Genomic DNA, 57,671 nt, shown 5'->3' on the forward strand with positions numbered 1-57,671 from the left:
TTTTTTGTTCTTCTTTAAAACTAAAAACAGCAGTTAACAAATTTTTCTATTTTTGCGAAAAATAAATAACTCCACATGAATCATATGTACTCAAAAAAACAATCCTATATCATAGGTTTTTCTTCTTTTTTTCTTTCATTATTGGGAATGATTGCCATAGTAAAGACGTATTATGTAATCAAAAATGCTACTGTTTATGGTGTGGAAACAACGAAATCAGACAGCATATTCTGGCTCTTCAAACCATTGTATCTTTTGTTGGGAACTACAAAAACAGCTTTTGATGTATGGGAGTTCTTTATTCTTACCATGTTGTTTTTAGGCAGCATTATTTTCTTTATCAAAAAAGGGAAAGACACAAGGCTCATTGCATTTGCTTTTTCTGTCATCTTAATTTCAAATCTGGTAAGTGTTCCCAGTTTTATCATTTATATCATAAGAAGTATTTTAAAGATCGGAGGCGGAGTAAAACTACATTATTTTGTTTTTATCAATGCAGTACTTTCATTGGTTTATGTAGTCCTTAGTTTTTATATATTGAAAACCATAAAAAAAGCGAAAACGTTGGAGGCAGCTACTACAGAAACGGGAACTACGATTAAAGATACTCCGAAAGGGCAGCGGTTTTTCCATTTTATCATTGATACGTTGATTATGCTTTTGGTATTTTTCCCTTTATTGATGATTATTTTGGATGCTTCCTCAAAAAGTCATTTTTTAAAAGTTTTTCTTAAAAATGAATTTGCTTTACTGGCATTTATTTTTATTCTGAGGATGATCTATTATCCTTTCTTTGAAATCGTTTTTGGATCTACGCCGGCAAAATTCCTTACAGAATCCAGAGTTATTAATTATCTGGCCAAGCATCCGTCCGGTTCAAATATTTTTCAGAGAACTCTGTGCAGAAGTATTCCTTTTAATCCGGTATCATTTTTATGGAAAACAGGATGGCATGATTCCTTATCCAATACCCATGTGGTAAAAGAAAAACGAACAGGATTCAAAGCTTCTTATCTCCTGCTGGTATTACTGGTTTTTATTCCTTATATCGCATTTTATTACTTTGGAGATAAAATGATTGAAAATTATGAAACAAAGAAAGAAAATAAACTGACTCAGGATTTTATTTACAGCTTTAATGCAAACAGTATTCAGAATATCAATTCAGATCAGGCTTACGTTTTGAGGGATTTGGGATATCATGATTACGAAGTGGTCATTTTGAAAGTGGAAAAAGTAAATGGAAGCGAAGTGATCTGTAAAAAGATTATTCAGCCGAAAACATATACCGCAAGCTTTCTGAGTGTGAGAGAAGCTTATCGACAGCAAAAAGATACTGCACAGACTTATATTCTGGATAAGAAGGATTTTCTGAACGCTGCTCCAAAAAACCTTAATGAAATGGATGATCTCCTCAGGAATGCGGTAGATTTCTTTAAAAACGGCAAAAGATATGAAATCAGCAATATCTACACACTGAGTTCTCCCATTCTTGAAGAACCCAACTTCTGGTCAGAAGATGAATTCCGCAGAACCTCAATCGGAATTATTTTCCGGAATTATGGAAAAAGTGGGAAAATAGTTTCCGTGAAAAACCTTGGAGGTGAAGTAAAATGGACCGATCATTTTCCGGTTGAAATCAAAAATCCGGAGACCGATGGTAATATTTATCTGAAAGCAGAAAATCTAAAACCAAATGAAGGCTTTTCCGTTGAAATTCTGGTAGAAGATTCATTGAAACACCGCCAGTTATACAGAGTTGACAGAAAGAGTAATCCTTATACACGCTTTAATATTTACCAACTTAAATAATAAAAACTCCCCGGAAATTATCCGGGGAGCTTTTGTTCAGATTAAAACCCAAAAAATATTTTATAATCTGATCATACATCTGTAAAGTATCTTATTAATCGATGACAAGATAATTGTACTTGTCGCTTGGAGCAATGCTGTATTCCACATTTTCTGTATAGATCGGTACCACTTCACACCCGAATCTACCCCTTGGCACACAAGGTCCGTTCTCGCGGGACAATACCTGATTGGGAAGGCTCATATTAATATTCATTCCGGCATTTTGAAGGATGATAGGCTCGTTAGTGGTAGTGTAGGTCCATGGTCCATTCATGCCGCTGTTTTTGCGTCCTACTTTTGATATTTTGTTGATCACGAAGCGGATGGCGGGATGGGCAATCGTATTCGTCTGGCTCTTGCTGGAATAGAAGTACAGTTTTAAATCTACATTTCTGTTGCGGCCGCTTGTGACATTTTCTTTCACCAGTTTTACGTATACCGGAGGATTTTTAATATCAAACTTAAAGGTAGTTCTCACCGGAGAATTGTCTTTCAGGTAAGAATAGGAGCAGAAAATAGGAACACCCGGCTGACTTTTAGAGAAAGTTCCTTTTGAAATATGATTCACAAAAGCTTCATACCCTTTGAATGACTGGGCTGCCGTTACTCCGCTTCCTCCAATTAAATAAAGATTGAAATCCGCACCGTTCAGGAAGTTTTTTTCATCCTGTGTCAGGTAGCTTTCCCCTTTTACGAATAATTTATTGAAAGATTCGTTAATGGTTGTTCTTGCTGTTTCTGCCAGCTCATTGGTCTCAATGGTCAGAACGCCCATTCTTCCGTAAGAAATAGAGTTCACATACACAGGCTCCACACCGCCGGTATCAAGATTTGTGTCATTGATCAGTGATCCCGGAGGAATATCCATATCCAGCGTGAAAGAAGTCTGATAAAATTTCACATAAAATCCTGTTCTTTTGGCGATCATTCCTTCTTCAATATTCGTAGTAGAAGAACTTTTTCCAAACAGTGATCTCGTATTCACATTAGATCCGAAAGCTACTTTAAGCTCATCATAAGACGTGAATTGTTCAACACTGTAGCTCAGCGTTCCGTTTTGAGTGAAATCCGCAGACTGAATATAATCCTGTACAAGCTGTCTCGTTTTGGATAAAGAAGGCTGATCAATTGTAAATGCCGTTTTCTTATTCAGAGCGGGAATAGACATAGAAACCGTAACAGGCTTTACCGAAGCTGTAATTGGCTTAAAATTCATATCCTGTATAGAATTTCCCTTCAGAAGAGATCCCGGAAAAATATACATCTGTAAATGAGGAAGAACGATAGATTCCGAAGATTCAAACTCTTTGGTTTCAGTAAATTCTTCCGCATTGCCGCCTTTTGCAGACATGCTTCTGTTTTTGCCGGAAAGGGCAGATGGATATGTTCCGAATGACGTGATATTAACCACCTGGGGTGCACGGGTCATTTCCTGGGTTTCAGGCCTCTCCAGGTCATTTGCACAACTTGATAAAGCAGCCATAGAGATGGCTGCCATTATATACTTCAGTTTTTTCATGATTATTTTTCTACCGTAAACGTTGTATAATATACAGAGTTGTCTCCTGCATGAGCCGCTGTAAAGTTAATCGGAACTCCCGGAGCATTGGCAGTAAACTGACCTCCATTCACGATAAAGTTAATGAAGCCCGTATAACCCTGTACCACCTGTACGGCATCAGATCCGATCCCTCCCAGAATGTAAACTTTCAGATCAGACTCTTCAAGGATTTTTTTACTCTGAACGTCAATGCTGATGGAACCGTTCACCATTTTAGCATTCAAAGCAGCTTTTAAAGCAAAAGCGGTTTCGTTGTAAGAATAGTCGGATTCCAGAGAGATGATTCCCAGTCTTCCGTAAGTGATAGAGTTGATATACACCGGGTTTTTAGAGGCGGCAAGATTCAGATCAGTCTCATTTTTGAAAATATTTCCGTTATCCGGAATATCCATATCGATGGTGAAATTCTTCTGCGTGAACTTAGCAAAGATCCCTGTGTTTTTCTTCACCTTATTGTTGCTCCCGCTGATATCGATGCTGAAGATACTTCCGATATTTACATTAGCTCCGAATGCAATCTTAAGTTCGCTGTAATAAGAGAACTGTTTGATGTTATAATCAAAAGCTAAAGACTGCTGACCGCTGAAATTAGCGCTCTGCATCGCCTTGAAGATAGAAGATCTCATGCTCGAAAGCGTAGGCTTTTCAATGGTATCCACAATAAAATCAGATGGGAATGAGTAAGAAACCGTGATCGGCTTTACAGGATAAGAGATGGGCGTGTACGAAAGATTGTCCAGCGTTGTAGAATTATAAACTCCTCCTATAAATGTTTTGTTAGGTGATGTTACCACCATTTGATCACTGTTCAGAGTAACGGTTGTCGTTTTCTGGCTCCCGGTCACATCTTTTCCTCCTGCAAATATTTCATCATAATTTAAATACTTTGAAGGCAAAGCGACCACAGGATTTTTACCTTGTGATACTTTGGCGGCATCTGAAACGGTTTGGGTTTCTTCATTCATTTCCTGGCTGCAGGAAATAGTAGTAATAGTGGCTGCAACTAATAATGTTACAGGTAAAATGATTCTTTTCATGTTTAAAGTTTGAGTTCCCAAAAGTATATTTTTTACACGATGTAGTGAAATATATTTAAATTAAATCTTTGTTAACCATTATTAACAGAAGGTTAAATAAACATAAGTGTTTGATTACACTTTAAATACTTCTCTTAATAGTGATAAATGTCATAAAAAACTCCCCCAATAAGTTGTTGGGGGAGGCTGTTTTCAAATCAATAAGTGATCTGATTACACATCGTCAAAATAATTTATAAATTCTTATAGTAATAATCTACATTCGTCCATATGATATCATCTCCGGTTTCAGTCATTTCCAAAGGATTACTGAAAACACCATTCCCGAAAATATCCTGATAACCAGTATCTCCAAAAACAGCTTTCTGGGAAATTGTCAGAGCATTTACATTTTCCCGCGGCATTTTTTTGATGTACCGGAATGATCTTTTTAAAGTAAATGAAGCTTCACTTTTATTAAACAACCCGATAAAGCTCAATCCGTTGTTTTCGTTGATAAATACAGAGTCTTTCTCGATCTTCATGCTGTACGTAAGATCTGCTGAACCTCCCGAAATCAGCTGTAGGGAATTGTTTTTCAGATCAAGACTTATTTTCTTCCACGCAGGTTCCTGGTAAGTGCTCCAGTAGTGCTTGAGGTAAGACTCTGCAGGGCTGGTCTTTTGGCCGGAAGGACCCTTATACGCTGAAATACTTTGTACAGCATAGCTTTTATAATCAAAAGCATATACATCTTTTTCCGCAGGCCTTGGATTTTCAGTAACAGAATCATCATTTTCGCTGCATGAGATCATCGGCAGAGCTATTAAAATAAGTAGGGGAAAGTATTTCATTAAGATTTTTTTTGCAAAAATATATATTTTACACCATGTAGTGAAATATAATTCAATGAAATTTTGCAGATAAAATATCATCGGTACAATCTTTCAATGCATGCAGATTTTAATCAATTAAAAAACATAGGATTTTAGGAAGCATTTATCTGAACGTTCTTCAATTTTATCGGAGATAAAATCCTTGCGCCTTAATAACATAACATTTTCAAATATCTTGCGTCTTTGCGGTTTCCAACAAAATCTTCAGCTATGGAAATAAAAAAACTCCCCAGACAAAAACGCCTGAGGAGCCTATTTACAAATTAAATTATTTCTTACTTACCGAAAAAAATCTCATCCTGTTTTTGCTGTTCATTATAAACGAACTGGAAACTTTCGGGCATATACTGGTAAAGAAGCCTCCAATGCTGGATTTTAGCATGCTTTTTAAAACTTTCAAAAGACCGTACAAACAGGTTTTCGATCACGGTTCTTACATAAGAATCCCCGTTTCTGTAGATCCAGTCCATCAGTTTGATGTGATGGGCTATAATATAGATCTTCGATTCCTGCAGCATATTCTTCAGATAGTTAATCGTAGCCTGAATGACGCCGGCAAAGTTCTCCTGAACAGATAACTGTGTGATTTCATTTCGAAGTGGTGGATAGAAAAATTTTAAGTATTCAACAGCTATTTTTTGATTAATAGTTTGCATTTGTACTTTCATCATAATTAATATTTTTCAGTATTTATCTTGCAGCGAAATGTGTACCAAAATCTACAGCATGGCCGCAAAAATAAAAACACCGATAATCACAGCGATATGAGTGACTAAAACCTCTGTATTGTGCCTGTTAGTCGTGGTTTTCCATGTTTTCCAGTCAGATATTCTTCTTATTTTTGTTTTCATAATCTATTGATTTTAAGTGATTTTAATTTTTTAACGAATATTTTTTTGTAATGAAACAGGTGAAAAATGTAATGAAAAGATCAGGTGCCATGGCTGTAAATCTGTCTGGAATAGCTTTGCTGCAGCTCTTTTGACAGATGACTGAATATCACTTTCCTGTATTCTCCCGTGCAAAAAGCTGTAAAATTGTCCAGAGAATAAATAAAAACACCTTCAACTGCATTTTTTAAAGCAATATCACCATCGGTGTAAATTTTGTCCATCTTTAAAAGGCTTTTAAATAAAATATTCCGGTCATTCTGTCGGACCATCGATTTAATGCGGTCCGTGAATGTGCGGATCACAAGGTAAGAATTTTGGGATGCGTCCTTTGTAAGGTCACTTTCAAAATCAGGAATAATCTCCGTGATTTCCTGAACAGCTTCTGAATAGTTCATATGATTTAATGATTTTGTTCTAGAATTTTAATGATGGCTCCAAAGATGAAAACGGTCAGAAAAGCCACGAAAAGCAGATGGTACGGCTTCAGCCATTTCGGAGTTTTCGGTCCTCTGCTTTTTAATCTTCTTAACTTGTCGATGCGGTTTAGGGTCTTTAAGTCCATTGTATAGGTTTTGAAGATCCTGATGCCAACGCTGTTCCTTTAAAATGGATTTGAATTAAATCAATTGAAAATCAGTAATTTGGTTGATTTTATTAAATTTGAAAATCTGAAAATACCTGTCAAAATGATAAGGTTTTTATCAAAATGAATCAGATGCATAGTAGAGTAGAGAGAAGAGCTGTGTATAGGAAACAACAAAGCTGCCTGATTAAGACAGCTTCCGTTTGCGTTTTTACCTTCCTGCAGGCTTATAATTACTGACCAAAGCCAGTTTTAAATTTTTTTACTTCCCGTTTGAGTCCGGGATCATCCGTGTTTAATCTGAAATAATTTTTCCGATGGTGTCATCAGTTGCAAAGATGTACTTTTGGCCGGAATCCTGAAAGGTTTAAAGCAGACAAAAAATGGTAAAAAAAGGACACCTTCTATCCTTTGTAGGAAGTGGGCGTTTCCCCGGTATGCTTTTTAAAATATTTCACAAGATTGGTAGGCTCGTTAAAATTCAGCGAATAAGCGATCTCTTTTATACTTAATTTTTCAAACAGTAAAAGCCGTTTTATTTCAATGACAACACGGCTGTCAATGAACTCCTTTGCCGACTTCTGAATAGTAGCCCTGGTGATTCTGCATAACGTTTTTGGAGTGATAGCCATCAGCGAGGCATAAAATTCCACACTGCGTTCCCTTAAGAAATGTTGCTCCAGTAATTGCTTGAAGTGATAATATTGGGACAAATAATGATCATTGGAAACGACATTGTTATCTCTCTGTTTTTGACGCTCAGCATAAATAAGAAACAGGCTGGTCAGTTTCTGTAAACTTTCCACTTTGGAAAATTCGTGGGAGCATGAAAATTCAGCCTGCAATAAAAACAACAGCTGCATCATTTTGGAAAATGTTTCTGCATCAGGCTTTATCAGGGCATTCGGTAAGGTAATGTCAAATATGGACGATTGGTTGAGAAAAGCAAGTTCATTTACCTGTTTACGGAAGAAATACTCTGTAAATATGAGCAGATATCCCTTGAATTGAGGATTGTTCTCATACTGCTGGATCTGTCCCGGAGCGACAAATAAAATGTCTCCCTTTTCAAGCTGATATTCCTTAAAATCTACAAAATGTTTCCCTTTTCCTTCGGTAACAATCATAACACAAAAGAAGTGAATCCGTTCTGTTTTCCCAAAATAGGTCCATGTAGCCAGTCTTTTAAACAATTCTTCCAATTCCAGAACCTCACATCCGAAAGGCGCTTTCTGTTGATCGAACCTTATATTTTTAATGTTTTTTTTCAAGCAGGTGATAATTGATCTATAATTTAATAAAAAAGCAGATACAGTCTTAAAAATAATGATCTGCTGTTTTCTGCAAAGATAATGAGTCCGTACAAATATACTTTTCACGTATTTTTTATTTGTGATTTCAAACAGTATCTTTGCAGTTCAAAATGATAACATGTTTTCAAAAATAATAGTACACAGAGTCGGAAATAAAATTAATGGTGAATCTTTAACGCTGTCTCAGGAAGAGCTGAAGCTGGAAGAAGGAATGGCAGAACTGCTTGAAGATTACTTTTTAGGTTCATTCAAATCAGAAGAAACCTTCAATTTTTACAGTGATACCTATCTGGTCAATAATCCGGTCTACAGTTCCGTGTCCGAGATCTTTGAAGACAAGGCCAAATTCCTTTGGGAATCTGAGAATATTGCAAAACACCTGTTTGAAGCCGCTGAAAACCCAAGAGTTCAGGGTGGAGAACTGTTTATTGTACTTTTCGAAGAAGAAAGCGACCGTCCGGACAAAGTAGACAAGATCGGGATCTTTAAAACGGAAAAGAGAGAATCTTTCCTTAAAATTTCTCCTCAGGAAGAAACCTTTGACATTGAAAAAGACCAGGGAATCGGGTTGTCTAAAATTGACAAAGCTGCTTTGATCTACAATAACAACAAAGAAACGGGCTATGTGCTTTCCGTGGTTGACAATAACAAAAACGGTGATATGTACTATTGGTTCGAAGATTTTCTGAAAGTAAAACAGCGTGACGATGAGTATTTCCACACTCAGGAAGCTTTGATGGTCTATAAAGATTATATCACCAAACAGCTTCCACAGGAATTTGAAGTTTCAAAAGCGGATCAGGCAGATTTCTTAAATAAATCCATCAATTTCTTCAAAGAGAAGGAAGAATTTAAGTTGGACGATTTTGCCAATGAAGTATTGGGAGATCAGCACGTGATCGAGAGTTTCGTGAATTTCAAAACAGATTACGAACAGGATATGCAGGTGAATATTGCGGAAGAATTTCCAATCAGCGAAGCTGCGGTGAAGAAAACCCAGCGTCATTTCAAAAGCATTATTAAACTGGATAAAAATTTCCACATCTACATCCATGGCGACAGACAGAAGCTGGAAATGGGCGAGGATGATAAAGGAAAATACTACAGACTTTACTTCGAAAAAGAGGTTTAATCAAACAAAAATAACCTGAGTTAGGGTTTGAGAGTGAGAGAGTCGGAGAGTTACAGAGTGAGAGAGTTTTGGAGTTTTGGACTGGTTGTCAGTTGCTGGTTGCTAGTTCGTAGTGATGAAGTTAATAAGATTATTGTCTAAAAATCTTGGTTCCTGGCTCTTGTTTCTTGAATCTACCATTCACCATTCACTTGCGAAGCAAAATTCACCATTGACATTCTAAATAAGTATAAAGAATCAAAGAGGGCTAATTTTTAAATTGGTCCTCTTTTCGTATTGGGTATTTCACCCCTTTTTGCTTCCTTTGTGAGATGAAAACAACCATTATCGATCTGTCCAAACCGATTCAGTACAATGCCGGAGATCCCTGGTTCATGAGGGTGAAAATTAAACATAAGTCCCATAAAAAATCTCACTGGCTGATCCGTCTGGCGATTAATCTTCCATCCAGGCTTTTTCCTAAAAACTGGACAGGATGGGCAGATGATTCCATCAAAAATATGGGGCTTCATGCAACAACTCATATTGATGCTCCCTGGCATTATGGTCCTTTATCAGAGGGAAAACCAGCGAAAACGATTGACCAGATTCCTCTGGAATGGTGCTATGGAGACGGCATTGTCATTGACTGTACCCATAAAGAAGATTTTGTAGCCATCACGATTGATGATATCAAAAAAGATCTGGATAAAAACGGAATCACCATTCAGCAGGGAAATATCGTTCTCATCAGAACGGACCGTGATAAAATGATGGGCACTCCGGATTTTGTGGAAAAAGGAACCGGAATGAGTAAAGAAGCCACCGAATGGCTGATCGATCAGGGGGTAAAAGTTATGGGAATTGATCAGTGGGGATGGGATCTTCCGTTAAAATATATGGCCAAAAAAGCAAGAGAACTCAACGACCCTGAATACTTCTGGGAAGGCCACCGTGTAGGCATAGAAAAAGAATATTTACACATCGAACAGCTTACCAATCTGAGTGCACTTCCACCAACCGGATTTAAAGTCAGTGTATTTCCACTGAAAATTGTGGGTGGCTCAGCGGCACCGGCCAGGGTGGTGGCAATTATCAATCCTTAGGCTGGAAGTTATCCTTGGCAAGGTTCAAAACCTTGCCAAGGATATTCAACGATATTTTTCCAGTTATTTTTTCCTGAAAAACAGCGCTCTTCCGTATTCATAGTTCATCCTCGCAATATTCAGCACAGAAATTCCCTGAGGACATTCTACTTCACAGGCTTCGGTATTGGAGCAGTGCCCGAATAACTCCTTATCCATTTGAGCAACCATATTCAGGACGCGTCCGCTTCTTTCCTCTTTACCCTGAGGAAGAAGAACCATATGAGTAATTTTCGCAGAAGTGAATAAGGCAGCACTTCCGTTTTTACAGGTGGCTACACAGGCGCCACATCCGATGCAGGCCGCAGAATCAAAAGCTTCCTCAGCGGTTTGATGAGTGACTGCAATGGCCGTGGCATCAGGAGCCTGGCCGGTATTGACGGATACAAATCCTCCGGAAGAAATAATTCTGTCAAAAGCCGAACGGTCTACTTTAAGGTCTTTCTTCACCGGAAAAGCTTCGGCCCGGAAAGGTTCTATTAAAATCGTTTCACCGTTCTTAAAAGATCGTAAGTGAAGCTGACAGGTTGTTGTATTTTTTAAAGGTCCGTGCGCAATTCCGTTGATCATCATTCCACATTGTCCGCAGATCCCTTCACGGCAGTCGTGATCAAATTCTACAGGTTCGTCGCCTTCAACAATAAGTTTTTCATTTAAGGTGTCCAGCATTTCCAGGAAAGACATGTGCGGATTCAGTTCTTTCAGATCATAACTGACCAGTTTTCCTTCACTCTGCTTATCTTTCTGTCTCCATATCTTAAGATGTAAATCCATAATTTTTGTTTTTTATTTGTAGCTTCTTACCGTTGGCTGTATTTCTTCAAAGATCAAAGGTTCCTTGATCAGTTCCGGTTCCTTGTTTTCGCCTGCCCAGGCCCATGCGGAGATAAACTGATATTCCGTATCATTTCTGAGGGCTTCTCCGTCCGGGGTTTGAAATTCTTCCCGGAAGTGGGCCCCGCAGGATTCATTCCGGGTTAAAGCATCATAGCACATCAGTTCCCCGATCTCGAAATAATCGGCAACGCGTCCAGCTTTTTCAAGTTCTGAATTCATCGTGTCGCCATGCCCGGAAACCCGTACATCTCTATAAAATTCCTGTTTTAATTTCCTGATTTCTCCGATGGCATATTTGAGACCTTCTTCATTTCTGGCCAACCCGCAGTAATCATATAAAAGTTTTCCCAGGGTTTTATGGAAATAATCCACAGTTTTGGTTCCCTTTATATTCATAAATTTCTGAATTTGCTGCTTAACATTATTTTCAGCGGCTTCAAATTCAGGAGCATCCGGTGAAATTTTTCCGGTATGAATTTCATCAGCCAGATAATTGGCAATGGTGTAAGGTGCGATAAAATAGCCGTCTACAGAGGCCTGGAGCAGAGAATTGGCTCCCAACCTATTCGCTCCGTGATCCGCAAAATTGGCCTCACCCAAAGCAAAAAGCCCCGGAACAGTAGTCATCAGTTCATAATCCACCCAAAGTCCACCCATTGAGAAGTGGGCAGAAGGTGAAATCATCATCGGTTCATTATAAGCATTGTATCCTGTAATCTTAAGGTACATATCAAACAGGTTTCCGTATTTCTCCTGAATCTTTTCCTTTCCCTGTTCACGGATTGCTTTGGAAAAGTCAAGATAAACGGCATTTTTCAAAGGTCCTATTCCAAAGCCTGCATCAATTCTTTCTTTGGCAGCACGGGACGAAATATCTCTCGGAGCCAGATTTCCAAAAGCAGGATATCTGCGCTCCAGATAATAATCTCTTTCATTTTCGGGAATATCGTTGGGTAGTCTGGTTTCATTGGCTTTTGTGGGAACCCAGATTCTGCCGTCATTACGCAATGATTCTGACATCAGGGTTAATTTAGACTGATAATCTCCTGACTGCGGAAGAGAAGTCGGATGTACCTGAATCCAGCTCGGGGAAGCCATCAAAGCTCCTTTTTTGTGAGCCCGCCAGATCGCAGAACCATTACAGCCCATAGCCAGTGTTGACAGATAGTAAATTTTTCCATAACCTCCGGTAGCCAAAACAACTGCATGGGCCGCATGTTTTTCAATTTCTCCGGTATCTAAATTTCTGACGATAATTCCTCTTGCCTTGCCGTCAATCATCACAAGATCGAGCATTTCATGTCTGGAATACAGTTGTACGGTTCCTTTTCCAACCTGTCTCATCAATGCCTGATAAGCACCGAGAAGCAGCTGCTGGCCCGTCTGTCCTCTTGCGTAAAAGGTCCGGCTTACCTGAACACCACCGAAGGAACGGTTATTAAGGTATCCGCCATATTCACGGCCAAAAGGAACGCCCTGAGCTACAGCCTGATCGATGAGGTTTAAAGAACATTCCGCCATACGGTAGACATTGGCTTCACGGGCACGGAAATCTCCGCCTTTTAAAGTGTCCACAAACATTCTGTAAACGCTGTCACCGTCATTTTTATAATTTTTAGCAGCATTTACACCGCCCTGAGCTGCTACGGAATGCGCCCTCCTCGGGCTGTCCTGGAAGCAGAATGATTTTACGTTGTAGCCCATTTCACCCAGAGAAGCAGCAATTGAGCTTCCTGCCAATCCGGTTCCTACGACAATCACATCCAGCTTTTTACGGTTGGCAGGATTGACGAGCTTAGCTTTCTTTTTATAATTGTCCCATTTTTGTTCCAACGGGCCTTGAGGTATTTTTGAATTTAAAATCATGACATTTCTGTTTAATGGGCAGTGAAGAATACGTAAACGGGCATCAGCGCAAAACCTATACTGATGATCACTGAATAGATGATTCCGGCAGTTTTGAACCATTTCACAAACTTGGGGTGAAATAATCCGAGCGTTCTGGCCGCACTGTGAATTCCGTGGATCAGGTGATAGCATAAAGCGGCCATTGAAAGAACGTAGATCACCACGTACCACCATTCTTTAAAAACCGTTACGACAAGGATGTACAGATCTTTATTTCCGTTGTCATCCAGCGGCGGGCTTCCGAATTTGTACACATACCAGAAATTCTGAAAGTGGATCACCAGGAAGATCAGGATCAGAGTACCGAGGATTCCCATATTCCGGGAATACCATTTGCTGGCTCTTCCGCGGTTTTCCGACTGATAATGGCCTGCTGATTTTTTATTTTTCAGGGTAATCACCAGTCCATCCAGAGCATGCAGGATAATACTTGCATACAGAATGTACGAAACCATTTTGATCAGGATATTTCCGGACAGAAAATGCGAATAGGCATTGAATTGAAGATGCGCCTGTTCCGGCGGAAGAAACAGCTGGAGATTTCCCAAGAAGTGAATCAACAGAAAGAAGCTCAGGAATAGTCCTGTAAGGCACATCAGCATTTTTCTTGACAAGGTTGACAGCATATTTTTGATTTAAATGATTAATAATATCCTAAAACTTTCATCCAAAGGCCTCCGACGACCATGTAGATGATAAGTAAAACAATTCCGATTTCCAGACCTCTCAGCCACCAGGCTTTCAGCTCAACATAACCGCTGCCGTAGAATACCGGGGCAGGACCATGTCCGTAATGGGTAAGAACTCCATAAATTGATCCTAAGAAACCAAGCATCATAGCCAGTAACATAGGCGGAATTCCCAAAGAAACACCAACGCCCAATAAGGCTGCATACATAGCGGCCACATGAGCTGTTGCACTCGCGAAAATATAATGGCTGAAAAAGTACACCACAATAATCACCGGAAAGGCAACCTGCCAGCTTAATCCGCCTATTTTTACTTTGATCAGATCGCTGAACCAGCCAATGAAACCAAGTTCGTTTAAAGAACTGGCCATCATCACCAGAACCGCAAACCATACGATGGTATCCCAGGCTCCCTTTTCACCTTTGATGTCTTCCCATGTCAGTACTGAAGTAAGAAGCAGCATGGTAAGCCCGATGAAAGCTGTAGTCGTAGCATCAATAGACAATGCTCCTCCGAATATCCAAAGCGCTAAAAGGATAAAGAAAGCCAATAGCATTAACCATTCGTTTCTGGAAATTGGTCCCATTTCTTTTAATTTCTGAGCCGCCATTTTCGGTGCATCTCCTGTTTTTTTCAATTCAGGCGGATATAATTTGTATAAAACCAACGGAACCACGAAAAATGCGACCAGTCCGGGAACAAATCCGGCGGCGGCCCATGACATCCACGTAATATTAATTCCTAAATTCGCTGCAAATTTCTGACACATCGGGTTACTCGCGGTTCCGGTAAGAAAGATGGAGGATGCGATGAGGTTCATATAATAACTGTTCAGGGTAAGGAAAGAGCCCAGTTTTCTGTGGGTTTCCGGTTTTTCAGGAACAGAATCGAAGCTGATGGCCATTGATTTCATGATCGGGTAGATAATTCCGCCTCCTCTTGCGGTATTACTCGGGATGGCGGGAGCCAGACATACATCGGCTAATCCAAGTCCGTAAGCCAGTCCCAGCGAGCTTTTACCGAAAATTCTGATGAATAGGAAAGCAATACGGTTTCCTAATCCTGTTTTGATAAATCCTCTGGCGATAAAGAATGAAATCCCGATGAGCCAGATCACTTTATCCCCGAATCCGGAAAGTGCTTTTGTGATGGATTTTCCGGCATCTCCCGGTGCAACCACCTGAGTAAGCGCTGTAAATGCAATGGCCATCATACACATGGTGCCCATAGGCGCTGCTTTAAGGATGATTCCCAGAATCGTTGCTGCAAAAATCGCAAACAGATGCCAGGCGTTCTCCGCTACACCTTCCGGAGCGGGGATAAACCATATGATCAGCGCAACGGCAAACGTTATCGCAATATTTCTGATATTAATTTCTTTCATAATATATACTGTTTAAGCGGTTAAAATCTACTCTGCACCTGAACGATGAACAGATTGTTGTTGTATTGTGATGTGTTTTCCACCTGATGTTTGTATCGGTCGAACTGAACACCCAGCTGGATTCTTGCTCCATAATTTTTCAGGAATTCCAGCCCGAACATCGGCGTGATGGTCTGTCTTGGATTAGAATTCAGTCTGAAGTTGGTGTCCAGATATTCGTACCGGCAGGAAAGTTCGAAGGCGCTGAGGTTTTTATGGTTGATCTCGTACCGTAGATTCGGAAGGAAATAAGCACCGCGGATCAGATATTGGTCAGGATTGGAAGGTCTCAGTTCCGGATCCATCGTGTTGTAAAGAACATGATTAGTAGCTTGTTTGGCTTCCAGCTGCATATCCAGGCTCCATTTCGGATCAAACTGGATGAGTGAGCTGAGGTCGATTCCCACGGCGTATACTTTTTTACTTAAAACTTCCCCGATCCCACCGTTCAGGCCGACATTGAAATTGTATTTTTCGGACAGACCAAAAACCAATCTTGTAGAATACTGTTTTCCGTTGTCGTTGTCATTGATCTGATTCTTTCCGTTGCCGTTCACCACAGAAACTGCGTACTGAAAGGGGATATTGCCCAGTTTAAGCTGTCCTGTCGCAGAAAGTCCGATCTGAAAGCTTGTCCAGCCCAGTTTCCCGAATTCTGTATACTGATTGGACCAGTCCAGAGATTTGATAATATCGATAGGATAAGTTTCTTCAATCCCGAACCAGGGTCTGAACTGTCCCACTGTAAATGCTAGTTTCGGGTTGAAAGTGTATTTCAGGTAAGCATTTTCAAGAACTCTGCTTTTAGGATCGTTTTTAAAGTCGGCAAGATTGGCCAGTGCTACCACTTCCGTGCGCTTGCTGATCTGGGCCCGAACCTGGATTCTCATGTATTTGAGCATGAAATTATTGCTGGTTCCCGACCCGTCGGCATGATGAAGTCCGTTGACATCTACATCTTTGGCCATGCCAACAAGATACCGGGCCTGGAAAAGACCTTTGATCTGGAGTACAGGGTATTTTACATTATCTTCTTCCTGTTTGCTGTGCTGCAGCGAATCCTGGATCTGTGCGCTGACGGATAAACCTGCCAGCAGGGCACAAAACAGCATGCTTCTCTTTTTTGTTGAAAAAAGGGTCATAGAATTTGTGTTTAAGTGAGTGTATTATTGTGGAAACCTTTGAATTTTGAAGAAAATTTATTCTTTCAATATCTTTCTGGGAATCTTTTGTATATCTGGTATACAACCTATTCCTGTTTCAGGTTTGTAGTTCAGGCCATGCGACATTACATTGTATACGTCAAAATGTACTGCTGTAGTGAGGATCATTAAAGGGAACTTTTTCATAGTCATATTATTTGAATTTAAATGAGGACTTTATTGAAAATAATGCAAAAAAATTCAACAATTTTTAACCGTATTCATTATTTGGTGATATAAATTTAATAAATTTTGTTTAATTAACGTAATTGTTTTAAGATTTAATCCAACATTCATGTGATGAATCATGATCGGGAAATTAAACTTGACCCGCCTGAATATTTTTAGTATATTATAAATTAAAAGCCATTATCAGTATAGAAAAAGCAAGCGTATAAGGGCTGAAAATCAGATAGATTCATGTCACGGATTGCAGGGATAACGGTGTTTTAAGGACTTCCGGGATTTCGTACCACAAAGTAATATGTCGTTAAAAAAAACGTTATATTTGATAGATCAAAGATACATATGAATTTTATAGAATGCCATGAGGAGCCCATCCATATTCCTGGGTATTTACAAAGTTTTGGATACCTGATTGGCATTGACGCAGAATCTCACTCCATCACGTTTTTCAGCAGGAATATTACGGATTTGTTTAGGATCGGAAATGCGGAACAGCTTTTCGACAGGCAGCTTGCGGACTTTTCTGAAATTTTCCGCCCAGTTATGGATTCGGATCTTTATGTTTCTTTGAGCAGTTTTACCAAGAGAGAAAACGAAACTCATTTTGACAAAGTATTCCTTGATGGTAAGGAATATCATTTTTCTGTATTCAGATGCGGGAAGCATATTTTCCTTGAATTTGAAGCCGTTCAGGAGAACCCGAATAAGCGTATTTCCAATAAATATGATAATTTTTACGTCATTGATAATGAGCATGATCTTTGGGAGCAGCTGTTAAGCACACTTTCCAAAATTGTGAATTATGACCGGATGATGGTGTATAAATTTATGATGGACGGTTCCGGAAAAGTGATTGCAGAACGGAGAAGTGATCATATGGACAGCTATCTTGGGCTCCATTACCCGGAATCCGATATTCCGAGACAGGCCAGGGAGCTTTATCTGAAAAAAAGAAAAAGAATATTCAGCAATGTGTATGCTGAAACGGTTCCGCTGATCAGCAGGAAGAAAGAGGATATTGACCTTACTTTTGTGGCTTCACGCGGAATGTCACCTGTGCATGGGCAGTACATCAAGAATTCCGGAGCATCTTCCAGCTTCAGCATATCTATTATTATTGATGACCATCTCTGGGGACTGGTGACCTGCCAGAACTCGGAGCCGAAACATATTGACCTTGAAGACAGGGTGCAGGCCGGAATTTTTACGGCTTTGGCTTCCAATGCCTATTCCTCATTTAAATCTAAAAAAGAACTGAATTACCGCCTGGAGCTGAACGAAAAAGCGGCTCAGTTGAAAGCTGAATTTTTAAAGCATAATCATCTGTTCGATTCTCTTGTGGAAAATAAAGGGAAGATTAAAAATCTGCCTGCAGCAGACGGCCTTGTGATTATTTCCGAAAGTGAAACGGTGAGTACAGGAACTGTTCCGAACCGGGAAACTATTGACCGGATTACTCACTGGGCTCTTGAGAATACAGAAGAAAGCATGTATGTGAGCCGGAGTTTTCTTAAAGATTACGGGCAGGAGCTCGGATTGGATGAAACGGCAGCCGGAATTATTATTTATTTTATCGAAAGAAGTAAAAAAGAAATGCTGATCTGGTTCCGCAGGGAGTTTGATGAGCATATCGATTGGGCAGGAAATCCTGAGAAGAAAATCGGGGTTCTGCTGCAAAATGGAGAGGAAAAACATATCGTTTCGCCGAGAACGTCTTTCCAGATTTTTACTGAAAATATTAAAGGAAATTCAAAGAGGTGGAATTCCAGAGATGTCAGTTCAGTGCAGGCTGTACGGGATGTGATCCTGGAAACTTCGCACAAACAGTATAACGCGATCAAATCTTTGAACAATGAATTGCGAAAGGTGAATGAAGAACTGGATAGTTTTTCCTACACAATTTCTCATGACCTGGGAACGCCTTTGACGGTGATGAAGCTGAATGCTCAAATGCTGCTTTCCAATTTTGAAAAAACAGAAAAAAATAAAAGTAAACTGAGCTCTATCGTTGAGGAAATCGACAATATGGCGGAAATGATGCATGATGTTCTGCAGCTGAGCCGTGCAAAACACAGTGAAATAGAGCTGGAGCGCTTACAGACTTCCCGGACATTACTGAAGATTTCGGAAAACGCAAAGATCACTTTTGAAAGTCCGGACACTGAGATTATGATCAAAGAATGTCCTGATGTTCTGGCGGATAAAACCATGCTTCATCAGGTGTTTTTAAATATCATCAATAACGCGGTGAAATATTCATCCCATCAGGATAAACCTCAGGTAGAAATCTGGGGCGAGGAAGCAGACGGGAATATTGTTTATAGAATCTCAGATAACGGAATAGGAATTCCTCAGGATGAAAAGCATAAGATGTTTAAGATTTTCAACCGGATGGATAATGCTAAAAAATTTAAAGGAAATGGGGTAGGACTGTCCATTGTCCACAGAATTATGCAAAGGCTTGGGGGAAATGTGGATTATGAGAGTAATAAAGAGGGGACTTGTTTCATTTTAACATTCAAAAAGCCGTAAATTTGGGAAACTTTAAAAACCTTATTTATGGTATCAGAGTATCTTAAACAGAATACAGCGGAATATCACGATGCTGCGGAGAAACTTTTCAATTCTGAAAAAATTTTTAATAAAACCTTTACACTTGAAGATTACAAAAAGATCATCCATACGAATTATCTGATGCTTCTTCACAGTGAAGATAAAATATTCGGAAGTCTTTCTGATAAATATTCGGAGAAGCTTCAGCTCAACGACAGGAAAAAGCTTTCTCTTATTGAAAAGGATCTTAAAAGTCTTTCTCTGGAAAATCAGGTAGCTTCACACGATCTTCAGTTTGATAATGAACACGAAGCTTTGGGAGCTATGTATGTGATTGAAGGTTCTACTTTGGGTGGAAATGTAATTGCAAAACAGCTTTCCAAAACAGAAGGCTTTGACAACGTAACGTTCAATTTCTTCGGGTGCTACCAGGAGAATACAGGACCTATGTGGAAAAACTTCAAAGAGGTCCTGGATACTGAAGTGACTGAGGAAAACTACAACGAAGTTCTGTCGGGAGCTAAAAAACTCTATACGTTTTTACTGAACGTGAATTAAATTAATTGTATTAAAGCCTAATTAAATTCCTGAAAAATTGCCCATTTTTTCAGGAATTGTTAAATTTGGGAGTTTCAATTTTTAAACTGAACAAATAAATAATTTTAAAAAAAGTATACAATATGAAAGTAACTGTAGTAGGTGCAGGCGCTGTAGGAGCAAGCTGTGCGGAATACATCGCAATGAAAAACTTCTGTTCTGAAGTAGTTTTAGTAGACATTAAAGAAGGATTTGCTGAAGGTAAAGCAATGGATTTGATGCAGACTGCATCGCTTAACGGATTCGATACGAAAATTACCGGAACAACGGGAGATTACAGCAAAACTGCAGGTTCTCATGTAGCAGTGATCACTTCAGGGATTCCAAGAAAACCTGGAATGACCAGAGAAGAGCTGATCGGTATCAACGCGGGTATCGTAAAAGATGTTACTCAAAATTTAGTAAAACATTCTCCGGAAGTTATTATCATCGTAGTTTCCAACCCAATGGATACTATGGCTTATTTGGTACACAAAACTTCAGGTCTTCCTAAGCACAAAATCATCGGAATGGGTGGTGCACTGGATTCTGCAAGATTCAAATACAGATTGGCTGAAGCTTTGGAAGCTCCAATTTCAGACGTAGACGGTATGGTAATCGCTGCACACAGTGATACAGGAATGCTTCCATTGTTGAGCAAAGCGACAAGAAATGGAGTGCCTGTCACTGAGTTCTTAAGCGATGAACAGCAAAAATATGTAATCGAAGAAACTAAAGTAGGAGGTGCTACTCTTACTAAATTATTAGGAACTTCAGCCTGGTATGCTCCAGGTGCAGCAGTTTCTGTAATGGTTCAGGCTATCGCTTGCGACCAGAAAAAAATGATCCCTTGTTCTTTAATGCTTGAAGGTGAATACGGACAAAATGATATCTGCTTAGGAGTTCCTGCTATTATCGGAGCTAACGGAGTAGAAAAAATCGTTAACGTAACGCTTACTGCTGATGAGCAGTTGAAGTTTGCTGAAGCGGCTAATGCTGTAAGAGAGGTGAACGGAGATCTTAAGTTTTAATTTAGATTGAACTTTATATATAGCTCAGCGCGGCCGGAGGCCGCGCTGAGCTTTTTATAGATCCGAGTGAAGATCTATTTTTTGAAGAGAATTTGAAATTTTTTCTTTTACATTTGCTAGACTAACTAAAGTTCCATCTTGTTGGTTTGTGAATTTATCATATTCATTTTTTAATGAGATGATAAATGATACTTTTTGTTGTTTAGCATCATGAATGTTCTTCCTAATAAATGAAGAATTTTCCATAAGTTTTTCTATTGATCGATCATAATTCAATACTTCTCTACGTATTTTAAGTGCTTCATATATGAATGTTTCTAAAACTTTATTTAATTTATTAAAATCTGTTTCTTTAGCTACATTTAAATTAGTATCATAACTTTCATTGATAATTAAATAATAACTTTCGATTAATTTATTACATATTATCACTTCTGGTTTTTTTAAATAATTTGAAGAATTTGGATCAGTGTAAGAGTTATTAATAATTTGAGATGCTTCATCTAATAAGTTATTTAAATCATTTCTAATAGTATTCTTAATCTCTAATATATTTCTAGAATGATTTTCATAATTGTCATATATTGATTTAAAAAAGTCTGGTAAGAAATTTAAAATATTATATAGTTTATTATAGATAATTAAGCTATCTCTTGAATTAATTCCTATAAAAAAATTAAAGCCTTTATATATTTCTAATCTATCAAGCTCTAAAACTTTTGAGTACTGAATAGAAGGTGTTCTAAAAAGTGTATGAGTTGTCAAATCATCATCACTTTCAAGCCTGATATATTCTTCGATCTTTTCAATTTTTTTATTAATATCATCAAGAATATATTCGATGTCTGTTATTAATAAGGAAATGTGATTGTAAGAATTATACTTGTCATTAAAGATTCTTGATTCCTTTTCCTTTTCTATTGTTGAATTGAATTGTGTAATTTGAATCTGATTGGCCTTAATTTGCATATAAAATGCTAAGAATGTCAATATAACACCACTTAAGGCAATGAAAGGGTTTATTATTCCTCCTAAAGTATCTCCAATTTGTCCTGTATCATTGAAATCAATATTACTTGAGAATTGAGTAAAAAGATATGGTGAACAAAAGGAGAATAGTATTATTAATCCAGAAAGAGTAAGTAGTGAAATTGTTATTTTGTCCCAATTTTGTGGTTTGATTTTATTATTTTCAAGTTTGGATAGATTTTCATTAGTTTGATATTGATTCATAGTATTGTTTTAAGTATTTTCAAATATATAAATTCTTTATACAAGGATTGTGGAAATCTATATGATGATGTCTGGTCTCTTTATCTAAATATGTTCCCTTATTTTGTTGAAACTTTTCCGGGTTAGTACTTAGGTTGAAGTCTTTAGATTATATGTTAATAATTTTATTAGGTTTGATAAACATTACCCCAAGTATTTTCACAAAAGATGAAATTTCTGTTCTGCATAAAAATAAAAAAATGTGCTAATTGGTGTTTAAAATTTATTTTCTATAAGTATTTAATTTACTCACGCTTACTCACAAACTTCCAGACTGCATCCACAAACTCCCTGTTTTTCTCATAATACAAAAGATGTCCGCCATCAATGGAAACAATTTTCTGATCAGGAAACTGAAATGTTTTGTAATGCTGCGTTCCTACCGCTTTATCTTTTTTCCCTGTGATGATCAGGACCGGAACATGAATGTCTTTTGTGAGCGGTGCATGATCGGCGTAATATTCCGGGAACTCTTTAGGCTTTGAGATCACGGCCATGCCAAAATCGATGATCCTTGGATGAAGAGAATCTATTTTGTCCGTTTGTCTGATGGTTTCAATATCCTCGGTAAGAAATTTATACCCGATTCTTTTCTTTCTTAAAGCTGAACTTACTTTTGAAAGTTCTGTGGAAAGACTGTCCTTGATAACGGTTTTGTTCTGCTGTCCAAGAAGACTGTTTCCGTGTTCGATCTGTTCTTTTAAAGTCTCATCGTTAAGAAAATGAAGCGTAATATTGGCAAGAATAAGTCCTTTGATATGCTGAGGATATTTTTTAGCATAATTAACGGCAATAATTCCTCCGAAAGAATGAGCCAGTAGAAAAACTTTGTCCAGCTTCAGATGCTGTCTGAGCTCCTCAATATCCTGAACCATCGCTTCCAGATGATAATTGTCCGATTTTCCTGATTCACCGGATCCCCGCTGATCCATATAAATCATCTTCATTTTTTTCTCCAGACTGCTTCCGCCCAGAAGTTCAAAAGACGGATATCCCTGTCCGGGACCGCCGGGAACATAGATGCATGCTTCTCCCTTTCCGGAAATTTTATATTTGATCTTAACATGGTCCGAAGTATCAAAAAAGGCCTCAGTACCGATGGTTTGGGCTGAAACAGAGATCAAGGACATGAAAAAGAAAATAAGTAATTGGATTGTTTTCATATACTAATAACAGTTGAAAAGGCTGGTTTATTACTTTGTTTTGAATTGTTTTAATCTCAAAAACGAATAAATTTTTATCCGACTCCAATTAAAAAAGCAGACCCGGTTGCAGGTCTGCCTTATGATTGATGCTGTAAATGTATTAATTGATAAATACCACAACATTATTTCCTAAATAGTTCCACGTAGCCGTGATACCGCTTGCTGTTGATTCGTTAAAAGCACCGTGATGACTGTCAACATAGCCGCAGTCTCTTGCAAGATGGATGGTTTCTCCATTTGAAAAAGTCAGGCGTAGAGATTGCCATGATGTAGGAGTGGTGATGACAGGCGGGATGGCCACTCCGGCAGAAACATTATAGGTCTGGCCGGGAATACCTATAGCTTCCGAAATTACAGCCCACTGATTGATAGGAGGGGTCACCAGATGGCTGGTGTTGTATTGAGAATAAACCACAGTGGAAGATGGAGCTAATGGTGTTGCAGAATTCCCTTCAACGATGGGCTGGCAGTCCATAGGAAAGCTGTTGTCATTGGTGCCCATCAGGTTGTAACTCACACTCTGGGTTGAAAAATTATAGATGGTCATGCTTCCCATTTGGGCATATGCGAAAGTTCCGATTAAGAATAAAAGGAATGATGAAATATTTTTCATATGGATGTATTAATTAAAGCTTTAAGGTTAAAAAGAAGAATTCGTGTAATTGTCGTGGAAGATTTCCATGGCCCACAGGATGATTTTGGTTTTATCCCCCTGAGTGGCTTTTTCAATCTCTTCCTCTTTTACTCCCGTAGATTTTATTAAGGATTTTGCGGCAGGAACCAGAATGTCTTTTCTTTTTTCGCTTAATTGTGGAAACGGATACTCAGGATTCTGTTTTTCTTCACTCAGAGGAAGATTTTTAGAAGTATTAACGGTGGTAATGGCGCGTTTGAAATTCTGAATAGCTTCTGTTTTCAGGCTGTCCTGAGCCGCAGCTGGAATGCTTTCGTTATTACATGATGTCAGGAAAAAGAAACATGCAATAGCAAACAAGAATGTTTTTTTCATAGTAATTAATAATTATTGTTTTAGTTCGTGATAAATGTATAAAAAATAAACTGTATTTCAATTATTGGTGATAAAAATATTCTAATTATAAATTATTGATTATTTAAATTAATTAATAATGATTATTTATTGAATTATTTAAATTATATTTTAAACGAATTGGGACCAAAAAAAAGACCTTACATAACATAAGGTCTGAGTATTTTTACTTTGGAAATAAATCCTGGTAACTGTTGTAAATTTTACACTGAAGTTGAATTAAATCAGGGTAGATTTCTTCTTTCTTTTTCTTTTTTGAATTTTTTCCAGGTAGTGATATTAATGACCAGTAAAGGAAACAGACAGATAGGAACAGTGATGAGCGGAGTAAAACCCTTTTTAAGAGTCAGGGCGATCATCACAAAAAACATCAGGATCATGAATGTGCCCAGCATAATACTCATGACTTTTAGCTTTTTCTCGTTGCTGATCAGTTCTGTATCAGCGTATTCGGTTATAGGTTTGTTTTTCATATTATTTTTTATTGATCACTTCAAGGTTGCCGATGCTTCCTACAGGAGCTATTCTGATCTGTTTTTCACCTTTTTTAATGTAGAAATAGTAGATGCTGTTAATATCGATCATATAAACCGGAGATTTTTCTCCGGAGCCGCTAGTAAGAATGTAGTTTTGCGTTAATGTCTGCGTTTCCAACTTCTTTTTAATTTTTGCACCTTGTCCAATTCCTAAACCGACAAACAGAGCCAATAATTCAAAGCCTGCCAGAATCACGAAGACGGGGATCATCACTTTTCGGAGCTCGCGTTTATCAAGATCCGGATTCATTCTGTAGCTTTTCATGATTTTCTGAACCAGGTTGGTATGGCTGTATCTGATAAACAAAACCTGAATTAAAAAGAAAAGAACCACTACCGAAACCACCATGAGGATCAGGATAGGATTGGAAATCATATCTGAAATAGGACTAAGCAGAATATCCGTAAGAGAAGAATACTTCAGAATATTAATTCCCAGCGGATAAAAAAGAAGAGTTTCCTTTAAAAGTCCAAGAATTATTAAGTACATATAACCTAATGGAAATAATCCTTGAATTTTTTCTAAATATTTCATGGCGCTAATATATTGTATTTATAGCATTCATAGATCTGTAATACAAAAAAGAGCGGTAAAAACCGCCCCCTTCTTTTATCTAACAATATTTTCTTTTAAAAGTAAACACATCCGCAGCCGGTTTCCCATGGCTGGCATAAACGCATTGGCTCATTGCAGCCTCCTCCCGGATTACCGCCGCCGTCTGATCTGTAGCAGGTTCCGCCGCTGCAATAGTAAGACCCGAATGTTGGAGGACAGTTTCCGTCCATATCACATAATGCATACGCCGTATCGCCTCCGCTGATGATTCCCAGCTGCTTTCTCGAAAGTTTCTTTAAATTTTTCATAGCAGTTAATATTTTTAATTTGTTGATTACTAATATAAGAATTTTTAACACACGTTTATGTGATTTATAGTGTATTGTTTAAAATTTAAAGATTTAATAATTGAATTGATTTAAAAATTCAGGAATAAAGCAGAATGTAAGATATATATTAATCTGAGTTTTGGTTAAGACATTTTCGGTTGTATAATAGAGCCAGGAAGCTTGAGGCCGGAAGAGGGAAGTTATTGAAGCCAAAGGAAGAAATACGCCGTTTTCATTAATTTTTTTAATCTCTTGAACAAATTAAAAAACAACTGTTTAATACTAGTGTCTAACAGTAACTTCCGGCCTCCCTCTTCCAGCTTCCAGCCACTCATGTTTTATTAATAAAACTGCGGGAAAAGACAAGTCTTCTCCCGCAGTGAATCAATAGTATGCTGAAAAAATTAGGCGTTCATCATACTGAAAGCACCTTCCGAATGAGCAAAGAAATTGCTGTACAGAACTTCAGTATTTCCTACGCGGATCTCGTAAATGTTCTCCTGAAGAGCTTTTACCAGACTGTCCGCCACATCAGAAGCCGGAATACCATTTTCCCTGCCTCCGATTTCTACTGAAAAGTCCGTGTTGACAAGAGGGGGCATCAATTCAAAAACTTTAACAGCTGTGTTTTTTGCCAGTTCGTGTCTCAGTATTTTGGTGTAAGAATGCAGGGCTGCTTTAGAATCAGAATAAGTAGGAACATGAGAGCCTGGCGCAAACGCAACAATAGAAGAAACATTCACCACCGCGGCATTTTCCTGCTGTTTCAGTAAAGGGAGTAACTTTTCTGTAAGACGGATTGGCGCGAAATAATTGGTTTCAAATTCTGCGACTGCCTTGCTGTAAGTATCTGAAGTCTCAGAAATGGTATAAGCGTAGGCATGTCCGGCGTTGTTGATCAGGATATTCAGCCCTCCAAAATTCACTTTTATCTCTTCAATCAAGCGGTTTACATCCTCTTCTTTCGTAATATCAGCCTGAATGGTAAAGATATTCTCTAAGCCTTCAGCCGCGGCATCAAGCTTGGCTTTATTCCGTCCTGCAATGATGACGGTGTTGGATGTATTCAGTGACTTTGCAATTTCTAATCCGATTCCTGAACCTCCGCCAGTAATAAGGATGATGTTGTTGGTAATGTTCATGACATTTTTTGTATTTAAATTAATCGATATTTTAATTTGTACTATTTGGTACAAAATTGTTTAAATTTTTTTATTCCAGTATTTTAAGATTCATTTCAATAATGCTTCTTAAGATCTCCGGAGAACTTTCCATTCTTCTCGTTACATGGATTCCGTTCCACAGATTGCTTAGGTGCCATCCCATAATTTCGGGATCTTCAGTACTTTTGAGCTGCCCGATTTTCTGGGCATTCCTGATCGTCTCTGCAAAAATAACCTGCAGATTTCTAAGCAACTGAGCCGTTATTTCCTTGATTTCATGATCTTTTTCAGAAAGCTGAACCAGAGCATTCCCTAAATAGCAGCCTCGTTCTTTATCACAGTCCGAAGCATAAGCCAGGCTGAGGAAAAACTGTCTCAGGAATTCTATTTTATCGTCTGCCTCTGCAATACTCTGCGATATTTTTTTGGAAAAATACTCTGAAAACTGACTGATGGACCGTGTATACAATTCCTGCTTTCCTCCTTTAAAAGCATGATAGAAACTGCCTTTTCCAATACCCATGGCAACCAGCAATTCATCAGCAGAAGCCGTATCATAGCCTTTTTCTCTGAAAACTTCAGTTGCTTTTGCTATTGCTTCACATTCATCAAATATTTTAGGTCTTCCTGCCATTGGGATTATTTTCTGGGACAAAGGTATATAATTGTACCATTCGGTACAAAATAAAAATTTCAATACATTTTATAGTTTCTGTCGATTATATGTTTTGAATTGCGGGTAGTGGTATTTCATTTATAAATCCAGTGTCATAAAAACCGCCGTTTCTTCAGGGTTTTCATACAACCGGGTATTCAGTCCAGTAATGCTGAAACCCATTCTTCTGTAAAACTGAATGGCCGGGAAATTGGTATTTTGCGTTTCAAGTTCAATGACCCTGCAGTTTAAATTCCGGGCTTCCCTTACCGCGCTTTTGATAAGCTGGGCGCCGGCTCCGTTTCTTCTGAATTTTTCACTGATCAGTATATTTTCAATGTAGAAGCTGTTGTTCCATGTCCTGTGCTCACAGATGATCCAGCCCATCAGTTCATCATTTTCGAAAAACCCGAAAGAATGTCCTTCCTCAATAATCTGGTTGAGCTCCTCAATATCATCAGAATCAGTCTCCCAGATTTTGGTGTAGCTAATCTGCTTTTCCTTTAATACAAATTCAAAAGAACCGGCAAATTCCACGAAAGAAACAGATAATATTCTGTCCGTTTCATAGCCGTTGTGTCCCCAGTTTCCGGTAGGATTTCCGGTAAGTTTTTCTAATTTTCTGATTTCCATAGAATGCGGAATATGATTTTGGTTTACTGAATTTCTGTACAGATTTCTACTAAATAATGATCAGGATCTTTAATGTAAGCCACCTTTTGCCCCCAAGGTTTTACAGCGATATTCTCGTACAGAACTGCTCCGTTTTTAATCGCTTTTTCCAGAAGACTTTCCACATCGTCCGTTGTGAATCCCAATTCAATTCCAAATGGTTTTTCCACTGATTTTGAAGACAGAAAACCCTGCTTTATATTGGAGCTGGCCAGACTTATGGATGCAAAGGATAGGGTAGTTTCACCCGTAATCAGTTCGCCGTAATCTTTTTCAGGAGTAATAAACTTTATAGTTGTCCCGAATGTGTCCTGATAAAAATTCATTGATTTTTCAACATCTTCAACGTAAAGAATGACGTATTTGAATTTAATCATAATTTTAATTTTAAGAATTTAAGAATTGTGGCTATTTTAGACTTAGGTTCTGCGAAATAAGTCTCGGGATCAAGTACATTAATTTGAATTTTATCCCTGTCTTTTACAGCTATTCCTGAGTGATTGGCTATACTGGAATTAATTCTTTCAAATAAATCCAGCTTTAGCATGACTTCAAGAATTCTGCGTCCGTCATCAAAATTTTCATAAATATCTACCGGTAATGGTTGATATTCCGGGGTTGATTTGATATAAAGACTGAAGAAATAAGGATCAAGATCTCCGAACTCCATACCAAACATAATGGGAACCTCTATTTCTTGTTTTGTTTTTATATTTTGAAAACAACAGTGATACCCGTGAAAAAAAAAAATCCAGCCATCAATTTTCCCGCGGTGCATTCTTCTGCTGCCTTTAAGCTTATTAAAAGTAAGAAACGGAAATTCAGGATTTAGTTTTACTTTCTTTTTCTGAATTAATAAATGAATTAACTTTGATCCCAATTCCCTGTAATCCTTCGCACAGCGTTCAAAAAATAACTGATTGGCAATTATTTCTTTATCTGTAATCAGTTTACAAATATATATTTCATGGTTTATATCAGGAACCGCGATTTGAAATGCAGGAAGCTTTTTTTCTAAATCTCTACCAAAATCTTGTCGTAAGTGTTGAACAGAATTTGTAAAAACTAATTTAAGTTTTTTATGGCGCGGAATATTAGATATATAATCAACACTTGGAATTTCCCGTATTGATTTGATTGTTATTAATTCAGTAATTCTTTCCAAGGCTTTAAGTGGATAATAAGTCAAATTTAAATAAAATTTCACACTCCAAAACTTTCAAAACCCTTAAATTTGTCGTCAACAAAAATTTACCAGATGCTTAGGAAAATTTCAATTGCGGCAGCGGCCCTTTTGTCCGTAATGACAATCAATGCTCAGAAGAACAGAAATTCTCAATTAGAAAGACCAAAATTAGTCGTAGGATTGGTGGTAGACCAGATGAGGTGGGACTATCTGTACCGTTTTTATGGAAAGTACGGAAACGATGGTTTCAAAAGACTTTTGAATACAGGATATTCTTTAAATAACGTCCACATCCCTTACGTGCCTACCATTACTGCTTTGGGACATACCTGCATCTATACGGGTTCTGTACCTGCCATTCATGGGATTGCCGGAAATGACTGGACGGATAAAGAGACCGGGAAAAATGTATACTGTACTACCGATGAAAGCGTTCAGCCGGTAGGAACAACCAACACGAAAATAGGAAGCCACTCTCCGAAAAACCTTTGGTCAACTACTGTAACCGACGAACTAAGACTGGCTACCAATTTCCAGGGAAAAGTAATAGGAGTTTCATTAAAAGACCGTGCATCCATCCTTCCTGCAGGCCATACACCGAACGGAGCTTTCTGGTTTGATGACAGTTCAGGAAACTTCATCACCAGTACATGGTATATGAATGACCTGCCGCAATGGCTGAAGTCGTTCAATGCCCAGAATCTTCCGGACAAATTAGTCGCGAACGGTTGGAATACGTTACTTCCGATCAATCAGTATACTGAAAGCTCACCGGATAATTCTTCTTGGGAAGGACTGCTGGGAAGCGCAAAAACGCCTGTTTTCCCTTACAGCAATTTAGCGCAGGATTATCAGGCTAAAAAAGATAATATCCGTTATACACCTTTCGGAAATACGCTGACATTAAAATTGGCTGAAGCTTCTGTAGAAGGTGAAAAACTAGGCGGTGACCAGATCACTGACTTTTTAGCCATCAACCTGGCTTCTACCGATTATGCAGGTCATAAATTCGGTCCGAATTCCATTGAAGTGGAAGATGTGTATTTAAGACTGGATCAGGACCTTGCCCAGTTTTTCAGCTATCTGGATGCTAAAGTAGGAAAAGGGGAGTACACGGTTTTCCTTTCTGCTGACCACGGCGGTGCCCATTCAGTAGGATTCCTGAAAGAGCATAAAATTACTACAGGATTCTTCGGGGAAGGCATGGAAAAAGATATCAACCAAAAGCTGAAAGATAAATTCGGAGTGGATAAACTGATCAATGCGGTAGACAACTACCAGATTTATTTTGACAGAAAGCTGATGCAGGATAATAAAATTGAGCTGGATGATTTGAGAGATTTCACGATTAAAGAATTGCACAAAGATCCAACCGTTTTATATGCAGTATCCGTGGATGAAGTTCAGGAAGCTACTATTCCGGAACCGATCAAGCAGAGAATCATCAATGGAATCAACAGACAGAGAAGCGGGGATATCCAGCTGATCTCCCACGACTCCATGCTTCCGCCATATTCTAAAACAGGAACCACACACAGCGTATGGAATTCTTATGACTCTCACGTTCCATTGATCTTTATGGGCTGGGGAATTCAGAAAGGAGAAAGCAATAAAGCCTACAATATGACCGATATTGCACCTACCGTTTCATCATTACTGAAAATTCAGTTCCCGAGTGGAAATGTAGGAAACCCGATCACAGAAGTTATCGGAAGATAATTTGAAATAACATAGATCATCAACATTCCTTTCGGGGAATGTTTTTTTGTTTGATATAATGAGAGAAACAGATATTTAAAATGATTTTAATTCTATAGATAGGGAAATATTGTATATTTGGAATATTAATCAAATATATAATCATGAAGAAACTATCAAGAAAAGATCTTAGAATGATCAAAGGAAGTAGTATAAATATTACATGTTCGGCTGATCAGAAATGCCCTGCTGGTTATGCGTGCTGCGACAGTGTTTGTCTGAAAACAAAGGAAATCGCTCATTTACCTATCTGTGACTAAATGTATGAACAAGCTGCGGCATTCTTATATTCAGCCCATGGATTGAACAAAAAGATACAACAGAAACCCTAAAAATAAAAAAAGCATTCCGGCAGGAATGCTTTTTTATTATTCATCACTCATCACTTATAACTTAATCAACTCCTGTATCCCCTTCCTGTATTTTAAATTCTGTTTTCTGATTCTGAAAATTAAAGAAAGCAAAACCGAAATAACGAGCGTACTTACACCCGCAATAAGTCCTGTAATATAAAGGTAACGGGTTTTCATTTCGCTGCTTTTCTTCAGGGTTTCCCTGTTGTGATTATTGATGGAATGATTGATTGAGCTTAATTCGTTCTGCTCCCTTTGAAAACGCATTTCAAAGTGTTTCTTGCTGTAATTCTGGTAAAGATCGGGTTTTCCCAAAGCCAGATAATTGTCGGACATTTCCTTGTAAAGTCCTTCATTGAGGATCAGATCGCCGGTATTTTTGCTCAGATCCCCGGCCTTGATCAGTAACTGTAAAGCAGCTTCGTTCTGTTTTTTCTGTTTGTACATTTCAGCCAGACCTTTCAGGGCAAATGCTTCCAGGCTTTTCGCTTTATTCCTTCGTGCATATTCCGCAGACTGCATGAATGCGTGATGTGCTTTTTCAAGTTGATTGAGATTGAGGTAGCAGTAGCCAATATTGTAGTACACCACACTCATATTGGAATACGTTGTCTGCTTATGCTGTATTTTCTCGAAATTCTGAATCGAAATCAGGAATTTTTCAAGGGCAATTTCAGGATTCGACTGGCTTTTGTAGATCATGCCGCGGATCGCAAAACTTCTGGCGGTTTCAATATGCTTTTCAGGCAGGTGATCCGGAAGTTTAGTCAGATACTGATCCGCTTCATTAAGGGTTTCCAGGCTTTTGCTGAAAAGTTCCATCTGCTGGTACTGGATAGCCGCTGAGATCAGAACACTGGTACGGATCTTCAGATCATTGGTTTTTTCAGCGGTTTCTTTGGCTTTTAAAAGATATTGTAACGACTGGTCGAAATCCCTTTTTGCAATATTGGCCGTAGAAAGCAACTGATAAATGCTGATTTTCCTGTGAATATCATCTTCTTTTCCCAGAAGGTCTTTCCCGATTTTAATAGCATGATCCGGATGGTCATAGATTTCAAGGCGTGCCTTTTTCATCAGGGAATCAAAAGAAGTCTTCTGCCCGGAAACGCAAAGAGAAAAGCACAGAAAAAGAGCCGGAATAATTTTTAGGATTAATTTCATAATGTTCTGCTTTTACTGATTTCCTGGATATAAACGTTGGGAGACATGCCTGTAACCGATTTAAATACTGTTGTAAACGCGCTGTGCGAAGAAAACCCCGAATATTCCGCGAGATAACTGACCTTATAATTGAGAAACGCAGGATCTGTTCTTAAAAGCCGCGCAATATGATTGATCCTTAATTCATTGATGTAGCCGTTAAAATTTTTCCCTTTAGTGCTGTTAATCACTTCCGAAAGATATTTTGTATTTACGCCCATTTGTGAGGATAGTGCAGAAAGGGTCATGCTCTTGTCAAGGAAGCGCTGCTGTTTTTCCCATTCTTCCAGTTTTCCGAGGATTTCATCTTCTTTCTCCTTGGATATTCTATTCGGATCTTTTTCGGGAGTTTTGTTGATAGAAGTGGTTTCCTTTATGATACTTTGAAGATTTTCCGGTGGTTTTTGCTCCTGGATTTTTTGTTTTTTAAAGAAATCAAACTGCTTTTTAAGATCCTTATTCGTGTTTTTGAGGATCAGAAAACAAATGATGAGTCCGATAATTAAAACCAAAAAACAGGCAGCAATCAGACTTGTTTTTTTCAATTGTTTCTGATTTTGAAACTCCAGATTGTGGGCCTGGTTGGTCTCTACCAGTTTTACAATATACCGGATGCCTTCTTTCGTATTTGAATCCAGCTTTGTCCTGAGTTCAGTATAAAGTTTATTGTATTCATGGTGTTTTGCATCGTTATGAAGCGCAAAATAATTTTTGGAAAGAGATTCGTAGATCTTGGCTTTTAAGCTGTTGTAAGGAAGGTTTTGTATTTTTGAAAGTCCTTTTTCAAGAATGTCTGCAGAGGTTGAATATTCTTCTTTTAAAAAATAATAACGCGACAGGTTTTCGTAGGCCAGTGCCTGCAGAAAATAGTAATCCGTATTCTTTTCAGCCAAAACAAGGGTAGATTCGAGGAGATTTTTAGCTTCCTCCAATTTATTCTGTCTCATAAAAAAAGACGCCCTGAATATTCTGTTTTCTATTTCAAGGATATGGTTTTCCTGGTTATTGAAACCGAGATATTGATCACTTTTGCTGAGGTTTTCAAGTGCCTTGTCATAATTTCTGTTAATTCCGAGATTGAGCGCCTGAAGCTGATAAAGTTTTGCCGTAATTACATTGATCCGTGGATTATCTCCTTTCAATAGCTTTGGGTCAGATAAAAGACCGGATATGATCCGTTGGGACTGCCCATACAGATCCAGATTCTGATACTGGTCCGCAAGATTATAATCCCCAGCGGTCTGCAAAAAATAGGAGAGGTTTTCTTTTTCTTTTGAATCTTCCTTCTGGCTGTATATATTAACGGACTGCACATAATCTCCTTTCATAGCATACGCCTGGGAAATAATATTCTGAAGTACAATCCTGTGTTCCTGGTTTTGATCGCTAATCAGAAGTGCCTGTGAATAACTGATGCAGTCATCCGGATTCTGATATAATTTCTGAAAAGCTTTGTCCGCTAAAATATTGAAATCCGGACCGGACTGCCCTTTAATGAAAACTGAACATAGAACAATGAACAGAAATGGAATGCTTCGGGCCAGACTATTCTGGCAAAAAAATGATTTTTTTTCGGTTTTTCTTACAGCTTCCTGATAATCTCTCCTCAAAATAGATTTTTGTTATGTGGTTGTATTTTAACGATTTATATTTTATACTCTTTCGAATTTCACGAATTATATAAGTCAAATTCTTTTAAAAAGGTAAATATAATATTAATATTGTTTCAGCCAATTCAAAATATTAAACTTAAGTAATTATGAAAAAGATTTACAAGATTTCAATGAAAGCTTTATATGCTTGCTTTTTGTTTGGATTTTCCATAGCTGATGCCCAGCTGACCGTAATGGCAGTTGGTAATTATACAGTAGGCGGTATTTCAGATGGTGGAATTGTCAGCATGCATACCAGTGCCGGCCAGATCTATAAATGGGACGAACTCACTGGTTTGGTTCTTATAGGTTCTGTCTCTAATGGATATCCTGCAGCCGGAAGAACGCTGATCACTGCCGACGGAACTAAAATAGGTTCCTCCACCACCAATACCGCGACCGGTTTTAATGAAATTTCAACCTACGACACCGCTTCAACGTCATGGACCAATCACGGCGGGCTTGTCCCTTCCGGCTGGGACGGACACGTAAGCTCTACCTGGGGAATGACTCCCGATGGAAACACTATTGTAGGGCTCGGATGGCTCACTGCAGGAAGCGCACACGCCGTAAAATGGACTGCTGCATCCGGAGTAACGGATCTCGGGAGCATAGTTCCCAACAGAAGCTCCAGAGCCAACGCCATCAATGCAGACGGATCTGTGATTGTCGGCTGGCAGGATCAGGATAACGGAACCCGAAGCGGAGCCCAATGGATCAACGGAGTGGAAAGTTTCATTACGGACGCCAACGGTAACTATGTGGGTGAAGCGGGAGATGTTTCAGAGGACGGAACAACAATCATAGGTTCTGCAATGCCCAATCCATACGTATGGAACAGCACCACAGGCCTTACTTACATAACTCATCCAAATTCCTCAGCCTTTTTCAGAGGGGGAGCAACCGGGATCTCTGCCGACGGTAAGAAAGTAATCGGGTTTTTCAGAGCATTTGCGGCACCTCCGATGTCTGGAGAAGGCTTTATATGGACTTCTGCAGGAGGAAGGGTCAATCTGAATGATTATGCGGTAGGTTTGGGAATCAATACCCAGGGAGTGAATATGGCGCTTCCTTTGGCCATTTCACAGGACGGAAAAAGAATTGCGGGCGTAGGAACCAATGCCTCCAACCAGATCGTTGCATTTTATCTGGATCTTTCAAAAATACAGCTTGCTACCAATGAAAGCACAAAAAACAACAATACAGGCTCTATTTATCCGAATCCTGTAAAAGATTTCCTTTACATTAAAGGAATCAAAGGGATTGAGAAGGTAGAAATTTACAATATGGTCGGTCAGAAAATAAAAACAGATAATGCTGTGGAAAGCAGAATTGATGTTTCTTCTTTATCAAAGGGAAATTACATACTGCAGATTTTCGTGAAAGGGGAAACTTCACAGAGTTTTAAATTTATCAGACAGTAAAAATAAAATTAGAAACATTGAAGACTGACCAAAAAACTCGCAGAATTTTCTGCGAGTTTTGTATGTAATGTGTGGACTGAGATTAAGACTAAGATTGAGAAAATGTCAATGGTGAATTTTGCATTGCAAGTGAATGGTGAATTTTTGAGAGGCAAGAGTCAAGATATTAGACATCAGATGATAGCTCATTAACTTAATTACGACGAATCAGCAACCAGCGCAACTGCCAACCAAAGCTCTCCGGCTCTCAAATCCGCACCCTGAAACCCTGAAACTCTCTGATTTTCAAACTCGTTTTAGTTGATATATGAGGCATTAAAAGACATTGAAATAGGTCTGCAGGGCATGTTAACACCGGATGTTGTTCCATTGTTTACAGCTCTGGTCATCCGTATATCCAAAGTGTGGTTTCCGGCTGTAAGGAATTTTACGGTATTGATGGTAAATTGTGTATTGCTTCCGGCAATTCCGCTTTCCTGGGTCCGCAGATAGCAGTCTGTAGCTACTCCGTCAATATATAATCTTGCTTCATATACGGCCTGTCCACCTCCGGAAGGAGAGCCCACGTAATCTATTCCAAGCATAAAATTAATAAATAAGGCCTTACCGCCGGCCGGAATGGTAATAGCTTGCGAGGTTCCTGTTACTGTGGTAGCACCGAGGTCATTCACATTATAGTCGGCACCGGTAGTACTGTTTACTGTAGCGGTGTTTATACTGGGTGAAGAAGGATTTGCTATAGTAATGATATTTCCTGTGGCATCTACGCCTATAGACTGCCCTGTACCAATAGGAGAAGCCGAGGTAAGGTTGGTTAGCCTGATCCCTGAAACATTCGCTGTTCCGGAGGCTACCTCAAACTTTGTGTTGGGAGCTGCTGTTCCAATGCCTACATTTCCATTGCTCAGCATAGTAAGTTTTTCTGTTCCATTAGCTTTAAGAGCCAAAGGAGTAGCATTGGCTGTACCTATGCTTAATTTTGTTGAGTTTCCAAAAGAGTTGATCTGTGCTGCATTGGCATTATCTACGTACATATCCAGATTGGCAGACCCTCCCGCCAATGTGATGGATCCTCTGGAGGAACCTGCTGCAGAAATTACTCCCTGGGTTGTTCCTGTTGCAATTCCTACATTACTTGTTCCGTTTACAAAATTTATGGGATTTCCGTTTGTTGTAACAGTTCTTGGTCCTGCTAATGTTCCGTTTGCAATATAAATATTCACAGCAGGGTCTATTTTTACCCACGCTGTTCCATTGAAATAATAATAGCCTACAGCATCTATGTTGATGGCAGTACCAGCTAATGTACCACTTGCAATGCTGTTAACGTAGATCATCGTTGAAACAGGAACCGAGGTCATATTTTGTGCTCTTTCTCTGTCCAGTCTCGGAATCAGTAACCCGTCTACATTTGTTGTGGTACCTGTAGGGTTTTTCGCAGTGATGTCCAGTGTAGAAGCAGGCGTATTGTTATTAATTCCTGTTTGTGCAGCCACAAATGACGTACTTGCGGCCAGAAATATTGCGGGGAGTTGAAATATTTTCATGAGGTATGTTTTTAGATCATTATGAGCAGTCATCTTATTTCTTTTTAACTTAGTTGAGATAAGATGCATTGAATGACATTGACCTTGGAGTACAAATCATATTGGCTCCTGATGTAGTCGAGTTATTAAAGGTTCTCTGCATTCTCACATCAAGCGTATGATTTCCTGCTGTAAGAAATTTGATTGTGCTTATGGTAAAAGCCGCATTGGCAGCAGTACCAACTTCCTGGATTCGCATATAGCAATCGGTAGCGGCTCCATCTATGTACAGCCGTGCCTCGTAGTAAGCCTGGCCGCCTCCTGCAGGATTATTGGTGTAATCTACACCCAGCATAAAGTTGATAAATAAAGCTTTTCCACCTGTGGGTACTGTAATGGACTGAGATGTTCCTGAGACAATAGTTGCAGCAAGGTCATTAACATTAAAGTTGGCTCCGGTTGTACTGTTCACCGAGGATATGTTTACATTGGTGGGACTGGGATTGGCAACTGTTACCAGGTTTCCGCTGCTATCCACTCCTAATGCCTGGCCTGCTCCTATTGGGCTGGCAGATGTAAGGGTAGTAAATCTCAGACCTGACGTATTGGCTGTTCCGGAAGTTAATTCCAGAGCTGTGTTTGGGGCTACGGTACCTATTCCAACATTTCCGTTACTGATAAGTGCCATTCTTTCCGTTCCGTTTGTTTTTAGAGTAAGAGGAGTAGCATTGGTGGTCCCGATACTTAGTTTCGTAGAATTACCTGAAGAGTTGATTTGCGCTACATTAGCATTGTCTGCATAAGCATCCAGCGTGGAAGTTCCTCCGGCCAGACTTAATGAACCTCTTGCAGAGCCATTGGCGGATAATCTTCCTTCTGTAGCACTGGTTGTTATGCCAGCATTGCTGGTTCCATTAACGAAGTTTAAAAAATTTCCTCCTGTTGTTACGGTTCTGGCACCATTTAAACTGCCGTCCGAATTATAAATATTAATGGCCGGGTTTAATTTTATCCATGAAGCTCCGTCGTAATAATAATATCCCGGTGCTTCTATATTGGCAGCGGTTCCGGCTTGTGTACCGGTACTGATACTGTTTACATAAATCATAGTAGAAACAGGAACGCTGCTCATGCTTTGAGCTCTCTGTCTGTCTACTCTTGGAACCAATATCCCATCTACGTTTGTGGTAGTACCCGTAGGGTTTTTGGCTGTTATATCTAACGTACTGAGTGGGGCATTATTATTGATACCCACCTGAGCATTGAAGGATGAATATCCTGCAATAATCAATATCATAGAGAAATATATTCTTTTCATGAGCAATGTTTTTAATTGGGAAAATGATAGAATGCTACCGTTGGTATTAAAAATTAATTTAAATACGTAGCATTAAACGACATGGAAATCGGAGCACAGACCATATTGGTGCCCGAAGCCACACCGTTATTAAAGGTTCTTGTCATCCTTACATCCACTGTATGATTTCCTGCAGCAAGAAATTTTACTGTGTTGAAGCTAAACTGTGCACTGAGCCCGCCAGGACCGTATTCCTGGGTCCGCATATAACAATCTGTGGCCGCACCATCAATATATAACCGCGCTTCATAATAGGATGCACCACTTCCTGACGGACTATTTCCGTAGTCTATTCCAAGCATAAAATTGATAAAAAGAGCTTTTCCGCCGGTAGGGATGGTTATGTTCTGAGATGTCCCCGGAATCAAGGTAATGGTGGTGTCATTTACATTAAAAGCGGCACCGGTAGTACTGTTGACCGAAGCCGTAGTTACACTGGCTGCTGTTGGATTAGCTACTGTAATAACATTTCCTGTTGCATCTACCCCCAGTGTCTGGCCTGTACTGATAGGAGAAGCCGAGGTCAGATTGGTAATTCTTGTACCGGATGAATTAGCCGTACCTGAAGCAATTTCCAGTTTTGTATTGGGTGTAGAGGTTCCTATACCTACATTTCCCCCGCTCAATATGGTGAGGTTTTCCGTTCCGTTCGTTTTTAAGGCAAGAGGTGTAGCATTGCTAGGACCAATTGAAAGCTTGGTAGAATTTCCTGAAGCATTGATCTGTACAGTATTGGCATTATCTGCCAGATAATCAATGTTTCCGGAGCCGCCAGCCAATGACAGACTGCCTCTTGATGATCCGGCCGCAATGAAAGAGCCTTCCGTTGCAGAGGTGATTACTTTTACACTATTAGCCCCATTGGCAAAATTTAAAACGTTTCCGCCTGTAGTTACGGTTCTGTTGCCGGGCAATGTTCCGTTGGAATTATAAATATTCAGTAAAGGAGACAATTTTACCCATACTGTTCCATTAAAATAATAGTATCCTACAGCATCAATATTGGCTGTGGTACCAGATAATGTTCCCGTCGCAATATTGTTCACATAAATGAGGGTTGAGACAGGAATTGCAGACATACTCTGTGCCCTCTGTCTGTCTACCCTCGGAACCAGCAGTCCATCTGTATTGGTAGTGGTTCCGGTAGCATTTTTAGCAGTAATATCCAATGTAGACAAAGGAGATGGATTACTGGTTCCCATGCCTATTTGTGCGTTTACGAAGCCGAAAATAGAGAATAGGAATATACTAGAAAATATTATTCTTTTCATAGTTTTATGTTTTTGGAAGAGAAAATTAGTATACTGCAAATATTAATCTTTTTTTCCAAAAAACGACTATTAATGAGAATAATATTTCTGTAAATTATTATAATTCAATATTTTTATGAGTTATCATCGGATTCTTCATCTTCATATTGTTCCAGATAATAGGTGAAGCTGAAATCTTCCATTTCGTCTTCCGCATCTTCCAGAGTGGTCAGAAGATCTTCGAAAATCTCAAGCTGGTCCACAGTCATATTCACAAATTCAATGTGCAGGGGCATTTCCAGCTCTCCTGTGATGACATCGGAAAGGGCATCAAGATTATCCCCGAAATGTTCAGGAAGCGTTATTTTTTCCTTTAATTGGGCGTAGAAATCTTCATAATCGCCTATGTCTGTAAAATCGATATATATTGTCTTCATATTCTTTATTTAATATTAATTTATTTTCTAAGCTTTGTCATTGCGAGGAGCGCAGCGACGAAGCAATCTCAAAAAACATCCATTATATTTTCTATGTCATCGGTTAAATCTCTCCATTCAGGATTCATAGAATTTATAAGATCCAGTTTTTTCTGTCTTGAACCTGCTTTGATCTGTTTCTCTCTAAAAATAGCATCTCCGATTTCCTGATAAGATTCCCAGTATACAAGGATGTATAATTTGTATCTTAATGTGAAACTTTGTTCGTAATAGGCATCTTTATGCTGTTGTACACGCTTGGGCAGGTTTGAAGTTACTCCTGTATAAAGAGTTGTATGATTCTTATTGGTCATAATGTAAACAAAGCCTGGTTTCATATGCTTAAGGGTTTATTTTATGATTAAAGATTGCTTCGTCGCTGCGCTCCTCGCAATGACCTGTTCAACTACTGCTTTTCAAAACTTTTATAATGGTTTTTAGTCAGATAAACATCACCGTTGCGGGTAAATATAATACGGTCTGCATTGCGGTTTCCGCAGTTGTAATTCACATCAGCTTCATAATAGTTTTCTCCCTGAGGAAGTTTCTTTTCCCTGTTTCCAAAACGGTCTCCACCTATGGCTTTTCCCGGCAGTACTTCACAAAGATTCCCTTTCGAGGCATTCCAGCCTTGCTTTTTCGCTTCATTTTTTGTGATATAGTAATCGGGAAGTTTGTGGTTCTGCCTGACATAATCAATGACTGTTTTCTCGTCTGTCAATTGATCTATAGGTTGTGAAGAAGAGCCTGAAACTGTATTTTGAGAATCCTGAGAATGATTTCCCGACCGCGTGGTCTCTGTTTTCACCGTTTCTGTATTTCCTTTTTTATCTGCAATAAAATTATTGTAGATATACATCACAGACATCCCGAAGAGAAGCCCCAGACAAATAAAAAATACCGATCTTATTTTACCGTTCATATTCAAAATTTAAAATATCCACCGACATCTATAGAATCTGTGGAGAAATATCAAAAATATCCCCAATCATCTGCGAAAATCAGCGAAATCTGTGGGAGATAAAACCAACCACAAAAGTCACAAAAGATTTTCACACTTTAGTTATAATAAGTTTACAACAGACTGTTTACAAGTACACCTAAGTTTTCTAAAAATCGTAGATTTTTATTTAATAAAATAAAAAAACATGAAATTCAAGACTCAAAACTTATAATTCAAAACTCATCACTAAGCCTCTCTCCATTCCTCCGGAATATCACACACCGGAATAGGATCTATTTTATGTCTCGCAGCTTTGTGCATTCTGTCGAAAATCAAGAATACCTCTTTATCGCGCCCTTCATAGTCATCCGCTGTTTTGCTTCCATATTCTTTCTGGATCTTTTCCAACTCAGGATAGGTAGCCCCGATCTGCTGTTCATCCGTTCTGTCCACATCCCAAAGTCCGTCTGTAGGAATGGCTTCCTGAATGTTTTTAACCAGATTTAATGCTCTTGCCAGCGTATACACTTCAGTTTTGTACAGATCTGCGATAGGAGAGACATCTACACCACCATCACCATATTTGGTATAAAACCCGATTCCGAAATCTTCCACCTTATTTCCTGTTCCGCACACCAGAAGGCCGTTCAGCTGTCCGTAATAATACAGGGTAAGCATTCTAAGGCGGGATCTCGTGTTGGCGAAAGCCAGTTTTTCATTGGGAAACAGGTCGTCCTTTACATCAAATGTTTTATAAAGTTCCTCAAAAGCAGGCGTCAGATTCACGGACATGGCTTCTACGTTGGGAAATTTTGATTTCAGGTCGTTCATATGTTCCCATGCACGGTCTATCTGATCAGGTTTCTGACGGATCGGCATCTCGATAAGAAGGGTTTTTAATCCGGTCATGGCGGCAAGAGTAGAAACCACTCCTGAATCCACACCTCCGGAAACTCCTATGACATAGCCTTTAACATTAGCTCTTACAGCGTAATCTTTTAACCAGTTTACGATATGATCTATTACTTTTTGCGTCTGCATTGTTTATTTTTTTAGTCTATTCCAAATTCTTTAGGGTATTTTACGATACCCTTTATATTTTTTAATCCGTCTTTTACCAGTTCCACAGCCATTCCATTGATTTCCGGAATGTCGAACGGAAAAGAAATTCCAAAATTACTGGTTTTTTCGTAACCAAACTTAGGATAATAATTTTCATGGCCGATTAAAATAACCGAACTATATCCTAATTCTTTTGCTATGGCGTGACCGCGCAGGATCAGCTGTCCTCCGATTCCCCGGTTCTGAAACTCAGGATGTACGGAAACAGGGGCCAGCGCAAGTGATTCAAAAGTCTCAGCATCATTCTGTATCTGAAGCTTTGTGAATAAAATATGTCCGGCAATTTCACCGTTTTCAGTTTCAGCAACTAAAGAAAGTTCCGGAATAAAAGCTTCCGACTTCCGCAGCCGCTCCACAAGAAAATGTTCCTGATGATCGCTGTGTTCCATGTTCCTGAAAGCTTCTTCCGTAAGCTGGAATACTTTCTGATGATCCTTTTCCTCTTCCTGTCTTATCATCAGCATATTATGGTGTATATTTTCCACGTGGGAGTTCGTACCAGTTGCAGATTCCATCAGGTTCTGTAAATTCTCCGGTTTTCTCAAACCCCAGTTTCTTTAAAATATGATTGGAACCTTCATTCCCGGAATGGGCATGCGCATAAATGATCTCCGCATTCATGTCACGAAACCCAAGTTCCAGAGAGGCTTTTGCCGCTTCAAGGGCATATCCTTTTCCCCATGATTCAGGCAGATAACGGTAGCCGAGATCCAGAACGTTTTTATAGCCGTTGATCGCTTCAGTAAGCAGCTTCAGCCCGCTCCAGCCGATCAGCAGCCCGGTTTCCTTTTCAATCACGGCAAGTCTTCCCGTACCGTTTTCTTCATATTGTTTCTGAATCATTCGGATCACGCCCAATGATTCACTTTGTTCTGTAAGTACCGGAACTCCGATGTATTTCATCACTTCCGGATTGGAATCCAGAAGAAACATACGTTCAACATCTGTTTCTTCAAGCTTCCGTAAGATCAGTCTTTTGGTTTCTATCTTCATACTAATAATTTATGGCTCAGTTCCGAAAATGGTTACATCTGTTTTTGTTCCTTTCTTAATGTCAGATTCCTTCAAGGGAGTTCCGCCGACATTCAGGGTCTGCAGGGCGGTATTTCCGGAGATATCAAGCTTCTGGAGCTTATTGTGTTCAACGTTCAGTTTTCGCAGGTTTTTAAGAGCGGTGATATCAATGGTTTTGAGTTGATTTAAAGATAATGTTAACTGATCAATCCTCGGCGTTTCCTTTAGGGAGATAGTTTCCAGAAGGTTGCTGTCAAGGTAGAGAGAAGTCATTTTTTTCAGACCTTCTGCCTTAAAAGAAGAAATTTTGCATCCCGTACAGGAAAACAGTTCAAGCTGGGGCAGTCCGGAGACAGAAACACTGGGAATGGTATTATCATCAAGAACAACCATTTTAACATTCGGGAAAAGATGCACATCATCTGCTGAGGTGATGCCTTTCTGAACCAGAAATAAATTGGTGACCAGATCTGCTTCCGGTTTTTCCAGATAACCGTTTTTATTGAGATCAAAATTTCCAAGCACAGCTTTTTCAAAGTTTTGATCTTTAAAATTAATTTTTTGGGCACAGAATGGAGATAATCCTAAAATAATAAGCCCAAGACTTGCAAATATTTTAATTTTCATCATCGGGTGTGTTTTTAATCCTTACTTTTGTACACTTAAATTTCATGTAAAAATAATGAAGATTTTTAGAATTATTGCCCTTTCTTCTATTTTAGTTCTCGTTTTGGATTCATGCAAAAAAGAACCGGAGAACCAATGGAAAGTTGAAGTGAAAAATGCGGCAGAAAAAGTAGAACTGACGGATATTTCCAAAGAATTTTATGATCAGGCTCTTCCTCTGGACCAGTTTAAGACTAAATTTCCATGGTTTCAGGGAACTGTTTCTGATGCTGATTTTGGGAAGAGAAGAGCAGATGCCGAAGAAATTAAGATTTATAAGGAAGCAGCTTCCAAAATAGATCAGACGAAGCTTCAGAAAGAACTTCAGGATCTGTTTTCTCACATCAAATATTATTTTCCGAAATTCAAAAGTCCTAAGGTGTATCTTTTCTCATCGGCACTGCAGATGGTTCAGGATCCTATTTTTTACGATGCGGAGGGGAATCTTCTTTTTATAGATATCACGGGATTTATGGGAGATGGCAATGCTAATTATAAAGGTCTTGAATTGTATTTTCAGAAGTCGATGAATCCCCAGAATATTGTTCCTAAAGTTTCACAGATCTTTGCGGAGAATATTATCACCGAATCTCCGGATCATCAGAAATTTATAGACAAAGTTATTCTGAACGGAAAAATCATGATGATGCAGGATGCTTTCCTTCCTGATACCCCGGATTATCTGAAGATGAATTATACTAAAAAACAATACGACTGGGCTGTAGCGAATGAAGCCAATATCTGGAATTATTTTGTAGAAAGCAATCTCATTTTTGGAGATGATCCAAGACTGGTAGAGCGTTTTATCTCGCCCGGACCGTTTTCAAAATTCTATACGGAGATTGATAATGAGTCTTCCCCAATGATCGGAATCTTCACGGGATGGCAGATCTGTAAAGCCTATTTCAAACAGAAACCTGAAACCAAACTCGTGGATTTCTTAAAACTGGATGCAACGAAAATTTTCAACGAAGCCGTTTATAAGCCTAAAACACCTTAATAATTAAGTGTTTATAATAATATGATAACCTTCAGAAGAATCTGGAGGTTATTTTTTTAATTAAATTTTAAAAAACATACTACTTTGTATTGCATATTACTATTTTAATTGTATTTTTGCTTTAATCAAATACATGATATGGAAAATATTATTCAGATACAAAACTTAAACTTTGAATTTTCCCGGGACAAACCTATCCTTAAAAATATTAATCTTTCAGTCCCGAAAGGGAGTATTTTTGGCTTTCTCGGAGCCAACGGTGCAGGGAAATCTACTACAATGAAAATGCTGATCGGCAATATTCCCGATGAATCGGGAGCCATCCGGATCTTTGATAAAAAATTATCAGAACTTTATCCTGAAGGGTTTCAGAAAATCGGAAGCCTGATAGATTCCGCTGCTTTTTATGATCATCTTTCAGGGTGGGAAAACCTTCTGATTATTTCCAGGCTGAGAAATCTCCCTGAATCTGAATGTGAGCGAGTGCTTCACCTTGTTGATCTCTGGGAAAGCAGGGATATGAAGATGAAAAGATATTCCCTGGGGATGAAACAGCGGCTTTCCATAGCGATGACCCTTTTGGGGAAACCTGAACTTCTGATCCTTGATGAGCCGGTAAACGGGCTTGATCCGAACGGGATGCTGGAAATGCGTGAACTTCTGATTAAACTTAACAGAGAGGAAGGCGTTACCATTTTTATATCGAGCCACCTTCTTCAGGAAATTGAAAAAATGATCACCCATCTTGCCATTATTTCGCACGGTGAAATCCGTTTTACAGGAAGCATCAAAGATCTTAACGAATTGTACAGGTATGACCATATCAGGATCGGACTTCATCATGCTTCAGAATTCATCAGTCAGATTCCTGAGACTTATTCACCTAAAATAATTGATTCTTCAACAATTGAAATCACCGCTGAATCCAAGGAGAATATAGCCTCGCTGATTAAAAAGCTGGTTCTGAGTGATGCTGAAATTTTCGAAATCAAAAACAGTGCAGGTCTTGAAGACTGGTTCATGGAAATAACTAAAAACTAAACACCGATGAAAAAATTATTCACCGCCGTTAATATAGAATGGCTGAAAACAAAAGGCCTGGGACTGACTTATATCGCGATTATTTTAGGTGGCCTGATTCCTTTGATAGGCTATGTGCCTGGTTTCTTCAGCTCTGAGATTGTAAAAGAAGGCTTTCTTCCGTTCTCTGTTTTTGAAGATGCAATTGCAGGAGGACAGTCTCTCAAGTCCTTTGTGTTTTTTATCCTGCTTCTGTTCATCATTATTGCTGCCAACAGAATTGCCCAGACTGATCATAAAAACAATGGCTGGCAGCTGATGGAAACACAGCCGGTGAGCCGGTTCAATCTGTATTTTTCCAAATATATTATTCTGCTGCTGCTGTCATTCATAGCCGTATTGTCTTATTTTGGTTTCAGTATCATGGTAGCGTTGGCAGATTATTACATTCATCCTGATCCGGCAAAGCTTCTGACTTTTGATGCGGTGTGGATGATCCAGACTTTTGTAAAAATCTGTGTGACAGTTTTAGGAGTCGCAGCTCTACAGCTGTGTGTTTCTGTAATATTTCAGGGATTTATCTGGTCATTTCTTATCGGTGCATTGGGAATTGCTTCCAATATTACTTCACTGGTTCAGAAGCAGTCTTATTTCTTTAATCCATACAGTTCGTTATATGCTTTCTGGAAGGCTCCGGAAGTGAGAGACCTGAACAGCTTTATTTCCTATCCGGAATACATGAGTATGTTCTGGATGGTCGTTTTCCTTGCCTTAGGTTACTTTTGGTACAGTAGAAAAGGATTTAAAAATGCTTTTCTTAAAAGTAAAAAGCAGATCATCATTTCAGCTGCTTCACTGATAATCGGAGGAGGGTTTCTTTATATGTTCCAGAAGCCGAGAGCTTACAAAAGTGACGGAACGGGTATTGCAATTAAAGGAAAGCTGGAAACAGATCTTAAAATAGACTCTGTACGTATTTATTCCAAAGAATTTCACAAAAAGATCGGAGCTGCGGCTGTTAAAAACAATACATTCAGCTGGGTAACGACAAAAGCTCTTCCATTTGATGAATATATCCTTGAATTCGGGAATAAAAGACTCGATATCGTTATGGGAAGCGGAGACTGGTTTGATTTTGAGATTAAACTTAACAGCGCCAATATGGTTTCTTATGTGAAATCTAACCGGAAAGCCGACCAGGAATACAAAAACACGGAAAGTTCTTTTGGCTTTGAATTCAGCTATGGCCTCGAAAAGCAGAGTTTTAATAATGACCCAAAAGGTTTTTATGAGCTGGCAGAATCCGACTGGAAAGAAAATAAGAGGGTTTTAAATATTTTTGCAGATTCGGAAAATAATGCACTTTCAGAAGACTATAAACTGTACAGAAGGCAGCTGATGGCGATTGATTTTCTGAATGAGATCAATAATTACAGGAAAATGACATCATGGAACGATCCGAAATTCGCACCGCCGGCATCTTTTGTGAAAGAGCTTAATGAAAACATCCAAAAGCCAGGACCGCTTTTAAGCAAAAACGATAATTATCTTCAGTATAAACTGGATCTACTGCTTTCAGATAAAGATCAGGCGTCCAATCCGGACAGTATTTTGTTTGTAAAGATCAACAGTATGCCTGAAGGAATTTCCAAAGACCAGCTGATGGCCAAACATCTTGCAAAAACAATCGAACTGCAGACGGACAGCCTTACGAGAAATAAACTTTTCGCTGCTGAAATCGGAAAAATAAAAGATAAAGATTATAAAGGAATGCTGTATTCGAAAATTGATCAGATCAACAGGTCTCAGAAAGGCTCTGTATTTACGGATCTGGTTCTCCTGAATGCTCAGGACAAAAAGAATCAGCTTTCAAAATATAAAGGAAAATATGTAGTGATAGATTTTTGGGCAACATGGTGTGGTCCGTGTAAACAGATCCGTCCTGTATTTGAAACCAGAAGCCATCAGTACAGGAACTATGACAATATCCAGTTTATTTCAGTAAGCCTTGATCAGGATAAATCCAAATGGCAGAATTATCTGAAGACCAAAACATCCAATGTTCCCCAGTTCTGGCTGGCTGATGCAGAGCAGTTTATGAGTAAATACAGAATTCAGTCTATTCCAAGATTTATCATTATAGATCCGGAAGGTAAAATTTTTAATTTTAATACACCATTTCCTGATGAAGATAACTTCGTAGAAATTTTAGATAAGCTGAAGAAGTATTAACTTTGCGGAAAAATTTTAGATTGATATGAGAAAAACTCAGATTACAATAGATGTAGAGTTGGATGAAAACCACATTCCTGAAAATATTACATGGAACGCTCAGGATGGCGGTGTGGAAAAGGAAGAAACAAAAGCGACGATGATCTCTGTGTGGGATGATAAAACCATGGAAGCTTTAAGAATCGATCTTTGGACCAAAGAAATGCCTGTGGATCAGATGAAAATGTTCATTCACCAGATTTTGGTATCTTTAGGGAATACGTACCAGAGAGCTACCGGAGAAGAGGATGTAGCAGAGTGGCTGGAGCAGATAGCAGATGAATTTGCTATTAAATCAGCCATCAGGTCAGTATAGAAAACCTCCACACCAATCACAAAATATTATGAAAAAAGCACTTCTCATCATCAGTATGGCGGTATTACTGGCCGCGTGCGATAAGAAAACCGAAGTAAAGGAAACCAAAACAGCAGATTCTACGGTACAGGCAGAAAAGCTTCCCGCTCAGGAAACCGCTGAAGTTTCCGGTACGGAAAAACCGTCTGAAATCCAGGCATTGGATGTTGCTCTGTTTAAAGAGAAAGAAATTCCTTCCGCCATGTTAAAGGGAAGTCTTCATCCGCATGATATGGAAGGTGAATCTATCATGGAACTGGTTCCTTCTATGAATGATTTCATTAAAGGAAACGGCTCGGATATTGCTTACATAGATGATTCCCTGAAGAAAATCATTCTTAAGATCAACGGAAAGTTTGAAGAACTGAAGGAAACCGGTAAGGACAAGTATGAGAACAGTGAATATCAGGTTTCTTTTACCACCACAATCCCGGAAAAAGTTCCTGAAGATATAGAAGTTCTGGCTTATGCCTTTGACGGAAAGCTGGAAGTGAAAAGAAAATCTGACAACGTTTCGAAGAGCCTTGATTTCTTTATGGGAGGCCTATAAAAAATAAAAATATTATGAATTTTAATACAAAAGTAATTCACGGAGGGCAGCACCACGAGTCTGCAACAGGTTCTGTAAATGTTCCTGTATTTTTAACGTCTACATTTGCACAAAAAAGCCCGGGAGTTCATTCCGGATATGAATATTCAAGAGCAGCCAATCCTACAAGACAGGCTTTGGAAGACTCTCTGGCAAGCATTGAAAACGGAGCGAGAGGACTTGCTTTCGGTTCCGGACTGGCAGCCATCGACTGTGTATTGAAATTACTGAATCCAGGTGATGAGGTAGTAGCGGTAGACGACCTTTACGGAGGAACGTACAGAATGTTCACAAGACTTTTTGAAAAATATCAGTTGAAATTTACATTCGTGAATTTCGATGATGTTTCTAAAATTGCAGACGTTATTACAGATAAAACTAAGCTGATTTGGGTAGAAACACCTACCAACCCTCTGATGAAGCTGGTAGATATTAAAGCCGTTGTGGAAATTGCAAAAGGAAAAGATATCCTTGTGGCTGTAGACAATACTTTCGCGACACCTTACATCCAGAGACCGATTGATCTTGGGGCAGATATCGTGATGCACTCGGCTACAAAATATTTAGGAGGACATTCGGATGTTATTGCCGGAGCACTGATCGCCAAAGATGCTGAGCTGGGAGAAAAACTTCACTTTATTCAGTTTGCAAGCGGCGGTATTTTAGGCCCGCACGATTCTTATCTTGTTTTAAGAGGAATCAAAACGTTAGCATTAAGAATGCAGCGTCATTCCGATAACGGGCTGGCTGTAGCGAAATATCTTGAAAACCATCCGGCAGTAGATAAAGTAATTTATCCGGGACTGGAATCTCATCCACAGTATGATCTTGCCAAATCTCAGATGAAAGAAGCAGGAGGAATGGTTTCTTTCACTTTTAAATCCGGTAAAAAAGAAGATGCAGTAAAATTTCTTGAGAGAGTAAAAGTATTCACTCTTGCAGAATCTTTAGGAGGCGTAGAATCCTTAGCGAATCACCCGGCTTTAATGACGCATGCTTCTATTCCTGCCGATAAACGTGAAGAATTGGGAATTACCGATGATCTTGTGCGTTTAAGCGTTGGAATTGAAGACGCAGAAGATCTTATCGCAGATCTTGAACGTGCTTTTTCTTAACCATTTAAAATATATATAATGAGAAAGATTCAATTTTTTTTGATCTTAAGTTTTGTCAGTCAGATTGTATACTCACAGGTAAAAACTACCGATGAACTGTATAAAACGGCCAAAAAGCTGGACAGTTTGATATTTGATATAGGATTTAATAAATGTGATCTTTCTCATTATAAATCTATAGTCAGCAAAGACCTAGAGTTTTATCATGATAAAGGAGGAATCACTTCCGGTGAACCCGCTTTTACTGCTTCCATTAAAAATAATATCTGCGGTAACCGTAACAAAGTAAAGCGTGACCTCGTGCCGAACAGTATGAAAGTCTATCCTTTATACAACAATAACGTTCTGTACGCTTTTATAGAAGAAGGAGAACATGATTTCTTCGAATTTTCAGATGGAAAATGGAATCAGGGCAGCCGTGCTAAATTTACGATTCTGTGGATTCAGGAAGATAAGCAGTGGAAGATGAAAAGGGTATTGAGCTACGATCATCATTTATAAAACATATGAAAAACACCAGAAAAGCAACCTTTGAAGATTTAAATCAGTTGGCGGAATTATTCGACCAATACAGAGTTTTTTATCACAAAGAATCTGATATTCCGGCGGCTGAAAATTTTCTCAGAGAAAGAATAGAGCACAAAGATTCTGAAATTTTTGTGGCAGAAGAAGAGGGTAAACTGACAGGATTTGTCCAGTTGTATCCGATATTTTCTTCCACAAGAATGCAGCGCTACTGGCTGCTGAACGATCTCTACGTTAATGGAGACCATAGAGGGAAAGGCTATTCCAAAGAACTGATTGAAGAAGCCAAAGAGCTGTGCAGATCATCCAATGCCTGCGGAGTCCTTCTGGAAACAGGAAAAAGCAATGACATCGGAAACCAGCTGTATCCCGCCTGCGGTTTCGAACTTTATGACTCTGTGAATTTCTATGAATGGACGAACAGGGGAAATTAAAAGTGAAGAACTAAGAACTAAAAATGGGAATGGTCAATGCCTAATTGTGAATAGTCAATCGTGAATGGTCAATTGTGAATAGTTAAAGGTCAATTGTCAATTCATTGGAGGTATTACTCATTGCTCATCACTGATCACTCATCATTTATCGCTCATAACTTATAACTCAAAAAAATCATGTCTGATTTTCAAAAATACATACAAAGATATCTGGACCAGATTCCTTCTGAGAACTGGATCGGAGAATTAAAAACATCAGGAGATAAAACCGTAGAAATATACGCTGCCCTTACAGAAGGACAGTCTCTTTTTGCCTATGCAGCCGGAAAATGGACACTGAAAGAACTTTTGCTGCATTTATCAGATACCGAAAGAATATTCCAGTACAGGATTCTGGCCTTTGCAAGAGGAGAAAAGACCGGCTTGCCAGGTTTTGATGAAGAAGAATATGCAGCGAATTCTTTTGCCAATAACAGATCATTAGAATCCCTTTTGGAAGAGTATAAACTTGTAAGAAAGTCTTCACAGATCCTCATTGAAACCCTTGAACCCGGTGTTCTGAATAATACAGGTATAGCCAACGGCAATAAACTGGCCGTAGAAACAATCGGAAAACTGATTGTGGGACACAATTATCATCATTTAAGCATTATTAAAGAGAGGTATTTGCCGGGGGTGAAATAGGTGTGTAGAGCCAAGACTCAAGAGCCAAGAGCCAAGATGGGGAATATAGAGACTTCTCTGTGCTTTAAATGAATTGTAAAGTAAGAAAATATTCAATAGGAACTGGTTTTACTATTGGAAGATTTAATAAAACAATATTTATAATAAAAAATAAACGGATTGAATGTAAAAATTCAATAGGAACGGGCTTCAGCCCGTTTTTTTAATGTAAACCATCGAGAGGCGGCTTTAGCCAAAACATAAATAAAAAATATTATTTTTGGTTAAAACAACACAAATGTCTTTTATAAAAATTTATATTCATCTTGTCTTTTCTACAAAAAACAGAGTTCCTCATCTCAGTACATTTGAGCTAAGGATTAAATTATGGAAACATATCAAGGAAAATGCTTCAGAAAAAGGAATCTATTTAGATCTGGTTAATGGTTACTCGGATCATTGTCACTGTCTTATTTCGTTAGGTTCCGGACAAAATATAGAAAAGGTAGTACAGCTTTTAAAAGGAGAATCTTCTTATTGGATTAATAAAAATCAGCTTACTCAGGATAAATTTTCATGGCAGGACGAATATTTCGCCGTTTCGGTTTCAGAATCGAAAGTAGACGCTGTGAGAGAATATATTAAAAATCAGGAGAAACATCATCAGAAAAGAAGTTTTGCAGATGAATATCAGGAATTTCTTGAGAAAAATAATTTTATATAGGTTTTGGCTAAAGCCATTGTCGTAAATCTCTTGTTGTAAATGGGCTAAAGCCCATTCCTATTGAATATGTTTGTCATCATAAAGAATAAATGAGATAGAACATTTTTCTGAGTATATTACCAGACTGAATAAAGCAATATTTTAAACAATAAAACGGATTGAATGTGAAATTCAATAGGAACGGGCTTTAGCCCGTTTTTTAATGAAAACCATTGCAATATGGCTTTAGCCAAAACCTAATAACCATCCAAACAAAACATTTATCCCCATATTTTTGGCGGAACCTTCCCGTTTTTTTACCTTTATACACAGGTTTAAAACCTGAAAATTATGGAAAACATTGTTGAAATATTAAAATCCGGCGGAACGATTCTCTATCCTACAGATACTATTTGGGGAATAGGATGTGATGCTACCAATATAGAGGCTGTCAATAAGATTTTTGACATCAAAAAAAGGGAAAAAAACAAATCAATGATTATTCTTGTTGAATCTGAAAAGAGACTTCAGGACCTGGTAGATGTTCCCGAAATGGCCTGGGAAATTATTGATCTCAGCGAAAAACCGGTGACCATTGTTTATGAAAATCCCCGCGGACTGCCGAAGGAACTGCTTGCTGAAGACGGAAGCATCGGGATCCGACTGATAAAAACAGATTTCTGTAAAAAACTGATCACGAAGCTGAACCGGCCTTTGGTTTCTACTTCTGCCAATTTCAGTGGTGATAAAAGTCCGTTGAAGTTTTCTGATATTTCTCCGGAAATAATTAAGCTGGTAGATTATGCGGTGGAAGAAGACCGTGATAAAGTATCAAAATATTCCGGTTCTTCCGTGATAAAGATATGGAGCGATAACAGAATTAAGGTTCTGCGCGAATAAAATTCCGCAATAATCCGTTCAATTTAAAATCTTGCCCATACATATCGGCAGGATTTCTTTTTTTTAATTTCTATCTTTGCATTCTTCAACTGATAAAATCAACGGCAGGTCTGAATCCGGAGGTTCTGTACTGACAATTCTGTATAGGGAAAACTTCCAGTGAAAACCATGTTTTTGATGCTGAAGAAAATAATAATGAATCTCCATCATAAGTGATGGAAAGCTGTTTAGCTAGAAAAGACGACCTATTTATTAACGATGAAAATTAATCTTACCCAAAATAAAAATTTAAAACTGTTCAAGATCATTGCTGAAGCGGCTGAAAAAAACAATCAGTCGGTATACATTGTTGGTGGTTATGTCCGTGATCTTCTGATGAAGAGAGCAGCATCTACTGATATTGATTTTGTGACTGAACAGAGCGGTATTGAGCTGGCTCAAACCGTAGCAAAAGATATTGATCCGAAATTAAAAGTTTCTGTATTCAAAACTTACGGAACCGCCATGATCAAATATAAAGACCTTGATCTGGAATTCGTAGGAGCAAGAAAGGAAAGCTATACAGAAAACAGCAGAAAGCCCGAAGTGGAAGGTGGAACGCTGGAAGACGACCAGAAGAGAAGAGATTTCACGATCAATGCAATGGCTATTTCTTTGAATAAAAGTAATTTCGGAGAACTGATTGACCCTTTCAACGGGGTTGATGATCTGGAAAAAGGAATTTTAAGAACGCCTTTGGAACCTGCTCAGACCTACTCTGATGATCCGTTGAGGATGATGAGAGCCGTTCGTTTTGCTTCAACATTAAACTTTGAGATTGAAGAAAAATCCCTGAACGCGATCAAACAGGAAGCGGAAAGAATTAAAATTGTTTCCATGGAAAGAATCATGGTGGAATTCAATAAAATCATGATGTCTAAAAAACCTTCTGTTGGTTTGGGATTAATGGAATCAACGGGTCTTTTAAAACTGGTGATTCCTGAACTCGTTGAACTGAAAGGAGTAGAAGAAGTAGAAGGACAGACCCATAAAGATAATTTTTACCATACCCTGGAAGTAGTTGACAATATTTCTGAAAATACAGATAACTTGTGGCTGCGCTGGTCTGCGCTGTTGCATGATATTGGGAAAGCACCTACCAAAAAATTTGTAGAAGGAACGGGATGGACTTTCCACGGACACGAATTCTTGGGTTCAAAAATGGTAAAAACCCTTTTCCACCGCTTGAAACAGCCGTTAGGAAGTGATATGAAGTACGTTCAGAAGATGGTGAAACTTTCATCACGCCCAATTGCGCTGATCACGGATGATGCGTCTGATTCTGCATTGAGAAGGCTTTTATTTGATGCCGGCGAAAATCTGGAAGATCTGTTCACGCTGTGTAAGGCTGATATTACTACGAAAAACTCCAAAAAACAGGACCGTTTCAAAAAGAATTTTGAGTATGTAGCCGTGAAAATCAAAGAGGTGGAGGAAAAAGATCAGGTTCGTAATTTCCAGCCGCCAATAACAGGAGAAGAGATCATGCAGATGTTTAACCTTAAACCCGGAAAAGAGATTGGAATTCTGAAAGAAAAAGTAAAAGAAGCTATTCTGGAAGGTGAAATTCTTAACGATAAGGAAGAAGCTGAAAAGTTTGTGATCGCTGAAGCGGAGAAACTGGGATTGAAATGTAATTAAAATAATGATTATAGTATAAAAGCTTCGGCGGGACAAAGTCCCGCCGAAGCTTTTTATTTTCGTTGAAAATAAAATCAGGCCGCTTCTCCGAAGCGGCCTGAAAAAAAACACAAATGTTGAAAAAAAAATATAATAATACCGAAGTATTAATTGTCTAGTTTGGGTAAACAGCATTAGAACCGATACCGGTTGTGAATGATCTGATGATTGCTCCTGTAGTAGAATACACCACAATTTTACTGTCCTGTGTAAATCCGTTGGAATCAGAAGTGAAAATTTTATCATTGATGACACTGAATCCGTATAGAGCAGAATACTGATCAACACTGTTCGCAACCGTGAACAATGGAGCTGTAGGAGCCGTTGTAGCGGTCATATCCATAGCGTATACATTCTTGGCGGAAGAGAAATAAAATTTACCGTTTGAAATCTCAAGGTTTTTAGCATCGGCAATACCTGTTAAAGTAATGGTTTTTGTAATACTTCCTGTGCTTGAAATCTGATAGATGTAAGAATTTGCAGCTTCTGCGGCAATAGCGTAAACATTCTGGTTGTTGGAGATGATCTTGTTGATGTTTCCAGCAGGTAGAGTGATGGGAGGCTGCGCTTCGTTGGTAGAAGTATTGATATACGTGATCTTATTACCAAAACCGAATGATGCATTCTGTACAAAGATATTGTTTCCGGCTTCCACAATTCTCTCAGCAGCATCTGTGAAAGTAATTTTTTTGATGAAAGAACGGTCTGAAGCTTTATAAATACTTACATATTTGGCTCCGTTGTATTTATCATTCGTTACATAAATATTATTGTTCGCAAAAGCCATGTAACGGGGCGAATTAAGCTCGGCGGTAATTTCACCGTTAGCCTTAAAATTATAACGGTTTACGATCTGGATCTTGTTGGAGTTATTCAGCAGTAAGTAAGCATTTTCGCCGTTAAAAGCGATCATCTGTAAAACATCACCTAATTTGGCTCCGCCGTTATTCAAAGCGAAAATATTATTTTGCTTAAGGTTCAGGTCGGCAGTTACAAACGTTACGTCTCCTTCAGGTTTCCCGAAAGTCCCCTCATTGGAGAATAAAAAACCGTTGCCGTAGAATATTTCCTGCTCATCATTATCATTATCGCTGCTACACGACACGATGCCTGAAAGAAGCGCGAAAGCAAAAAGAAAATGTAGAAATCTGTTCAGTCTCATAATATATTAAGTTTAAAAATTAATTGTTGCATAAATACTGTAGTTTCTCTTAGGCATCGGGTAAAGAGATACCGTCTGATAAACTGTATCGGTAAGATTATTCACCTTAAATCCTAGCGTGTATTTCTGTAAAATAGAAGAGGAAATACCTGTATTTAAAATAAAATAGGAATCAATGGCGGTAGATCTTTTCTCATCGGTACTCGTATACGTAAGCCCGTTGAAAAGCCCCTGGGCATAGAACTTCAGGAAAGAATATCCATACTCTATATTTCCCACAGCTTTATGAAGCGGAACATACATCAGCTGCATCTGCGTATTCTTATTGACAGATTTTGAATAAGTATAACCTGCATCCACCCTGAAAGCATGTTTCCCGAATGTCTTATTCCATGTAGCCTGCGATTCCAGACCATAAGATTCAACTTTGTAGGTATTCACAGGCGCCCAGTATCCGTAGGGTGTGGGAAGCCAGCTGATCATATTTTTAATGTCCATATAATAAGGACTCAGTGTAATTTTAAAATCTCCGAAGCTGAACTCATGGTTCATATCAATATTCGTAGACGTTTCAGAAAGAAGATCCAGGTTTCCTCCCGGCTGCCAGTAAAGATCATTAAAAGATGGAAATCTGAAGTTTCTTGAAAAACTGATTCCTGCATGATACCACTTCGCCGCATTCCATTTCCCGGAAAAAGAATACAGCAGGGGAGAAGAAATATCCTCTACAAAATCCTTTTTAATTCCTGCTTCAAAACGGAGATCTTTAGTCACAAAATATCTGATCAGACCAGCTAATGAACCTACATTTCTGCTGATAGATCCAATCCCGGACTGATAACCTTCACCCTTATTCACCTGAAATTCCCCGATAGCATTGATGTTGAGCTTTGGGGTGATGAAATAATTGAAATCATTCTTGAAAATATAATTCTTTCCCTCCGCACCGCTTGCTTTAGGCTGATTAAGATCCGCGAAATACTGGAAATTATCTTCCGTATAAGCTGCCTTTAAACTGTTGGAAAGCTTACTGGTATTAACATCCCAGGCGATCAGACTTCTTAAGGTCTG

General features: G+C 38.7%; 60 protein-coding genes (1 of these 60 only partly in view). 21 read left to right on the forward strand and 39 right to left on the reverse strand.

The genetic code is table 11. The features are described from left to right. Positions 1-75 precede the first annotated feature (75 nt). The gene (locus JET18_RS03655) at positions 76-1,812 is read left to right on the forward strand and encodes an RDD family protein (protein ID WP_202089254.1); all 1,737 of its coding nucleotides are present in this window, start codon (positions 76-78) and stop codon (positions 1,810-1,812) included. Between the two features lie 94 nt (positions 1,813-1,906). On the opposite strand, the gene JET18_RS03660 is transcribed toward JET18_RS03655, so the two are convergent. From JET18_RS03660 to JET18_RS03690, 8 genes are all read right to left on the reverse strand, one after another. Next, complete coding sequence (locus JET18_RS03660) at positions 1,907-3,373, reverse strand: thiol-activated cytolysin family protein (RefSeq protein WP_202089255.1); 1,467 nt, start codon at positions 3,371-3,373, stop codon at positions 1,907-1,909. A 2-nt stretch (positions 3,374-3,375) separates the two neighbouring features. Beyond that, positions 3,376-4,452, reverse strand: coding sequence for a thiol-activated cytolysin family protein (locus JET18_RS03665; RefSeq protein ID WP_202089256.1), 1,077 nt, complete (start codon positions 4,450-4,452; stop codon positions 3,376-3,378). A gap of 233 nt (positions 4,453-4,685) precedes the next feature. After that, positions 4,686-5,285 carry a hypothetical protein gene (locus JET18_RS03670; RefSeq protein ID WP_202089257.1) on the reverse strand — a complete coding sequence of 200 codons (600 nt, stop codon included), beginning with the start codon at positions 5,283-5,285 and terminating at the stop codon, positions 4,686-4,688. A 317-nt stretch (positions 5,286-5,602) separates the two neighbouring features. After that, positions 5,603-5,998 carry a DUF7674 family protein gene (locus JET18_RS03675; RefSeq protein WP_202089258.1) on the reverse strand — a complete coding sequence of 132 codons (396 nt, stop codon included), beginning with the start codon at positions 5,996-5,998 and terminating at the stop codon, positions 5,603-5,605. A 48-nt stretch (positions 5,999-6,046) separates the two neighbouring features. Continuing rightward, on the reverse strand, positions 6,047-6,178 hold the full coding sequence (locus tag JET18_RS21940; RefSeq protein ID WP_262896558.1) for a hypothetical protein: 132 nt from the start codon (positions 6,176-6,178) through the stop codon (positions 6,047-6,049). Positions 6,179-6,258: 80 nt separating this feature from the next. Next, complete coding sequence (locus JET18_RS03680; RefSeq protein WP_202089259.1) at positions 6,259-6,615, reverse strand: DUF7674 family protein; 357 nt, start codon at positions 6,613-6,615, stop codon at positions 6,259-6,261. A gap of 5 nt (positions 6,616-6,620) precedes the next feature. Next, a complete protein-coding gene (locus JET18_RS03685; protein WP_202089260.1) occupies positions 6,621-6,782 on the reverse strand; it encodes a hypothetical protein in 162 nt (53 codons plus the stop codon). A gap of 425 nt (positions 6,783-7,207) precedes the next feature. After that, positions 7,208-8,074: an AraC family transcriptional regulator gene (locus tag JET18_RS03690; protein WP_202089261.1), complete on the reverse strand. Its 867-nt coding sequence runs from the start codon at positions 8,072-8,074 to the stop codon at positions 7,208-7,210. Positions 8,075-8,234: 160 nt separating this feature from the next. On the opposite strand from JET18_RS03690, the gene JET18_RS03695 reads away from it, so the two are divergent. Continuing rightward, complete coding sequence (locus JET18_RS03695; RefSeq protein WP_202089262.1) at positions 8,235-9,248, forward strand: nucleoid-associated protein; 1,014 nt, start codon at positions 8,235-8,237, stop codon at positions 9,246-9,248. 311 nt (positions 9,249-9,559) lie between these two features. Continuing rightward, positions 9,560-10,333 carry a cyclase family protein gene (locus tag JET18_RS03700; RefSeq protein ID WP_202089263.1) on the forward strand — a complete coding sequence of 258 codons (774 nt, stop codon included), beginning with the start codon at positions 9,560-9,562 and terminating at the stop codon, positions 10,331-10,333. A 63-nt stretch (positions 10,334-10,396) separates the two neighbouring features. Here JET18_RS03700 and JET18_RS03705 read toward each other — a convergent pair whose 3' ends face one another. Genes JET18_RS03705 through JET18_RS03725 form a run of 5 tightly spaced genes read right to left on the reverse strand, consistent with a single transcriptional unit; the run spans position 10,397 to position 16,372 of the window. Further along, a complete protein-coding gene (locus JET18_RS03705) occupies positions 10,397-11,146 on the reverse strand; it encodes a succinate dehydrogenase/fumarate reductase iron-sulfur subunit (protein WP_202089264.1) in 750 nt (249 codons plus the stop codon). Positions 11,147-11,158: 12 nt separating this feature from the next. Further along, positions 11,159-13,075 (reverse strand): fumarate reductase/succinate dehydrogenase flavoprotein subunit, encoded by a 1,917-nt coding sequence (locus JET18_RS03710; RefSeq protein ID WP_202089265.1) that lies wholly within the window; start codon positions 13,073-13,075, stop codon positions 11,159-11,161. Between the two features lie 11 nt (positions 13,076-13,086). Then, the gene (locus tag JET18_RS03715) at positions 13,087-13,743 is read right to left on the reverse strand and encodes a succinate dehydrogenase cytochrome b subunit (protein WP_202089266.1); all 657 of its coding nucleotides are present in this window, start codon (positions 13,741-13,743) and stop codon (positions 13,087-13,089) included. Between the two features lie 17 nt (positions 13,744-13,760). Then, a complete protein-coding gene (locus JET18_RS03720) occupies positions 13,761-15,191 on the reverse strand; it encodes an anion permease (protein WP_202089267.1) in 1,431 nt (476 codons plus the stop codon). Between the two features lie 20 nt (positions 15,192-15,211). Beyond that, positions 15,212-16,372 (reverse strand): porin, encoded by a 1,161-nt coding sequence (locus JET18_RS03725; protein WP_202089268.1) that lies wholly within the window; start codon positions 16,370-16,372, stop codon positions 15,212-15,214. Positions 16,373-16,960: 588 nt separating this feature from the next. Between JET18_RS03725 and JET18_RS03730 the strand changes: the two genes are divergently transcribed. The 3 genes from JET18_RS03730 to JET18_RS03740 all read left to right on the forward strand — a co-directional run bounded on the left by JET18_RS03730 (position 16,961) and on the right by JET18_RS03740 (position 20,778). Then, entirely contained in the window at positions 16,961-19,150 is a 2,190-nt protein-coding gene (locus JET18_RS03730) for an ATP-binding protein (protein WP_202089269.1), read from the forward strand. Between the two features lie 27 nt (positions 19,151-19,177). Next, complete coding sequence (locus JET18_RS03735) at positions 19,178-19,729, forward strand: biliverdin-producing heme oxygenase (RefSeq protein WP_202089270.1); 552 nt, start codon at positions 19,178-19,180, stop codon at positions 19,727-19,729. Between the two features lie 122 nt (positions 19,730-19,851). After that, positions 19,852-20,778 (forward strand): malate dehydrogenase, encoded by a 927-nt coding sequence (locus JET18_RS03740; protein WP_202089271.1) that lies wholly within the window; start codon positions 19,852-19,854, stop codon positions 20,776-20,778. 54 nt (positions 20,779-20,832) lie between these two features. On the opposite strand, the gene JET18_RS03745 is transcribed toward JET18_RS03740, so the two are convergent. The 12 genes from JET18_RS03745 to JET18_RS03800 all read right to left on the reverse strand — a co-directional run bounded on the left by JET18_RS03745 (position 20,833) and on the right by JET18_RS03800 (position 29,379). Further along, positions 20,833-22,011, reverse strand: a complete 1,179-nt coding sequence (locus JET18_RS03745; protein ID WP_202089272.1) for a hypothetical protein — start codon at positions 22,009-22,011, stop codon at positions 20,833-20,835. A 284-nt stretch (positions 22,012-22,295) separates the two neighbouring features. Beyond that, complete coding sequence (locus tag JET18_RS03750) at positions 22,296-23,213, reverse strand: alpha/beta fold hydrolase (RefSeq protein WP_202089273.1); 918 nt, start codon at positions 23,211-23,213, stop codon at positions 22,296-22,298. A 142-nt stretch (positions 23,214-23,355) separates the two neighbouring features. Next, the gene (locus JET18_RS03755; RefSeq protein WP_202089274.1) at positions 23,356-23,868 is read right to left on the reverse strand and encodes a hypothetical protein; all 513 of its coding nucleotides are present in this window, start codon (positions 23,866-23,868) and stop codon (positions 23,356-23,358) included. 27 nt (positions 23,869-23,895) lie between these two features. Continuing rightward, positions 23,896-24,264 carry a hypothetical protein gene (locus tag JET18_RS03760; protein WP_202089275.1) on the reverse strand — a complete coding sequence of 123 codons (369 nt, stop codon included), beginning with the start codon at positions 24,262-24,264 and terminating at the stop codon, positions 23,896-23,898. Between the two features lie 263 nt (positions 24,265-24,527). Next, positions 24,528-24,776, reverse strand: a complete 249-nt coding sequence (locus tag JET18_RS03765; RefSeq protein ID WP_202089276.1) for a hypothetical protein — start codon at positions 24,774-24,776, stop codon at positions 24,528-24,530. A gap of 1 nt (position 24,777) precedes the next feature. After that, positions 24,778-25,329: a hypothetical protein gene (locus JET18_RS03770; RefSeq protein WP_202089277.1), complete on the reverse strand. Its 552-nt coding sequence runs from the start codon at positions 25,327-25,329 to the stop codon at positions 24,778-24,780. 140 nt (positions 25,330-25,469) lie between these two features. Then, on the reverse strand, positions 25,470-25,703 hold the full coding sequence (locus tag JET18_RS03775) for a bacteriocin-like protein (protein WP_202089278.1): 234 nt from the start codon (positions 25,701-25,703) through the stop codon (positions 25,470-25,472). Positions 25,704-26,128: 425 nt separating this feature from the next. After that, positions 26,129-26,866 carry an SDR family oxidoreductase gene (locus tag JET18_RS03780; RefSeq protein ID WP_202089279.1) on the reverse strand — a complete coding sequence of 246 codons (738 nt, stop codon included), beginning with the start codon at positions 26,864-26,866 and terminating at the stop codon, positions 26,129-26,131. A 70-nt stretch (positions 26,867-26,936) separates the two neighbouring features. Further along, complete coding sequence (locus tag JET18_RS03785) at positions 26,937-27,521, reverse strand: TetR/AcrR family transcriptional regulator (protein ID WP_202089280.1); 585 nt, start codon at positions 27,519-27,521, stop codon at positions 26,937-26,939. A gap of 120 nt (positions 27,522-27,641) precedes the next feature. Beyond that, a complete protein-coding gene (locus JET18_RS03790) occupies positions 27,642-28,175 on the reverse strand; it encodes a GNAT family N-acetyltransferase (protein ID WP_202089281.1) in 534 nt (177 codons plus the stop codon). Positions 28,176-28,198: 23 nt separating this feature from the next. Next, a complete protein-coding gene (locus JET18_RS03795) occupies positions 28,199-28,591 on the reverse strand; it encodes a VOC family protein (protein ID WP_202089282.1) in 393 nt (130 codons plus the stop codon). Beyond that, positions 28,588-29,379 (reverse strand): DUF6896 domain-containing protein, encoded by a 792-nt coding sequence (locus tag JET18_RS03800; RefSeq protein ID WP_202089283.1) that lies wholly within the window; start codon positions 29,377-29,379, stop codon positions 28,588-28,590. The genes JET18_RS03795 and JET18_RS03800 overlap by 4 nt, the downstream gene beginning before the upstream one ends. Before the next feature lie 93 nt (positions 29,380-29,472). Here JET18_RS03800 and pafA point away from each other — a divergent pair, with 93 nt between their 5' ends. Further along, positions 29,473-31,119 carry an alkaline phosphatase PafA gene (gene pafA, locus JET18_RS03805; RefSeq protein ID WP_202089284.1) on the forward strand — a complete coding sequence of 549 codons (1,647 nt, stop codon included), beginning with the start codon at positions 29,473-29,475 and terminating at the stop codon, positions 31,117-31,119. A gap of 143 nt (positions 31,120-31,262) precedes the next feature. Further along, positions 31,263-31,418, forward strand: a complete 156-nt coding sequence (locus JET18_RS03810; RefSeq protein ID WP_202089285.1) for a hypothetical protein — start codon at positions 31,263-31,265, stop codon at positions 31,416-31,418. A 126-nt stretch (positions 31,419-31,544) separates the two neighbouring features. On the opposite strand, the gene JET18_RS03815 is transcribed toward JET18_RS03810, so the two are convergent. Both JET18_RS03815 and JET18_RS03820 read right to left on the reverse strand, forming a co-directional pair. Beyond that, on the reverse strand, positions 31,545-32,675 hold the full coding sequence (locus JET18_RS03815; protein ID WP_202089286.1) for a tetratricopeptide repeat protein: 1,131 nt from the start codon (positions 32,673-32,675) through the stop codon (positions 31,545-31,547). Continuing rightward, on the reverse strand, positions 32,672-34,324 hold the full coding sequence (locus JET18_RS03820) for a response regulator transcription factor (RefSeq protein ID WP_202089287.1): 1,653 nt from the start codon (positions 34,322-34,324) through the stop codon (positions 32,672-32,674). The genes JET18_RS03815 and JET18_RS03820 overlap by 4 nt, the downstream gene beginning before the upstream one ends. A gap of 149 nt (positions 34,325-34,473) precedes the next feature. Between JET18_RS03820 and JET18_RS03825 the strand changes: the two genes are divergently transcribed. Next, positions 34,474-35,790: a T9SS type A sorting domain-containing protein gene (locus JET18_RS03825; protein ID WP_202089288.1), complete on the forward strand. Its 1,317-nt coding sequence runs from the start codon at positions 34,474-34,476 to the stop codon at positions 35,788-35,790. Positions 35,791-36,086: 296 nt separating this feature from the next. Here the strand turns inward: JET18_RS03825 and JET18_RS03830 are convergent, their stop codons facing one another. The 10 genes from JET18_RS03830 to JET18_RS03875 all read right to left on the reverse strand — a co-directional run bounded on the left by JET18_RS03830 (position 36,087) and on the right by JET18_RS03875 (position 44,108). Next, positions 36,087-37,337 carry an autotransporter outer membrane beta-barrel domain-containing protein gene (locus JET18_RS03830; protein ID WP_202089289.1) on the reverse strand — a complete coding sequence of 417 codons (1,251 nt, stop codon included), beginning with the start codon at positions 37,335-37,337 and terminating at the stop codon, positions 36,087-36,089. A gap of 49 nt (positions 37,338-37,386) precedes the next feature. Further along, entirely contained in the window at positions 37,387-38,634 is a 1,248-nt protein-coding gene (locus JET18_RS03835; RefSeq protein ID WP_202089290.1) for a hypothetical protein, read from the reverse strand. 53 nt (positions 38,635-38,687) lie between these two features. Next, complete coding sequence (locus tag JET18_RS03840; protein WP_202089291.1) at positions 38,688-39,944, reverse strand: hypothetical protein; 1,257 nt, start codon at positions 39,942-39,944, stop codon at positions 38,688-38,690. 113 nt (positions 39,945-40,057) lie between these two features. Continuing rightward, positions 40,058-40,360 (reverse strand): barstar family protein, encoded by a 303-nt coding sequence (locus JET18_RS03845; RefSeq protein ID WP_202089292.1) that lies wholly within the window; start codon positions 40,358-40,360, stop codon positions 40,058-40,060. A gap of 68 nt (positions 40,361-40,428) precedes the next feature. Continuing rightward, entirely contained in the window at positions 40,429-40,737 is a 309-nt protein-coding gene (locus JET18_RS03850) for a GIY-YIG nuclease family protein (RefSeq protein WP_202089293.1), read from the reverse strand. Between the two features lie 68 nt (positions 40,738-40,805). Continuing rightward, positions 40,806-41,321: a ribonuclease domain-containing protein gene (locus JET18_RS03855; protein ID WP_202089294.1), complete on the reverse strand. Its 516-nt coding sequence runs from the start codon at positions 41,319-41,321 to the stop codon at positions 40,806-40,808. A gap of 267 nt (positions 41,322-41,588) precedes the next feature. Further along, positions 41,589-42,383, reverse strand: a complete 795-nt coding sequence (gene nadE, locus JET18_RS03860) for an NAD(+) synthase (RefSeq protein ID WP_202089295.1) — start codon at positions 42,381-42,383, stop codon at positions 41,589-41,591. Positions 42,384-42,394: 11 nt separating this feature from the next. Beyond that, positions 42,395-42,928, reverse strand: coding sequence for a GNAT family N-acetyltransferase (locus tag JET18_RS03865; RefSeq protein WP_202089296.1), 534 nt, complete (start codon positions 42,926-42,928; stop codon positions 42,395-42,397). A 1-nt stretch (position 42,929) separates the two neighbouring features. Continuing rightward, on the reverse strand, positions 42,930-43,457 hold the full coding sequence (locus JET18_RS03870) for a GNAT family N-acetyltransferase (protein ID WP_202089297.1): 528 nt from the start codon (positions 43,455-43,457) through the stop codon (positions 42,930-42,932). Positions 43,458-43,466: 9 nt separating this feature from the next. Beyond that, the gene (locus tag JET18_RS03875; protein ID WP_202089298.1) at positions 43,467-44,108 is read right to left on the reverse strand and encodes a leucine-rich repeat domain-containing protein; all 642 of its coding nucleotides are present in this window, start codon (positions 44,106-44,108) and stop codon (positions 43,467-43,469) included. Between the two features lie 52 nt (positions 44,109-44,160). Here JET18_RS03875 and gldB point away from each other — a divergent pair, with 52 nt between their 5' ends. The 12 genes from gldB to JET18_RS03935 all read left to right on the forward strand — a co-directional run bounded on the left by gldB (position 44,161) and on the right by JET18_RS03935 (position 55,399). After that, positions 44,161-45,144, forward strand: a complete 984-nt coding sequence (gldB, locus tag JET18_RS03880) for a gliding motility lipoprotein GldB (RefSeq protein ID WP_202089299.1) — start codon at positions 44,161-44,163, stop codon at positions 45,142-45,144. Between the two features lie 138 nt (positions 45,145-45,282). Continuing rightward, a complete protein-coding gene (locus JET18_RS03885) occupies positions 45,283-46,185 on the forward strand; it encodes an ABC transporter ATP-binding protein (RefSeq protein ID WP_202089300.1) in 903 nt (300 codons plus the stop codon). A 6-nt stretch (positions 46,186-46,191) separates the two neighbouring features. Then, entirely contained in the window at positions 46,192-48,396 is a 2,205-nt protein-coding gene (locus tag JET18_RS03890) for a thioredoxin-like domain-containing protein (RefSeq protein ID WP_202089301.1), read from the forward strand. Between the two features lie 25 nt (positions 48,397-48,421). Further along, entirely contained in the window at positions 48,422-48,751 is a 330-nt protein-coding gene (gldC, locus tag JET18_RS03895; protein WP_202089302.1) for a gliding motility protein GldC, read from the forward strand. Between the two features lie 28 nt (positions 48,752-48,779). Then, positions 48,780-49,340: a hypothetical protein gene (locus JET18_RS03900; protein WP_202089303.1), complete on the forward strand. Its 561-nt coding sequence runs from the start codon at positions 48,780-48,782 to the stop codon at positions 49,338-49,340. A 14-nt stretch (positions 49,341-49,354) separates the two neighbouring features. Beyond that, on the forward strand, positions 49,355-50,494 hold the full coding sequence (locus JET18_RS03905) for a cystathionine gamma-synthase (RefSeq protein ID WP_202089304.1): 1,140 nt from the start codon (positions 49,355-49,357) through the stop codon (positions 50,492-50,494). 18 nt (positions 50,495-50,512) lie between these two features. Continuing rightward, the gene (locus tag JET18_RS03910) at positions 50,513-50,995 is read left to right on the forward strand and encodes a nuclear transport factor 2 family protein (protein WP_034730520.1); all 483 of its coding nucleotides are present in this window, start codon (positions 50,513-50,515) and stop codon (positions 50,993-50,995) included. A gap of 5 nt (positions 50,996-51,000) precedes the next feature. After that, a complete protein-coding gene (locus tag JET18_RS03915; protein ID WP_202089305.1) occupies positions 51,001-51,453 on the forward strand; it encodes a GNAT family N-acetyltransferase in 453 nt (150 codons plus the stop codon). A 177-nt stretch (positions 51,454-51,630) separates the two neighbouring features. After that, positions 51,631-52,137, forward strand: a complete 507-nt coding sequence (locus tag JET18_RS03920; RefSeq protein ID WP_202089306.1) for a DinB family protein — start codon at positions 51,631-51,633, stop codon at positions 52,135-52,137. A 277-nt stretch (positions 52,138-52,414) separates the two neighbouring features. After that, positions 52,415-52,840 (forward strand): IS200/IS605 family transposase, encoded by a 426-nt coding sequence (gene tnpA, locus JET18_RS03925; RefSeq protein WP_202089307.1) that lies wholly within the window; start codon positions 52,415-52,417, stop codon positions 52,838-52,840. A gap of 330 nt (positions 52,841-53,170) precedes the next feature. Continuing rightward, a complete protein-coding gene (locus tag JET18_RS03930) occupies positions 53,171-53,719 on the forward strand; it encodes an L-threonylcarbamoyladenylate synthase (protein WP_202089308.1) in 549 nt (182 codons plus the stop codon). A gap of 258 nt (positions 53,720-53,977) precedes the next feature. After that, the gene (locus JET18_RS03935; RefSeq protein WP_202089309.1) at positions 53,978-55,399 is read left to right on the forward strand and encodes a CCA tRNA nucleotidyltransferase; all 1,422 of its coding nucleotides are present in this window, start codon (positions 53,978-53,980) and stop codon (positions 55,397-55,399) included. Positions 55,400-55,553: 154 nt separating this feature from the next. Here the strand turns inward: JET18_RS03935 and JET18_RS03940 are convergent, their stop codons facing one another. Beyond that, positions 55,554-56,600 (reverse strand): hypothetical protein, encoded by a 1,047-nt coding sequence (locus JET18_RS03940; RefSeq protein WP_202089310.1) that lies wholly within the window; start codon positions 56,598-56,600, stop codon positions 55,554-55,556. A gap of 12 nt (positions 56,601-56,612) precedes the next feature. Further along, on the reverse strand, positions 56,613-57,671 hold the 3' portion of the coding sequence (locus JET18_RS03945; protein ID WP_202089311.1) for a TonB-dependent receptor plug domain-containing protein. The gene runs 783 nt beyond the window's last position; the window shows 1,059 of its 1,842 coding nt (coding positions 784-1,842); the start codon falls outside the window, past its right edge; the stop codon is at positions 56,613-56,615.

This window comes from Chryseobacterium endalhagicum, assembly GCF_016745235.1.
Taxonomy (GTDB): Bacteria; Bacteroidota; Bacteroidia; order Flavobacteriales; family Weeksellaceae; genus Chryseobacterium; species Chryseobacterium endalhagicum.

Excerpts from the sequence above, each read along its gene's own strand:
- JET18_RS03655 (WP_202089254.1), top strand. The coding sequence starts at position 76 with ATGAATCATATGTACTCAAAAAAACAATCCTATATCATAGGTTTTTCT.
- JET18_RS03660 (WP_202089255.1), bottom strand. The coding sequence starts at position 3,373 with ATGAAAAAACTGAAGTATATAATGGCAGCCATCTCTATGGCTGCTTTA.
- JET18_RS03665 (WP_202089256.1), bottom strand. The coding sequence starts at position 4,452 with ATGAAAAGAATCATTTTACCTGTAACATTATTAGTTGCAGCCACTATT.
- JET18_RS03670 (WP_202089257.1), bottom strand. The coding sequence starts at position 5,285 with ATGAAATACTTTCCCCTACTTATTTTAATAGCTCTGCCGATGATCTCA.
- JET18_RS03675 (WP_202089258.1), bottom strand. The coding sequence starts at position 5,998 with ATGATGAAAGTACAAATGCAAACTATTAATCAAAAAATAGCTGTTGAA.
- JET18_RS21940 (WP_262896558.1), bottom strand. The coding sequence starts at position 6,178 with ATGAAAACAAAAATAAGAAGAATATCTGACTGGAAAACATGGAAAACC.
- JET18_RS03680 (WP_202089259.1), bottom strand. The coding sequence starts at position 6,615 with ATGAACTATTCAGAAGCTGTTCAGGAAATCACGGAGATTATTCCTGAT.
- JET18_RS03685 (WP_202089260.1), bottom strand. The coding sequence starts at position 6,782 with ATGGACTTAAAGACCCTAAACCGCATCGACAAGTTAAGAAGATTAAAA.
- JET18_RS03695 (WP_202089262.1), top strand. The coding sequence starts at position 8,235 with ATGTTTTCAAAAATAATAGTACACAGAGTCGGAAATAAAATTAATGGT.
- JET18_RS03700 (WP_202089263.1), top strand. The coding sequence starts at position 9,560 with ATGAAAACAACCATTATCGATCTGTCCAAACCGATTCAGTACAATGCC.
- JET18_RS03705 (WP_202089264.1), bottom strand. The coding sequence starts at position 11,146 with ATGGATTTACATCTTAAGATATGGAGACAGAAAGATAAGCAGAGTGAA.
- JET18_RS03710 (WP_202089265.1), bottom strand. The coding sequence starts at position 13,075 with ATGATTTTAAATTCAAAAATACCTCAAGGCCCGTTGGAACAAAAATGG.
- JET18_RS03715 (WP_202089266.1), bottom strand. The coding sequence starts at position 13,743 with ATGCTGTCAACCTTGTCAAGAAAAATGCTGATGTGCCTTACAGGACTA.
- JET18_RS03720 (WP_202089267.1), bottom strand. The coding sequence starts at position 15,191 with ATGAAAGAAATTAATATCAGAAATATTGCGATAACGTTTGCCGTTGCG.
- JET18_RS03725 (WP_202089268.1), bottom strand. The coding sequence starts at position 16,372 with ATGACCCTTTTTTCAACAAAAAAGAGAAGCATGCTGTTTTGTGCCCTG.
- JET18_RS03730 (WP_202089269.1), top strand. The coding sequence starts at position 16,961 with ATGAATTTTATAGAATGCCATGAGGAGCCCATCCATATTCCTGGGTAT.
- JET18_RS03735 (WP_202089270.1), top strand. The coding sequence starts at position 19,178 with ATGGTATCAGAGTATCTTAAACAGAATACAGCGGAATATCACGATGCT.
- JET18_RS03740 (WP_202089271.1), top strand. The coding sequence starts at position 19,852 with ATGAAAGTAACTGTAGTAGGTGCAGGCGCTGTAGGAGCAAGCTGTGCG.
- JET18_RS03745 (WP_202089272.1), bottom strand. The coding sequence starts at position 22,011 with ATGAATCAATATCAAACTAATGAAAATCTATCCAAACTTGAAAATAAT.
- JET18_RS03750 (WP_202089273.1), bottom strand. The coding sequence starts at position 23,213 with ATGAAAACAATCCAATTACTTATTTTCTTTTTCATGTCCTTGATCTCT.
- JET18_RS03755 (WP_202089274.1), bottom strand. The coding sequence starts at position 23,868 with ATGAAAAATATTTCATCATTCCTTTTATTCTTAATCGGAACTTTCGCA.
- JET18_RS03760 (WP_202089275.1), bottom strand. The coding sequence starts at position 24,264 with ATGAAAAAAACATTCTTGTTTGCTATTGCATGTTTCTTTTTCCTGACA.
- JET18_RS03765 (WP_202089276.1), bottom strand. The coding sequence starts at position 24,776 with ATGAAAAACAAACCTATAACCGAATACGCTGATACAGAACTGATCAGC.
- JET18_RS03770 (WP_202089277.1), bottom strand. The coding sequence starts at position 25,329 with ATGTACTTAATAATTCTTGGACTTTTAAAGGAAACTCTTCTTTTTTAT.
- JET18_RS03775 (WP_202089278.1), bottom strand. The coding sequence starts at position 25,703 with ATGAAAAATTTAAAGAAACTTTCGAGAAAGCAGCTGGGAATCATCAGC.
- JET18_RS03780 (WP_202089279.1), bottom strand. The coding sequence starts at position 26,866 with ATGAACATTACCAACAACATCATCCTTATTACTGGCGGAGGTTCAGGA.
- JET18_RS03785 (WP_202089280.1), bottom strand. The coding sequence starts at position 27,521 with ATGGCAGGAAGACCTAAAATATTTGATGAATGTGAAGCAATAGCAAAA.
- JET18_RS03790 (WP_202089281.1), bottom strand. The coding sequence starts at position 28,175 with ATGGAAATCAGAAAATTAGAAAAACTTACCGGAAATCCTACCGGAAAC.
- JET18_RS03795 (WP_202089282.1), bottom strand. The coding sequence starts at position 28,591 with ATGATTAAATTCAAATACGTCATTCTTTACGTTGAAGATGTTGAAAAA.
- pafA (WP_202089284.1), top strand. The coding sequence starts at position 29,473 with ATGCTTAGGAAAATTTCAATTGCGGCAGCGGCCCTTTTGTCCGTAATG.
- JET18_RS03810 (WP_202089285.1), top strand. The coding sequence starts at position 31,263 with ATGAAGAAACTATCAAGAAAAGATCTTAGAATGATCAAAGGAAGTAGT.
- JET18_RS03815 (WP_202089286.1), bottom strand. The coding sequence starts at position 32,675 with ATGAAATTAATCCTAAAAATTATTCCGGCTCTTTTTCTGTGCTTTTCT.
- JET18_RS03825 (WP_202089288.1), top strand. The coding sequence starts at position 34,474 with ATGAAAAAGATTTACAAGATTTCAATGAAAGCTTTATATGCTTGCTTT.
- JET18_RS03830 (WP_202089289.1), bottom strand. The coding sequence starts at position 37,337 with ATGAAAATATTTCAACTCCCCGCAATATTTCTGGCCGCAAGTACGTCA.
- JET18_RS03835 (WP_202089290.1), bottom strand. The coding sequence starts at position 38,634 with ATGAAAAGAATATATTTCTCTATGATATTGATTATTGCAGGATATTCA.
- JET18_RS03840 (WP_202089291.1), bottom strand. The coding sequence starts at position 39,944 with ATGAAAAGAATAATATTTTCTAGTATATTCCTATTCTCTATTTTCGGC.
- JET18_RS03845 (WP_202089292.1), bottom strand. The coding sequence starts at position 40,360 with ATGAAGACAATATATATCGATTTTACAGACATAGGCGATTATGAAGAT.
- JET18_RS03850 (WP_202089293.1), bottom strand. The coding sequence starts at position 40,737 with ATGAAACCAGGCTTTGTTTACATTATGACCAATAAGAATCATACAACT.
- JET18_RS03855 (WP_202089294.1), bottom strand. The coding sequence starts at position 41,321 with ATGAACGGTAAAATAAGATCGGTATTTTTTATTTGTCTGGGGCTTCTC.
- nadE (WP_202089295.1), bottom strand. The coding sequence starts at position 42,383 with ATGCAGACGCAAAAAGTAATAGATCATATCGTAAACTGGTTAAAAGAT.
- JET18_RS03865 (WP_202089296.1), bottom strand. The coding sequence starts at position 42,928 with ATGCTGATGATAAGACAGGAAGAGGAAAAGGATCATCAGAAAGTATTC.
- JET18_RS03870 (WP_202089297.1), bottom strand. The coding sequence starts at position 43,457 with ATGAAGATAGAAACCAAAAGACTGATCTTACGGAAGCTTGAAGAAACA.
- JET18_RS03875 (WP_202089298.1), bottom strand. The coding sequence starts at position 44,108 with ATGATGAAAATTAAAATATTTGCAAGTCTTGGGCTTATTATTTTAGGA.
- gldB (WP_202089299.1), top strand. The coding sequence starts at position 44,161 with ATGAAGATTTTTAGAATTATTGCCCTTTCTTCTATTTTAGTTCTCGTT.
- JET18_RS03885 (WP_202089300.1), top strand. The coding sequence starts at position 45,283 with ATGGAAAATATTATTCAGATACAAAACTTAAACTTTGAATTTTCCCGG.
- JET18_RS03890 (WP_202089301.1), top strand. The coding sequence starts at position 46,192 with ATGAAAAAATTATTCACCGCCGTTAATATAGAATGGCTGAAAACAAAA.
- gldC (WP_202089302.1), top strand. The coding sequence starts at position 48,422 with ATGAGAAAAACTCAGATTACAATAGATGTAGAGTTGGATGAAAACCAC.
- JET18_RS03900 (WP_202089303.1), top strand. The coding sequence starts at position 48,780 with ATGAAAAAAGCACTTCTCATCATCAGTATGGCGGTATTACTGGCCGCG.
- JET18_RS03905 (WP_202089304.1), top strand. The coding sequence starts at position 49,355 with ATGAATTTTAATACAAAAGTAATTCACGGAGGGCAGCACCACGAGTCT.
- JET18_RS03910 (WP_034730520.1), top strand. The coding sequence starts at position 50,513 with ATGAGAAAGATTCAATTTTTTTTGATCTTAAGTTTTGTCAGTCAGATT.
- JET18_RS03915 (WP_202089305.1), top strand. The coding sequence starts at position 51,001 with ATGAAAAACACCAGAAAAGCAACCTTTGAAGATTTAAATCAGTTGGCG.
- JET18_RS03920 (WP_202089306.1), top strand. The coding sequence starts at position 51,631 with ATGTCTGATTTTCAAAAATACATACAAAGATATCTGGACCAGATTCCT.
- tnpA (WP_202089307.1), top strand. The coding sequence starts at position 52,415 with ATGTCTTTTATAAAAATTTATATTCATCTTGTCTTTTCTACAAAAAAC.
- JET18_RS03930 (WP_202089308.1), top strand. The coding sequence starts at position 53,171 with ATGGAAAACATTGTTGAAATATTAAAATCCGGCGGAACGATTCTCTAT.
- JET18_RS03935 (WP_202089309.1), top strand. The coding sequence starts at position 53,978 with ATGAAAATTAATCTTACCCAAAATAAAAATTTAAAACTGTTCAAGATC.
- JET18_RS03940 (WP_202089310.1), bottom strand. The coding sequence starts at position 56,600 with ATGAGACTGAACAGATTTCTACATTTTCTTTTTGCTTTCGCGCTTCTT.